Annotated in this window: 42 protein-coding genes and 1 tRNA gene; 22 read left to right on the top strand and 21 right to left on the bottom strand. The window is 61.6% G+C overall.

What is annotated here, in order from left to right; all coding sequences use genetic code 11:
• Positions 1 to 321 precede the first annotated feature (321 nt).
• Together CHB75_RS21775 and CHB75_RS19045 are read right to left on the bottom strand one after the other, a co-directional pair.
• The gene (locus CHB75_RS21775) at positions 322 to 498 is read right to left on the bottom strand and encodes a hypothetical protein (protein WP_176439206.1); all 177 of its coding nucleotides are present in this window, start codon (positions 496 to 498) and stop codon (positions 322 to 324) included.
• Positions 499 to 699: 201 nt separating this feature from the next.
• Positions 700 to 785: transfer RNA gene (locus tag CHB75_RS19045), tRNA-Leu, on the bottom strand.
• A gap of 137 nt (positions 786 to 922) precedes the next feature.
• On the opposite strand from CHB75_RS19045, the gene CHB75_RS19040 reads away from it, so the two are divergent.
• Positions 923 to 1,909, top strand: a complete 987-nt coding sequence (locus CHB75_RS19040) for a complex I NDUFA9 subunit family protein (RefSeq protein ID WP_089273437.1) — start codon at positions 923 to 925, stop codon at positions 1,907 to 1,909.
• A gap of 36 nt (positions 1,910 to 1,945) precedes the next feature.
• On the opposite strand, the gene CHB75_RS19035 is transcribed toward CHB75_RS19040, so the two are convergent.
• Positions 1,946 to 2,677, bottom strand: coding sequence for a M48 family metallopeptidase (locus tag CHB75_RS19035; RefSeq protein ID WP_089273436.1), 732 nt, complete (start codon positions 2,675 to 2,677; stop codon positions 1,946 to 1,948).
• A 220-nt stretch (positions 2,678 to 2,897) separates the two neighbouring features.
• Between CHB75_RS19035 and CHB75_RS19030 the strand changes: the two genes are divergently transcribed.
• Positions 2,898 to 3,128, top strand: a complete 231-nt coding sequence (locus CHB75_RS19030; protein WP_089273435.1) for a hypothetical protein — start codon at positions 2,898 to 2,900, stop codon at positions 3,126 to 3,128.
• Between the two features lie 18 nt (positions 3,129 to 3,146).
• On the opposite strand, the gene CHB75_RS19025 is transcribed toward CHB75_RS19030, so the two are convergent.
• On the bottom strand, positions 3,147 to 3,401 hold the full coding sequence (locus CHB75_RS19025) for a DUF167 domain-containing protein (protein WP_089273433.1): 255 nt from the start codon (positions 3,399 to 3,401) through the stop codon (positions 3,147 to 3,149).
• Positions 3,402 to 3,510: 109 nt separating this feature from the next.
• Here CHB75_RS19025 and CHB75_RS19020 point away from each other — a divergent pair, with 109 nt between their 5' ends.
• Together CHB75_RS19020 and CHB75_RS19015 are read left to right on the top strand one after the other, a co-directional pair.
• Positions 3,511 to 4,089 (top strand): nitroreductase family protein, encoded by a 579-nt coding sequence (locus CHB75_RS19020; RefSeq protein WP_089273431.1) that lies wholly within the window; start codon positions 3,511 to 3,513, stop codon positions 4,087 to 4,089.
• Entirely contained in the window at positions 4,086 to 4,787 is a 702-nt protein-coding gene (locus CHB75_RS19015) for an EI24 domain-containing protein (protein WP_089273429.1), read from the top strand. Before CHB75_RS19020 ends, CHB75_RS19015 begins: the two co-directional genes overlap by 4 nt.
• On the opposite strand, the gene CHB75_RS19010 is transcribed toward CHB75_RS19015, so the two are convergent.
• Positions 4,741 to 5,037: a DUF1467 family protein gene (locus CHB75_RS19010; RefSeq protein ID WP_089273427.1), complete on the bottom strand. Its 297-nt coding sequence runs from the start codon at positions 5,035 to 5,037 to the stop codon at positions 4,741 to 4,743. The genes CHB75_RS19015 and CHB75_RS19010 overlap by 47 nt on opposite strands.
• Positions 5,038 to 5,080: 43 nt before the next feature.
• On the bottom strand, positions 5,081 to 5,485 hold the full coding sequence (gene mce, locus CHB75_RS19005; protein ID WP_089273425.1) for a methylmalonyl-CoA epimerase: 405 nt from the start codon (positions 5,483 to 5,485) through the stop codon (positions 5,081 to 5,083).
• Between the two features lie 135 nt (positions 5,486 to 5,620).
• On the opposite strand from mce, the gene CHB75_RS19000 reads away from it, so the two are divergent.
• A complete protein-coding gene (locus CHB75_RS19000) occupies positions 5,621 to 6,337 on the top strand; it encodes a response regulator (protein WP_089273441.1) in 717 nt (238 codons plus the stop codon).
• 136 nt (positions 6,338 to 6,473) lie between these two features.
• Here the strand turns inward: CHB75_RS19000 and aspS are convergent, their stop codons facing one another.
• Entirely contained in the window at positions 6,474 to 8,405 is a 1,932-nt protein-coding gene (gene aspS / locus CHB75_RS18995) for an aspartate--tRNA ligase (RefSeq protein ID WP_089273423.1), read from the bottom strand.
• Positions 8,406 to 8,654: 249 nt separating this feature from the next.
• Here aspS and carB point away from each other — a divergent pair, with 249 nt between their 5' ends.
• The gene (gene carB, locus CHB75_RS18990; protein ID WP_089273421.1) at positions 8,655 to 11,987 is read left to right on the top strand and encodes a carbamoyl-phosphate synthase large subunit; all 3,333 of its coding nucleotides are present in this window, start codon (positions 8,655 to 8,657) and stop codon (positions 11,985 to 11,987) included.
• Positions 11,988 to 12,046: 59 nt separating this feature from the next.
• Here the strand turns inward: carB and CHB75_RS18985 are convergent, their stop codons facing one another.
• The 5 genes from CHB75_RS18985 to rbfA all read right to left on the bottom strand — a co-directional run bounded on the left by CHB75_RS18985 (position 12,047) and on the right by rbfA (position 16,633).
• Complete coding sequence (locus CHB75_RS18985) at positions 12,047 to 12,820, bottom strand: inositol monophosphatase family protein (RefSeq protein ID WP_089273419.1); 774 nt, start codon at positions 12,818 to 12,820, stop codon at positions 12,047 to 12,049.
• Positions 12,807 to 14,153, bottom strand: coding sequence for a TldD/PmbA family protein (locus CHB75_RS18980; RefSeq protein WP_089273417.1), 1,347 nt, complete (start codon positions 14,151 to 14,153; stop codon positions 12,807 to 12,809). The genes CHB75_RS18985 and CHB75_RS18980 overlap by 14 nt, the downstream gene beginning before the upstream one ends.
• Before the next feature lie 301 nt (positions 14,154 to 14,454).
• A complete protein-coding gene (locus CHB75_RS18975) occupies positions 14,455 to 15,372 on the bottom strand; it encodes a hypothetical protein (RefSeq protein ID WP_089273415.1) in 918 nt (305 codons plus the stop codon).
• A gap of 109 nt (positions 15,373 to 15,481) precedes the next feature.
• Positions 15,482 to 16,231: a phosphodiester glycosidase family protein gene (locus CHB75_RS18970; RefSeq protein WP_089273413.1), complete on the bottom strand. Its 750-nt coding sequence runs from the start codon at positions 16,229 to 16,231 to the stop codon at positions 15,482 to 15,484.
• Between the two features lie 6 nt (positions 16,232 to 16,237).
• Positions 16,238 to 16,633: a 30S ribosome-binding factor RbfA gene (rbfA, locus tag CHB75_RS18965; RefSeq protein ID WP_089273439.1), complete on the bottom strand. Its 396-nt coding sequence runs from the start codon at positions 16,631 to 16,633 to the stop codon at positions 16,238 to 16,240.
• A gap of 89 nt (positions 16,634 to 16,722) precedes the next feature.
• Here rbfA and dapB point away from each other — a divergent pair, with 89 nt between their 5' ends.
• Positions 16,723 to 17,556: a 4-hydroxy-tetrahydrodipicolinate reductase gene (gene dapB, locus CHB75_RS18960; RefSeq protein WP_089273411.1), complete on the top strand. Its 834-nt coding sequence runs from the start codon at positions 16,723 to 16,725 to the stop codon at positions 17,554 to 17,556.
• 127 nt (positions 17,557 to 17,683) lie between these two features.
• Here the strand turns inward: dapB and CHB75_RS18955 are convergent, their stop codons facing one another.
• Entirely contained in the window at positions 17,684 to 18,595 is a 912-nt protein-coding gene (locus CHB75_RS18955; protein ID WP_245841070.1) for a serine hydrolase domain-containing protein, read from the bottom strand.
• On the bottom strand, positions 18,592 to 18,810 hold the full coding sequence (locus CHB75_RS18950) for a DUF1674 domain-containing protein (protein ID WP_089273410.1): 219 nt from the start codon (positions 18,808 to 18,810) through the stop codon (positions 18,592 to 18,594). The genes CHB75_RS18955 and CHB75_RS18950 overlap by 4 nt, the downstream gene beginning before the upstream one ends.
• Positions 18,811 to 18,899: 89 nt before the next feature.
• On the opposite strand from CHB75_RS18950, the gene CHB75_RS18945 reads away from it, so the two are divergent.
• Complete coding sequence (locus tag CHB75_RS18945) at positions 18,900 to 20,162, top strand: RsmB/NOP family class I SAM-dependent RNA methyltransferase (protein WP_089273408.1); 1,263 nt, start codon at positions 18,900 to 18,902, stop codon at positions 20,160 to 20,162.
• 41 nt (positions 20,163 to 20,203) lie between these two features.
• Here the strand turns inward: CHB75_RS18945 and CHB75_RS18940 are convergent, their stop codons facing one another.
• Positions 20,204 to 22,036, bottom strand: coding sequence for a methyl-accepting chemotaxis protein (locus CHB75_RS18940; protein WP_089273406.1), 1,833 nt, complete (start codon positions 22,034 to 22,036; stop codon positions 20,204 to 20,206).
• Between the two features lie 220 nt (positions 22,037 to 22,256).
• On the opposite strand from CHB75_RS18940, the gene CHB75_RS18935 reads away from it, so the two are divergent.
• From CHB75_RS18935 to CHB75_RS18910, 6 genes are all read left to right on the top strand, one after another.
• Positions 22,257 to 24,005, top strand: coding sequence for a heparinase II/III family protein (locus tag CHB75_RS18935; RefSeq protein ID WP_089273404.1), 1,749 nt, complete (start codon positions 22,257 to 22,259; stop codon positions 24,003 to 24,005).
• Between the two features lie 19 nt (positions 24,006 to 24,024).
• Positions 24,025 to 25,614 (top strand): bifunctional phosphoribosylaminoimidazolecarboxamide formyltransferase/IMP cyclohydrolase, encoded by a 1,590-nt coding sequence (purH, locus tag CHB75_RS18930; RefSeq protein WP_089273402.1) that lies wholly within the window; start codon positions 24,025 to 24,027, stop codon positions 25,612 to 25,614.
• Positions 25,615 to 25,695: 81 nt separating this feature from the next.
• A complete protein-coding gene (gene lspA / locus CHB75_RS18925) occupies positions 25,696 to 26,181 on the top strand; it encodes a signal peptidase II (RefSeq protein ID WP_089273400.1) in 486 nt (161 codons plus the stop codon).
• Between the two features lie 107 nt (positions 26,182 to 26,288).
• Positions 26,289 to 26,798, top strand: coding sequence for a DUF3035 domain-containing protein (locus tag CHB75_RS18920; RefSeq protein WP_089273398.1), 510 nt, complete (start codon positions 26,289 to 26,291; stop codon positions 26,796 to 26,798).
• A gap of 221 nt (positions 26,799 to 27,019) precedes the next feature.
• The gene (locus tag CHB75_RS18915; protein WP_089273396.1) at positions 27,020 to 28,366 is read left to right on the top strand and encodes a M16 family metallopeptidase; all 1,347 of its coding nucleotides are present in this window, start codon (positions 27,020 to 27,022) and stop codon (positions 28,364 to 28,366) included.
• Positions 28,363 to 29,679 (top strand): M16 family metallopeptidase, encoded by a 1,317-nt coding sequence (locus tag CHB75_RS18910; RefSeq protein ID WP_089273394.1) that lies wholly within the window; start codon positions 28,363 to 28,365, stop codon positions 29,677 to 29,679. Before CHB75_RS18915 ends, CHB75_RS18910 begins: the two co-directional genes overlap by 4 nt.
• A 58-nt stretch (positions 29,680 to 29,737) precedes the next feature.
• Here the strand turns inward: CHB75_RS18910 and dapA are convergent, their stop codons facing one another.
• Complete coding sequence (dapA, locus tag CHB75_RS18905; protein ID WP_089273392.1) at positions 29,738 to 30,613, bottom strand: 4-hydroxy-tetrahydrodipicolinate synthase; 876 nt, start codon at positions 30,611 to 30,613, stop codon at positions 29,738 to 29,740.
• Positions 30,614 to 30,754: 141 nt separating this feature from the next.
• Between dapA and CHB75_RS18900 the strand changes: the two genes are divergently transcribed.
• Entirely contained in the window at positions 30,755 to 32,722 is a 1,968-nt protein-coding gene (locus CHB75_RS18900) for a lytic transglycosylase domain-containing protein (protein WP_089273390.1), read from the top strand.
• 13 nt (positions 32,723 to 32,735) lie between these two features.
• Here CHB75_RS18900 and CHB75_RS18895 read toward each other — a convergent pair whose 3' ends face one another.
• Complete coding sequence (locus CHB75_RS18895; RefSeq protein ID WP_089273388.1) at positions 32,736 to 33,611, bottom strand: DMT family transporter; 876 nt, start codon at positions 33,609 to 33,611, stop codon at positions 32,736 to 32,738.
• Positions 33,608 to 34,303, bottom strand: coding sequence for a tRNA (5-methylaminomethyl-2-thiouridine)(34)-methyltransferase MnmC2 (gene mnmC2, locus CHB75_RS18890; protein WP_089273386.1), 696 nt, complete (start codon positions 34,301 to 34,303; stop codon positions 33,608 to 33,610). Before mnmC2 ends, CHB75_RS18895 begins: the two co-directional genes overlap by 4 nt.
• A gap of 49 nt (positions 34,304 to 34,352) precedes the next feature.
• Between mnmC2 and CHB75_RS18885 the strand changes: the two genes are divergently transcribed.
• The gene (locus tag CHB75_RS18885) at positions 34,353 to 35,387 is read left to right on the top strand and encodes an NAD(P)/FAD-dependent oxidoreductase (protein ID WP_089273384.1); all 1,035 of its coding nucleotides are present in this window, start codon (positions 34,353 to 34,355) and stop codon (positions 35,385 to 35,387) included.
• Positions 35,388 to 35,421: 34 nt separating this feature from the next.
• Here the strand turns inward: CHB75_RS18885 and pdxR are convergent, their stop codons facing one another.
• A complete protein-coding gene (gene pdxR / locus CHB75_RS18880) occupies positions 35,422 to 36,879 on the bottom strand; it encodes a MocR-like pyridoxine biosynthesis transcription factor PdxR (protein WP_089273382.1) in 1,458 nt (485 codons plus the stop codon).
• 184 nt (positions 36,880 to 37,063) lie between these two features.
• Between pdxR and CHB75_RS18875 the strand changes: the two genes are divergently transcribed.
• Positions 37,064 to 37,849 carry an MBL fold metallo-hydrolase gene (locus CHB75_RS18875; protein WP_089273380.1) on the top strand — a complete coding sequence of 262 codons (786 nt, stop codon included), beginning with the start codon at positions 37,064 to 37,066 and terminating at the stop codon, positions 37,847 to 37,849.
• A 219-nt stretch (positions 37,850 to 38,068) separates the two neighbouring features.
• On the opposite strand, the gene CHB75_RS18870 is transcribed toward CHB75_RS18875, so the two are convergent.
• The gene (locus CHB75_RS18870) at positions 38,069 to 39,247 is read right to left on the bottom strand and encodes a MalY/PatB family protein (protein ID WP_089273378.1); all 1,179 of its coding nucleotides are present in this window, start codon (positions 39,245 to 39,247) and stop codon (positions 38,069 to 38,071) included.
• Positions 39,248 to 39,374: 127 nt separating this feature from the next.
• Here CHB75_RS18870 and def (CHB75_RS18865) point away from each other — a divergent pair, with 127 nt between their 5' ends.
• The 5 genes from def (CHB75_RS18865) (at position 39,375) to CHB75_RS18845 (ending at position 43,031) form a co-directional block, all read left to right on the top strand.
• A complete protein-coding gene (def, locus tag CHB75_RS18865; protein WP_089273376.1) occupies positions 39,375 to 39,893 on the top strand; it encodes a peptide deformylase in 519 nt (172 codons plus the stop codon).
• Positions 39,890 to 40,384: a peptide deformylase gene (gene def / locus CHB75_RS18860; RefSeq protein ID WP_089273374.1), complete on the top strand. Its 495-nt coding sequence runs from the start codon at positions 39,890 to 39,892 to the stop codon at positions 40,382 to 40,384. The genes def (CHB75_RS18865) and def (CHB75_RS18860) overlap by 4 nt, the downstream gene beginning before the upstream one ends.
• Positions 40,381 to 40,872, top strand: a complete 492-nt coding sequence (gene def / locus CHB75_RS18855) for a peptide deformylase (RefSeq protein ID WP_089273372.1) — start codon at positions 40,381 to 40,383, stop codon at positions 40,870 to 40,872. The genes def (CHB75_RS18860) and def (CHB75_RS18855) overlap by 4 nt, the downstream gene beginning before the upstream one ends.
• Before the next feature lie 110 nt (positions 40,873 to 40,982).
• Positions 40,983 to 41,906: a methionyl-tRNA formyltransferase gene (fmt, locus tag CHB75_RS18850; RefSeq protein ID WP_089273370.1), complete on the top strand. Its 924-nt coding sequence runs from the start codon at positions 40,983 to 40,985 to the stop codon at positions 41,904 to 41,906.
• Positions 41,907 to 42,041: 135 nt separating this feature from the next.
• On the top strand, positions 42,042 to 43,031 hold the full coding sequence (locus CHB75_RS18845) for a glutathione S-transferase family protein (protein ID WP_089273368.1): 990 nt from the start codon (positions 42,042 to 42,044) through the stop codon (positions 43,029 to 43,031).
• 36 nt (positions 43,032 to 43,067) lie between these two features.
• Here CHB75_RS18845 and CHB75_RS18840 read toward each other — a convergent pair whose 3' ends face one another.
• Complete coding sequence (locus CHB75_RS18840; protein ID WP_089273366.1) at positions 43,068 to 43,430, bottom strand: response regulator; 363 nt, start codon at positions 43,428 to 43,430, stop codon at positions 43,068 to 43,070.
• Between the last annotated feature and the right edge of the window lie 826 nt (positions 43,431 to 44,256).

Here is a 44,256-nt window from a genome sequence, read left to right as displayed (position 1 = left end):
TGTACATCACGATCCATAAGACACCTCCTGCTATGCAGGGCGCATCTCAGACAGTCGGCAGCTTCAAACAATGAGGGCGATGGCGCGGCGCTTACTGTCTATCAGCGATTTACTGGGCTATATTTGGAAAGCCCTTTCCTCCAAGTGCATTGGGACTTCATTCTGGGCCAGTGGCTTAGTATGAATTTGGAAAGCCCTTTGGTCGAAGCGGGCGCGATCTGAGTGTTATCTTCGCAATTCGTGCCAACCTGATCGACTCCGCCAAATTAAATTGAAGGCACGCCCGATTGAGCAGCTCGCGTTCCAAGCTCATAATGGTATTCAGACCTGATACTGTCGCAGAATACGGTCATAGTCATCTTCGATGTCGAGAAGCGACGTCAACTCTTCTTCCAGGCGCTTAAATACAGGCACATAGCGAATGCCGTCATCGCGCTCACGAATAATCCGTGCCAACACTCGCTTGCTCCGCTCCAATTTTTCGATCCTCGCATCCATCGGCCAACCTCATATTTTCGGGCTGTGAGGGAGGTTGGGTCGTTCGGATCATGCAAAAATTTGCGTTTGGTTCATATCGAGACGCGTCGCAATCGACGCCAGCTACGTACCTCGCTGCGGGGCAAGTTGTGGGGCAAAATCCAGATGATAGGAGCGAAAAACTGCGAAAAACAAGAGAATACGGGATTTTTTGCTTGATTTTGGTGCCCAGGAGAGGACTCGAACCTCCACGGCCTTGCGGCCACTGGCACCTGAAGCCAGCGCGTCTACCATTCCGCCACCTGGGCAGGTGTCGTGAGCGGTCGTTTACTGGGGGCGCACAGCACTGTCAACGGGGGTCGGAAGGAAAAAGAGCGGTATGCAGCATCTTGTTTGACTCTTGTGGTATCGCTAAGCAGGGAACAAGCATGCATGGAGAAAATCGATGTCCAAACGCGTCACTATTTACGGCGGATCCGGTTTCGTCGGTCGTTATATCGCCCGCCGTATGGCTAAGGAAGGTTGGCGCGTGCGTGTTGCCGTGCGGCGTCCGAACGAGGCGATGTTTGTTCGTCCGTATGGCGTTGTCGGTCAGGTGGAGCCGGTGCTCTGCAATATTCGTGACGATGCTTCTGTCGCTCAGGCCATGGCGGGCGCGGATGCGGTGGTCAATTGCGTCGGCATCCTTTCGGGGAACGGCAAGAACAGCTTTGACGCGGTGCAGGCCGATGGCGCGGCACGCGTGGCCCGGTTGGCTGCCGAAGCTGGTGTCGGCCAGCTTGTGCACATTTCGGCCATTGGTGCCGATCCGGAGTCGGACAGTGACTATGCCCGCACCAAGGGAGAGGGAGAGGCCGCCGTTCTGGGAGCCTTCCCCAACGCGGTGATCCTGCGACCGTCGATCATTTTCGGCCCCGAAGACGGTTTTTTCAACCGCTTTGCGGCGATGTCACGGATGGGCCCGATCCTTCCGGTAGTGGGGGCGGAAACGCGGTTCCAGCCGGTCTATGTGGATGATGTCGCCAAGGCCGCTGTCATGGGAATCAAAGGGGAAGCCGCGCCCGGTGTCTATGAACTGGGCGGCCCGGATGTCGGAACGTTCCGCGATCTGATGGAGAAGATGTTGGAGGTGATTCAGCGCCGCAAGCTGGTGCTGAACATACCCTTCCCGGTGGCGCGGCTGATGGGGTTCGGATTCGACCTGCTTGAAACAATGACGCTGGGTCTTGTGTCCAACGGCGTGATCACCCGTGATCAGGTGCGCAATTTGCGCCACGACAACGTCGTGTCAGAGGGGACGAAGAGCTTCGGCGAACTGGGGATTTCGCCGACATCGTTTGAATCTGTTTTGCCAGAGTATCTGTGGCCCTACCGCCCGTCGGGCCAGTATGCTGCGATCAAGAATTCGGCCAAGAATCTGCGCGCACGCTGAACCGCGCGTTGCGGCGCGATTGCTGCGGGGGGCCGTTCAGATCCCGGGTGAAAGCGCTGCGGCTGTGCTGCGGACCATTTCTATACGCTGACGGTTCGGCGGATGTGTCCCAAGGAACCTGTTGCCGGGGTCGGGGAGCCGCGTGAAAAATGCGGCACCGCGTACCGCGTTGAACCCGGCGCGCATGGTGATGATCGTACCCAGCCTGTCGGCCTCAAGCTCGAAATCTTTGGAAAACGTCCGCGCCCCGACCGCAGCGCCATATTCTTCGGCGGTACGTACGCTTTCCCCATTCGCGCCGCTCATTGCGGCAATGCCCGAAAAGATCACCGCACCGACGGCGGCGTTCATTTGTACGCGCTCCAGATGACCCATGATGTGATGCGCGGTTTCATGCCCCATGACAAAGGCCAATTCGTCTGCGTTTTCTACCGATTCGATAAGCGCGGTGTTGAAGACTACGATGGGGCGACCATTCGGCGATGTGGTCTGAAAGGCATTCGGCAGTTGGTCGGGGCGGGAATCCACCTCAATCTGGAAATTACAGTTTATCCGGGGTGCGATGCGGCGGCATTCTCTTTCCGCCACTGGTTCGACGGTTTGGACCACCTGCACAAAGGTGCGCGCGGTGTCCACCGCCCGCCGACGCGACTCTGCAGAGGCAGGGGTTTCCGTTCGGTCCGGTTGCTGCTGGGGGAAGGGCTGAATAGTTGGGGAGACCCCACAGGCCGTGAGGGAAATAAGGATAAAGGGGATCAACCGGCGCATTTTGGCTCCATACTATGTCCTGACAGCGTAAAGCCGGGCAGGTCAGGGGGCCAGTCACATTTTACTCAGCTGCCGGCGACCGGTAGGTCAGGCGAGTTTGGCGGATATCGAACCGGTTTCTGGCATGTTTCATGATCACATTCCGGAGCCTTTTCCTTTTGCCATGCATCGAGGTCCGGAAAGGCTGGGCAAGGTGGTTCGGCGCGGCTAAAGTCGGGGTATGTTCAGCATAGAGCACGATTTTGACGCCACCGTGGTGACCCTTGTGGACGAGGGGGACGCGCCCTTGCAAGAGGACGTGATCGTCAACTCGTTTGAGGAATGCATCACAGTCGAGCAATACGACCCCCGAACCGATAGCGTGCAAAAAGTCACCATGTCCATTTCCCAAATGCACGATCTCGCGGCGGCACTATCGCTGCCTGAAGGGGTCTATTCCCGCAAGCCCTGAGGCGTTCCGCCTAAGAGCTCAGTCGATTCGGAAGACCTTGTTGCGGGATGTTGCGCCCTGAATCAGGCTGAGGCGGGTCTTGGCTATTCCCAGGGCCTTTGCGAGAAGTTTTTGCACCGCGTCATTCGCAGCGCCATCGGCCGGAACTGCGGTGACGTAGATGCGCAGGGTGCCATCATCCTCGATCACGCGATTGGCCGATGCTTTGGGCGTTACCCGTAGGGACAATGTGCTGCCCGGCGTTGCCAGATGGGTTAGGTCGCCTTTCCTCATGTCTCCGGCTATCACGGCCAGCTTGGCTTCTGCATCCCCCAAAGCGCGATTTGCAGTTGAACCTGAGCCGGATCGCCATGACATACAGAGCAAAGCCAAGGAGACTGCCATGCCTACCCCCAATCCCGCCGCGCTTGAATTCCTGCTTACCCGGCGGTCGTGCCCGGCAAAGACCCTGACACTGCCCGCACCCGACAGGGCCGCGCTGAAGCCGATTCTGACCGCCGCAACCCGTACGCCGGATCATGGCAAGCTGGAGCCTTGGCGACTCATCGTTCTGGAACGCGGGGCGCTGGATCGTCTTTCTGCCCTTGCGGTCAGCCACGGCAACGCCGTCGGGATGGATCCCGAGCAGATTGAAAAAGGCCGCAAGCAATTCGCCGACTCGCATCTTTGCGTGGCAGTGATCGAGGTTCGACGCGATTCGCCCAAGGTCCCCCTGATCGAGCAGACCTATTCCGCCGGTGCGGTCTGTCTGGCATTGCTGAACGCCGCGCTGGCCGCCGGATGGGGGGCGAACTGGCTGTCGGGCTGGGTTGGGCACGACCGTGGTTTTGTCCGCGCGGCGCTGGGATTGTCCGAAAACGAACGCGTTGCGGGTTACATCCACATTGGTACCGAAACCTCTGCGCCGCCCGATCGACCGCGTCCTGCACTGGACGCCATCGCCACCTGGGTCACCGAATGATCCTTACGGCGTTTTTCACAGCCATCGGACAAATCGACGATCCCCGCTTTCGCCAAGTGCTGTTGCGGGGAATCGCCCTGACCGTGGCGCTGTTGTTCGGCGCTTATGCGGGGGTCGTGGGGCTGATCCACTGGCTGGTGGGCGAAGATGCGACCCTGCCGTTTCTGGGTCAGGTGACCTGGCTCAATGACCTGCTTAGCTGGGGGTCGGTCGTCCTGATGTTGTTTCTGTCGGTCTTCCTGATGGTGCCAGTCGCCTCTGCCATAACCTCGATGTTTCTGGAAAACGTCGCAGAGGCGGTCGAGGATCGGCATTATCCCCACCTGCCGCCTGTCGCGCGGGTGCCGTTCTGGGATTCGGCTCTGGACACGGTCAATTTTCTGGGCGTGCTGATCGGCGCAAACCTGTTGGCCGTCGCGCTCTATTTGATCTTTGCCCCAGCGGCGCTGTTGATTTTCTGGGCGCTGAACGGATTTCTGCTGGGGCGGGAGTATTTTACCTTGGTCGCCATGCGGCGGATCGGGCGCGAGGGTGCCAAACAGATGCGGCGCAAACACATGATGACGATTTGGGCGGCGGGCGTTCTGATGGCGATGCCGCTATCCATCCCGCTGATGAACCTTTTGGTCCCGATTCTGGGCGCTGCGACCTTTACCCATCTGTTCCATCAATTGTGGAAGCAGGCCCCATCCGATTGAATATGTCGAGATCGCGGATGGTGATCATGCCCGACAGGATGATCCCCGCGATGATGGCCCACAAGACCGCAGTAATGCCTGTGGTGATCCACGCCTTTTTCTTAAGGTTGTGAACCTCGGGGGATCCGGCGTGTGTGCCGGGAACGACTTTCCCCACATCGCCCTGTGTCTGCAGGCGAATCGGAATGACCACCAGAAAGGTCAGGAACCACAGGACAGCGAACAGGACGATGGCAGATATGATCGACATGAGAGAGAGTCCTTTAACCATTTAGATCGGATTTAGCGCAGTCTCAGACCTGTTCCAACTCAACCAGACACCCATTGAAATCCTTGGGGTGCAGGAACAGAACCGGTTTGCCGTGTGCGCCGATTTTCGGTTCTCCGCTGCCCAGAACCCGCGCACCGCTTGACACAAGATGATCGCGGGCCGCCATGATATCGTCGACCTCGTAGCAGATGTGATGGATTCCGCCAGAAGGGTTTTTCTCAAGGAAGCCATTGATGGGGCTGTCTTCTCCCAGCGGATAGAGCAGTTCGATCTTGGTGTTGGGCAGCTCGATAAAGATCACAGTGACCCCGTGATCAGGTTCATCCTGGGGCGCACCGACCTTCGCGCCAAGCGCATTGCGATACTGGTCAGCGGCCGCCGTCAGATCGGGTACGGCGATGGCAACATGGTTCAGGCGACCGATCATGGATGAAACTCCCTTTGGACGATGATCCTGAGGCTTATGGCCCGGGGGGGGCTTGGGCCGCAAGATGCGCGGCCCCATTAACGGGCCGTTAGCTATGCTGCGCGATGGTCAACGGGTAACTTTATGGAGGCCGACATGGATGATTTGGAGCAATTTGACCGGATGTGTATACCGACGGCCTCGCGGCCGCTGTTGGGTCTGACCCTTCTGGTTGTAGAGGATAGCCGGTATGCCTGCGATGCCATCCGCCTGATGTGCCTGCGCAGCGGCGCACGTATCCGGCGGGCGGATTGTTTGCAGTCTGCGCGCCGCCATCTTCAGGTCTATCGTCCTTCCGTGATCATCATCGATATGGGGCTTCCCGATGGGTCCGGGGCTGACCTGATCGCGGAACTGTCGGTGGCTGTTCCGCGCGTGGCAATGATCATCGCAACCAGTGGTGACGGCTTTGCAGAGTCGGTGGCCATAGCGGCGGGGGCTGACGATTTTGTGGAAAAGCCGATGGCCAATCTGACTGTCTTCCAAAACATGATCCTGAACCATATGCCACAGGATAGGCGGCCCAAGGGGGTGCGTCAGGTGCAAGCTGAATTGGTCCACCCTGACCCCATCGCCTTTCGTGATGACATGGCTCATGCGGCCGACATTTTGAGCGGCGATGTTGATGGCGAATCGCTAGAATACGTTGGGCGGTTCCTGTCCGGCGTAGCGCGGATCGCAGGCGACGCAACGCTTAGTGTTGCGGCCCAGGAGCTAGTGCGTTCGCGCGGGGATGGTAGCTCTGTCGGGGCAAGTCTTGCGCGGGTGACCGGGCTGGTGCACGATCGGCTTGCGGACCGCATGGCGATCTGACGCTGACGTACTCTCCGGCGCTGTGGCAGTGCGTAATGAAAGATTTTTTCGTTGCGTAGTGTCTCAGAAGGAAAAAGGCGGGACCTCTTTGGCCCCGCCTTTTCAATTTTTAATACTTCGGCAAAACGCCCGTGCCTTAGTCCTGCGGGATTGATCGCAGGCGCAGCTCCATCAGCTGGTCCGGGGTCGGCTCGCTGGGTGCGCCCATCATCACATCCTCGGCACGCTGGTTCATCGGGAACATGATGACCTCGCGGATGTTCGCCTCATCCGCCAGCAGCATCACGATCCGGTCGATACCTGCCGCACAGCCACCGTGGGGCGGCGCGCCAAAGCGGAAGGCGTTGACCATGCCGCCGAACCGCTTGCGCACTTCTTCTTCGCCATAGCCGGCAATCTCAAACGCCTTGAACATGATCTCGGGGCGGTGATTCCGGATCGCGCCGCTGACCAGTTCGTATCCGTTGCAGGCAAGGTCATACTGGAAGCCAAGCACCTCGAGCGGATCACCCAGCAGCGCCTCCATCCCGCCCTGCGGCATGGAGAAGGGGTTGTGTTCAAAGTCGATCTTGCCGGATTCCGCGTCCTTTTCGTAGATCGGGAAATCGACGATCCAGGCAAAGGCAAAGCGGTCCTTGTCGGTCAGACCCAGTTCTTCGCCAATGGCTGTGCGCGCACGTCCGGCAACCGATTCAAACTGCTTGGGCTTGCCACCCAAGAAGAACGCCGCATCGCCGACACCCAGACCCAACTGCTGGCGGATCGCCTCGGTCCGCTCGTGGCCAATATTTTTGGCCAGCGGGCCGGCGGCCTCTACAGGACGAACGGCTGTCAGATTAGCCTCCTGCTCTAGCCGATCAAGTTCAACCGCCTTTGCATCCGCTTCGGAGGATATCTTCGCAACTAGGCTTTCATCTTTTTTCTTCTCGGCTTTGATCTTTGCGGTTAGTAGGTCGCCAAGTTCGCCGCGCAGCACATCACCTTTGTCGCGCCAGAAGATATAGCCCATGCCGGGCAGACCTTCCTTTTGCGCAAAGGCGTTCATGCGGTCGCAGAACTTGCGTGAACCACCGCCCGGCGCGGGGATGGCGCGGATTTGCGTTCCGTCCTGCTCCAGCAGCTTGGCGAAAATCGCGAAGCCTGAGCCTGCAAAATGATCACTGACAATCTGCATCTTGATCGGGTTGCGCAGGTCGGGCTTGTCAGTGCCGTACCAGAGGGCGGCATCCTTGTAGGAAATCTGCTCCCACGTCTGGTCGACCTTGCGACCATTGCCGAACTCTTCGAACACGCCGCCAATGACCGGCTGGATCGTATCAAACACATCCTGCTGGGTGACAAAGGACATTTCGAGGTCAAGCTGGTAGAAATCCGTGGGCGAGCGGTCGGCGCGCGGGTCTTCGTCGCGGAAACAGGGCGCGATCTGGAAATACTTGTCGAAGCCGCTGACCATGATCAGCTGCTTGAACTGCTGCGGTGCCTGCGGAAGCGCATAGAATTTGCCCGGGTGCAGACGCGACGGAACAAGAAAGTCGCGCGCGCCTTCGGGGGACGATGCGGTGATGATCGGCGTCTGGTATTCGCGGAAACCCCGATCCCACATCCGGCGGCGCATTGAGGCAACAACGTCCGAGCGCAGCGTCATGTTCTTTTGCATCACTTCGCGGCGCAGATCGAGGTAGCGATAGCGCAGGCGCGTTTCCTCGGGGTATTCCTGATCGCCAAACACGATCAGCGGCAATTCGTCTGCGGCCCCAAGGGTTTCGATGTCACGCACAAAGACTTCGATTTCGCCGGTGGGCAGCTTGGGGTTCACCAGCGACGCGTCGCGCGCCTTGACCACGCCGTCGATGCGGATGCACCATTCAGAGCGGACTTTTTCGACCTGGGCAAAGACCGGGCTGTCGGGGTCGCACAGCACCTGGGTGATGCCGTAATGGTCGCGCAGGTCGATGAACAGGATGCCACCATGGTCACGGACCCGATGCACCCAACCAGAAAGGCGGACGGTGTCGCCAACATTGGCAGCCGAAAGATCGGCGCAGGTATGGGTGCGATAGGCATGCATGTGCACTATTCCTCTTAGAAAACCGGTTTAGGGCGGTACATCCTGTGACGGGCCGAAAGTCAAGCCGCTCGCGCTGTCCTTTCCCCCTGTCGGGCGCTGTACAGACCCGAACAAAGGTGTGTCTGGATCGTACGTTCCATGGCGCAATGGGGTTGCGCGCAATCCCGCGACGTCTATAACCCACGACAATTTGCACCTCGGCGCCAAGTCAGCGGGGTGTGTCCCCCTGCCGTTCAGACGAGGTCCGCCATGCCCAAACGTACCGATATCAAATCCATCATGATCATCGGAGCTGGCCCAATCGTGATCGGGCAGGCTTGCGAGTTCGACTACTCCGGTGCCCAGGCCTGCAAGGCGCTGCGCGAGGAAGGTTACCGCGTCATCCTGGTGAACTCGAACCCCGCGACGATCATGACCGACCCCGGCCTGGCCGATGCCACCTATATCGAGCCGATCACGCCCGAAGTGGTCGCCAAGATCATCGAAAAGGAACGGCCAGACGCGTTGCTGCCCACAATGGGCGGGCAGACTGGCCTGAACACATCTCTCGCGCTCGAAGAGATGGGTGTGCTGGCCAAATACGGGGTCGAGATGATCGGCGCCAAGCGCGCGGCGATTGAGATGGCCGAAGATCGCAAGCTGTTCCGTGAGGCGATGGACCGCATTGGCCTTGAAAACCCCAAGGCGACCATCGTGACCGCCCCGAAGCTGCCCAACGGCAAGGCGGACCTGAAGGAAGGCGTACGGCTCGCGCTGGAAACGCTGGAATATGTCGGCCTGCCTGCAATCATCCGCCCGGCCTATACGCTGGGCGGCACCGGTGGCGGCGTGGCGTATAACCGCGAAGATTATGAATATTATTGCCGCACGGGTATGGATGCCTCACCGGTGAACCAGATCCTTGTCGATGAATCCCTGCTCGGCTGGAAAGAGTTCGAGATGGAGGTCGTGCGCGACAAGGCCGACAACGCGATCATCGTCTGCGCCATCGAAAACGTCGATCCGATGGGCGTTCACACCGGGGATTCGATCACCGTTGCCCCGGCGCTGACTCTGACGGACAAAGAATACCAGATCATGCGCAACGGCAGCATCGCCGTCCTGCGCGAGATCGGGGTCGAGACCGGTGGATCGAACGTCCAGTGGGCGGTGAACCCCGCCGATGGCCGCATGGTGGTGATCGAGATGAACCCCCGCGTGTCCCGGTCGTCCGCTCTGGCGTCGAAGGCGACGGGTTTCCCCATCGCCAAGATCGCAGCCAAACTGGCCGTCGGCTACACGCTCGACGAGTTGGACAACGACATCACCAAGGTAACTCCGGCGAGCTTTGAGCCGACCATCGACTATGTTGTGACCAAGATCCCGCGCTTTGCCTTTGAGAAATTCCCGGGCTCCGAACCGCACCTTACCACCGCGATGAAATCGGTGGGCGAGGCGATGGCGGTCGGCCGTACCTTCCACGAATCCTTCCAGAAGGCGCTTGCCTCGATGGAAACCGGGCTGACCGGGTTTGACGATATCGAAATCCCTGGCGCGCCGGAGAAGTCGGCCGTGATCAAGGCGTTGTCGAAACAGACTCCGGACCGGATCCGTGTCATTGCGCAGGCCATGCGCCATGGCCTGTCTGACGACGACATCCACGGCGTTACGATGTTCGACCCCTGGTTCCTTGCCCGTATCCGCGAGATCATCGAGGTTGAGGCGGAAGTGATCGCAAACGGCCTGCCGCAGGACGAAGACGGGCTGCGCATGCTCAAGATCATGGGCTTCACAGATGCCCGCCTCGCCATCCTAACCGGGTTCAGCGAAAAAGACGTCCGCCAGAAGCGTATCGGTATGGGCATCACGGCTGTCTTCAAACGTATCGACACCTGCGCCGCCGAATTCGAAGCGCAGACGCCGTACATGTATTCGACCTACGAAATGCCCATGATGGGCGAGGTGGAATGCGAAGCGCGCCCGTCGGATCGCAAAAAGGTGGTCATCCTTGGTGGTGGTCCGAACCGGATCGGGCAGGGGATCGAGTTCGACTACTGCTGCTGCCACGCCTGCTTTGCGCTGACAGACGCGGGCTATGAAACCATCATGATCAACTGCAACCCCGAAACAGTGTCGACCGACTACGACACCTCGGACCGTCTCTATTTCGAACCGCTGACCTTTGAACATGTGATGGAAATCCTGCGGGTCGAGCAGGAAAATGGCACGCTGCATGGCGTGATCGTGCAGTTCGGCGGTCAGACGCCGCTCAAGCTCGCCGATATGCTAGAGGCCGAAGGCATCCCGATCCTCGGCACCTCGCCGGACATGATCGACCTTGCCGAGGACCGCGAGCGGTTCCAGGCGCTTGTCAATCAGCTTGGCCTGAAGCAGCCCCATAACGGCATTGCGTCGACCGACGCTCAGGCGATGGCGATTGCCGACAGCATTGGCTACCCGCTGGTGATCCGCCCCTCCTACGTTCTTGGCGGCCGCGCGATGGAGATCGTCCGCGATACCGCGCAGCTTGAACGTTACATCAAAGACGCGGTCATCGTCTCGGGGGACAGCCCTGTCCTGCTCGACAGCTATCTCTCTGGTGCCGTGGAACTGGATGTGGATGCCCTGTGTGACGGCAAGGATGTCCATGTCGCGGGCATCATGCAGCATATCGAAGAGGCTGGTGTGCATTCCGGCGACTCCGCCTGCTCGCTACCGCCCTATTCGCTTGATCCGGCCATCATCGAAGAGATCGTGGTCCAGACAAAGGCGCTGGCCCTTGGCCTCAACGTCGTTGGCCTTATGAACGTCCAGTTCGCCGTCAAGGACGGAGAGATTTTCCTGATCGAGGTCAACCCGCGCGCCTCACGTACCGTTCCCTTTGTGGCCAAGGCGACGGACTCTGCCATCGCGTCCATCGCTGCGCGCATCATGGCAGGTGAACCTCTTTCCAACTTCCCTCTGCGTCCGGCATACCCGGCGGACACGGATTATGACTCGGTCCTGCCCTTGGCCGATCCGATGACGCTGGCCGATCCGAACATGCCTTGGTTCTCGGTCAAAGAGGCGGTCCTGCCCTTCGCCCGCTTCCCCGGTGTCGATACGATCCTCGGCCCGGAAATGCGTTCGACCGGTGAAGTCATGGGTTGGGACCGTTCGTTCCCGCGCGCCTTCCTCAAGGCGCAGATGGGTGCCGGAACGATGCTTCCCGAAGGCGGCACTGTCTTTCTGTCGATCCGCGATGACGACAAGACGCCCCAGATGGCCGAATGCGCGCAAATCCTATCCGATCTCGGTTTCCGCATCGTCGCGACCTCGGGCACGGCAAAGTTCGTCAAGGAACAGGGGATTGCCTGCGAGTTGATCAAGAAGGTCTATGAGGGCCGTCCCAACGTGGTGGACCTGATGAAGGATGCAGGCATCGATCTGGTGCTGAACACGACCGAAGGCGCCGCCGCAGTGGAAGATTCCCGCGAAATCCGCTCGGTCGCGCTTTATGACAAGATCCCGTACTTCACGACCGCGGCCGGAGCTCATGCCGCAGCTCTGGCGATGAAGTCCCGGACCGAAGGCGAACTGGTCGTAAAGCCCCTTCAGGGCTGAGAGGCGCTCTGCCTTCGTCCCGTACGAGGTGCGGGACGAAGGCAGAGCAATTGCATGCTTTAGCTGCGCAGGCCGGACAGAACCTCTGCCCACACGGCTTCGGCGCCGGCCACCACGCCGTTCACCTGCGGGTGCGGATTGTTAAACCGCAGATCGGCGCCGGTCTTGTCGCTGACGCGGGCGCCGGCCTCGGTCAGGATCAGGGCACCGGCGGCGATGTCCCATTCCCAGCTGGGCCGAAGGGTAAACATGGCATCATAAGCGCCTTCGGCCACAAGGCTGAGGCGATAGGCGAGCGACGGGCGGTGGCTGCGCCGGAAATCAGGAACATCGCCGTGCCAGTGGTGCGGGTCCAGGTTCGGCTTGGTGGTCAGGATATGCGCATCGCTGAGCGTGGTGGGAGCCGCGACGGTGATGGGTTTGCCGTTGAGGCTGGAGCCACGCCCGAGGTCAGCGGAATAGAGTTTATCCCTCAGCGGCAGATAGACGACGGCGGCGGTGATCTGGCCGTTGCGCGCGATGGCAAGGGAATGTGCCCAGGTGTCTTCGCCCGCGATGAAAGAACGGGTGCCGTCGATCGGGTCGATGATGAAGGTATGTTCGTTGTCGAGGCGGGCAGCGTCGTCCGGAGATTCCTCGGACAGCCAGCCGTAGTGAGGCCGCGCGGATCGGAGCATATCCGACAGCACTGCGTTCACCGCGAGGTCGGCGGCGGTGACGGGACTGTCGTCTGGTTTTTGCGTCACGTTCAGGTTGCCGCCGATATAGCGTGTGGCGGTTTCGGCGGCGGCGCGGGCGGCGTCGGTGAGAAGGGTCAGATCATTCGCCGGCAAGGGTGAGTCCCTGAACCAGAAGTGATGGCACGACGCGCGACAACCAGGTGCGGGCGTCATTGGCCGGCTGGATCGTCTTTAGCAGATCGCGCAGATTGCCGGCGATGGTGACGCCGGAAACCGGATAGGCGATTTCGCCATTTTCAACCCAGAAACCCGCTGCACCGCGGGAATAGTCGCCGGTATTGGGGTTGATGGTCGATCCGATCATCGAAGTGACAAGCAGGCCGGTGCCCATGTCACGGATCAGGTCGTCACGAGTATGCGCCCCCTGAGTGAGCGCGATGTTCCAGTTGGACGGGGTGATACCGCCCGAGGCGGCGCGCGCGCCGTTCCCGGTTGGCTCCAGCCCGAGCTTGCGGCTGGCGGCTAGGTCGAGGGTCCAACCCTGCAAGACGCCGTCTTCGACGATGTTGCGCCGACGCGTGGGCAGCCCTTCGCCGTCAAAGGGACGCGATGCCATGGCGCGCGGGCGGTGGGGATCTTCAGTCAGGTTCAGGCCCGATGGCAGGACCTGTTCACCCATGGCAGAGCGCAGCCAGGACGCGCCCCGCGCCACGGCCGCACCGTTGATCGCCGACAGAAAGTGACCGATCAGGGATGACGACACGCGTTCGTCAAACAGCACCGGATAGGCTCCGGTCTTGGGCTTGCTCGGGTTCATGCGTTCGAGCGTGCGGTTGGCAGCTGAGGTGCCGATGTCTTCGGGCGTGCGCAGATCGGCCTGAAAAATGCGGGAATCGCCGTCGTAATCCCGCTCCATTCCCATGCCCGCGCCCGCGATCGCCACGCAGGAGGTCGAGCGTGAGGTGATGCTGTATCCGCCGGTGAAACCGTTGGTGGCGGCCAGGTGGATGTTGCGCGCGCCATATCCGGCCGAGGCGGAGTCGATCTGCGTGATCCCTTCCACAGATCGCGCGGCGGCTTCGGCGCGGCGGGCGCCTTCCTCAAGCTCGGCAGGAGAGGGTTCGGGCGTCGCGTCATAGAGTTCGAGTGCGGTGAGGTCCCAGTCGCGGGCAAGCTGGGAGGGATCGGCAAGGCCGATATAAGGGTCTTCGGGTGCTTCGCGCGCCATGGCGACGCAGCGGGCGGCCATCGTTTCCATCGCGGCGGGGCGCAGGTCAGAGGTGGAGACCGATGCGGAACGCTGCCCGATAAGAACTCGCAGGCCGATGTCGGTGCCCTCAGAGCGTTCGGCATGTTCCAGTTTTCCGCCGCGCACGTCGATGGACAGGGCGGTCCCGTCTATGGCCACGGCATCTGCCGCATCGGCCCCAGCCGCGCGTGCGGCAGAGAGAAGGGCCTGGGTCAGGGCGGGCAAGTCGTGGGGCATTGGGGGCCTCGGGGGTCTGTTTGCGGGTTTATCTGACCTAGGGCCAGAGGGCCTCTGGCGCAAGGGTGGGCTGGTATTGAGATGCAGATCTGGAATCTGTGCCGAGCCCCTCTCAGGCCACGCAGGAGTACCGGGCAAAAATTGCCCGCTTAGCGGCCTGGCGCTTTGGCTACGTCACTGCGTTCGGAATGTTGAATGAGTTTGGCGGCATAAAGCGTTTGGTTCAGTCGCTGCCCAGCTTGGCTGGCGCTAAAGGCATCGACAAGCCCCGCCGGAACAACCCGGCGGAGCGATCGAAGAGTCAAGAACCGCAGATGTAGCCCAACTGGACGTGGCCCCGGTCGATGCCTTCGACCACGACTGAGCAGTTGCTGTCGCCGCCCACGGACACGCTTTCGCCCTTGGCGACGGATTGCGTAACCAGACCGTTCACCGCGATACGCGCCGCGCTGCCGTCTTCCGACACGCCAGAGATGAATACCCGCGTCGCGCCGTCATCAAACATGGCAGCTTCGCCCGGGCCAAAGCCGGTTGCGGCCGGCACGTCGGACCCGCAGGCACCAGAGATGTCGGCATGGCCCCGGTCAACCGAGTTGAGCATCAGGAGACAGTCGCCGACCGTCATGCTTTCGCCCGCGCTCAGATTGGTGAGATTGCCATTGACCGAAATCCGGGCCGTACCGTCACCGACCCTCGATACGAAGGCGCGCACGGCACCATCGCCGAAGACTGCGGTATTGCCGGCCGTGAGGCCCTGTGGCGGTGAGGCATTGTCGGCAGGCGCTGCCGCGGGAGCAGCCGCCGCGGTTGCCGCAGCGGTCGGCACGGCGGTGGCGGCAGGCGCGGGCATGGCGGCACTGCTGATCTTGCTTCCCAGATCGGATATCTTGCCCGCTATATCACTCTGAGCCTTCGCAAGGCCGTCACCGATTTCGCCCGACAAAGCGTCAAGACGCGCGCCAAGCGCATCAAGTCCCGTGGTGTCGGCAGCTGCGGTGGCTGCCGAGGCAACGTTAGCCTCTACCGAATCTAGCCGTGCAGTGAGAGCGGTAATCTGGTCGCCAAGGCTGCTTACGCCGCCGCTGAGCGCTTCTCCGGTGGCGCTGAATGAAGTCTCGACCTTCGCGCCAATGTCATCAAGATTGGGCCCGCTGAAGGTTCCGAGGACATAGCCCACGATGAGTGCGCCCAGACCTGTTGCAATGAGTTTCTGTTCCAAATTCGCTTCTCCCTGAAGATTGTTATTGATTGGCCGTTGCCCGGCCTTCGATGCTCAGGAAAACACATCGGGGACGTGTCGGACAACAGAATCGTTCCCGAACGTCAATTTATTCGCCGTCTTCGACGACTCCGACGATAGGGCCCATCCAGCGCCCAATATCCGCGCGCCCCAACTGTGGCGCATAGAGTCGCGAGATGTTGCCATCAAGGAAAAGTGCCTGCGGCACCTGCAGCGCGTCGCGAAAGAATCGCCCGAATTCATGAAAGGTCACGGCATTTTCCGAGATCACGAAATAGGCAGTCCTGCCATCATCCGAGGTGCCCACGCCGTTGCGGATATAGCGCGAGGTGCTGTCGACCAGAAAGCGCGGATGCAGTTGACCGTCGATCACCAGCATCGGGCCCGACTGGGTGGCGAAGGTGCAATCGGGCTTCTTCTCGACATAGCGCAGGGTTTCATAGACATCTGCGCGGTGCTTGCGGATGCACAGAACCCCATTGGGCAGCAGGCCGAAATTGCCCGGTCCGGGATTGCTGATCACGCGCATGCGTTCGGTGCCATTTTCGATATAATGGCCGACCGGCGCCCGGTCGTCGTGGTACATGCCGGCGTTCATGGCAAAGGACAGGTGCTGTCCCTTGGCGCGCAGCATGGTGTTCACCTGACCGAACTGTCCAAAGGGTACATCGTTGGTATCGTTCAGGAAAAGCCGTAGGTCTTCTTGCGCCATGTCGACGGCGCAGACCGTATAACCGTTGCCGTCATGCGCCTGCGCCGTACAAGTCACGGCCTGGGCGGGATGCGTGTTCAGGGCCAGAACCAAAGCGCCGAGCAGCAGAAAGAGCCAGCGCCACATGACCGTTCAGTCGTCCAGATCGCGACGCACGTCTTCCTGCTCAAACAGGCGGCGGGTGTCGTCCATCCGGTCAAATGTCTCGTCCAGTCGGAAACGCAGGTCGGGTGCAAATTTCAGGGTGAGGCTTTTGGATACGACGCGGCGCAGTTCGCCTTTGTTGCGGGCCAGCAGACCGACGACCTCTTCCTTGCCCTGCCCGAACAGTGGCAGCACATAGATCGTAGCGACCTTGAGGTCGTTGGACATGCGTACCTCGCCCACGGTGATGGACATGCGGTTGAGATCAGGGTCGTGGATATCGCCCCTGTTCAGCACGTCCGACAGGGTGCGACGGATGAGTTCCCCGACGCGCAGCTGTCGCTGGCCGGGTCCTGCGGAATCTGAGGGTCTGTTCTTTGCCATGACTTCCATCTAAGGCCTCTGCCCGGCTTTGCCAAGCGGGGCACGGCGGGTTATGCAGATGCAAATCGGGAATGTGCGGAGGCGGCGCGATGAGTGCTCAGACAGAGGGCGAACTGCCCGGCGTGGTGGTGACAGGGGTATCAGGCCGGATGGGCCAGATGTTGGTGCGCGAGATTGTGGCGCAGGGCAAGCTGCGGTTGGTCGCCGGGGTCGAGCGCGAAGGGCACGACTGGGTCGGTCGCGATCTGGGCGAGGCGATGGGCGGTGCCCCTTTGGGCGTACCGGTTACCGATGACGCTTTGGAGGCCTTTTCAAAGGCGCAGGCGGTCATCGACTTTACCGTACCGGCGGCGACGGTGGCCTTTGCGGAACTGGCGGCGCAGGCACGGGCTGTGCATGTGATCGGTACCACTGGGCTGTCCGAGGGTGATTTGGCGCATATCAAGGCTGCGGCGCGCCATGCGGTCGTGGTGCGTGCGGGAAACATGAGTCTTGGGGTCAACCTTCTGACGCTGCTGACGAAAAAGGTCGCAGCGGCGTTGGACGAGGACTGGGACATCGAAATCATCGAGGCACACCACAATCAGAAGATCGACGCGCCGTCAGGCACGGCGCTGATGCTGGGCGAGGCTGCAGCCGAGGGGCGCGGCGTGCGCCTTGCGGATGTGTCGGACCGGGGACGCGACGGAATCACCGGCGCGCGCAAGCGGGGCGACATCGGATTTGCCGCGCTGCGCGGCGGGGACATCGTGGGTGAACATGACGTGATGTTCGCGGGCCCCGGAGAGCGGATCATCCTGCGCCATGTGGCCAGCGATCGCGCATTGTTCGCGCGGGGCGCGCTGCGGGCGGCGCTCTGGGGGCAGGACAAGGCACCCGGCGAGTATGACATGCTGGACGTTCTGGGGCTGGGCGAGGACTGAGAAGCCTCAACGTCACACTATTCAAGCAGAGTGTGACACCATGGGCCGACTTTCGTTTGCGGTGAGCTGTCAGCTCCTCACTCTCACCGGAATATTCATGGGCAGATGAAACGCAGATAAGCTGCGGTCAGAGCTTCTGGTGACTCCGGGCCGCGGTTGTGGCGGCGTGTTCGGCAATGCCTTCGCTGGTGCCATTGGTGAAGCAGGCGACAGTGATCGGGTCCGGCTGGTCGGGGAAGTGGTAGACTGCGTTGACGCAGAACGGGCCGCCGCCGGAATGGCCGATGGCGCGACCGGTTGCCCCCACCTTTCCAGACATCAGGCCAAGGCCATAGCCGCACTGCGTCCAGGGACGTCCGGGCAGGGCGCCTCCTAGGGGGAGGGCTTCTGTCATCGCATCAAGCGAGGCCGGACTGAGCAAGGCACCGGTCATCAGGGCGTGCAGCAGGCAGGCCGCGTCGCGGGCGGTGCCTGTGAGACAACTGTGATAAACCCATCCCGGATCATAGGCGGCGGCCGCAGGCCAGTGGAGTTTTGCGAAGTCGTCGCGGGTTTGTGCCAGTATTACACTGCGCAAGTTCAGGGGCCGAAAAATCAGTTCTGTGACGAGGTCGGCGAGGGGCTTGCCGGAGGCGACTTCGATCATTTCGCGCGCAAACATGTAGCCGATGTTGGAATAGGACCAGCCCTGACCGGGGGCGAACAGCGTGCCGAGGCTCAGGGCACGGTCGAGCATGTCTGCGCGGGACCAGGGTGTTTCACCCGCAGTCACGGCGCTGTGATAATCGGGTAATTGCCCGTAGTCGGGCAGGCCTGCGGTATGGCCCAGCAGATGTTTCAGGGTGTAGGGCGCGCCGTCGGGGCGTGACTCGAGACTGACCGCGCCAACTTCCGTCAATAGCAGGGCGCAGGTGGCAATGACGGTCTTGGTAAAGCTCCAGTACGGAAACAGCGCCGAAGGGTCGCCCGTGACACCGCTTCGGCCCGATGCGGTGATCCAGGCGGTGTCGAGCGGGCTGGCGTCCGTCGGCAGGGTCAAAAGTCTACCGCCAGCCCCTTTTTCTCCCAGTCGCCATAACGGACGGGTTCTGGGCCATCCCGCCCGCCGAGTTCCGTCGGGGCGGGGTTGGCATCGGCCTCTGCCTCGGCCAGCGCGCGGCGTTCCGCTGCTTCGGCCAGTGCGCGGCGGGCGGCGGGCGGCAGGTCCTGAGGGATGTCTTGGGCGACGTTTTGGGGTGTGTCTTCGCGGGTCATGCAACTGGTTTCCTTGCGTCTCTCCCCCTGATATACGCCGCTTTGGACCCTGGGCAAGATGCCCTGTCCCGTCCCCCCGGAGTTTGCCTATGTCCACACGCCCACTGTCCGCCCGTCATGCCGCCGTCGATCTGCTGGATCAGATCCTGGGTCAGGAGCGGCTGATGTCCGAACTGATGGGCGGCAACGCCTGGGCGGCGATGACGCCTGGCGACCGGGCAGCGGCGCAGCGTCTGGCAAACGATGTGCTACGCGGGATGGAGCGCGCGGACCGGGTATTGAAACCTTTCCTGAAGAAGGCGCCGCCACTGCGGGTGATGAACGTGCTGCGGCTGGCGACGGTGGAACTGTGCTCTGGCGGGGCCGCGCACGGGGTGGTGAACGAGGCGGTGAATATCGTCGCGCGCGGCGGGCGTACGGCGGGAATGAAGGGTCTGGTCAACGCGGTGTTGCGTAAGGTCGTGGCGCGCGGCCCGGCCGAGTGGGACAAGCTGCGGGTGCCGCGCATGCCCGGATGGCTGCGCGATCCGCTGGTCGAGGCCTGGGGCCGGGACGCGGTGATGGCAATGGAGGCCGTGCAGTTCGCCGGTGCGCCGCTGGACCTGACCGCAAAGGGCGATGCGGCGGCAGTGGCCGATGCGGTGGGCGGCGTGCTCCTGCCGACCGGGTCGGTACGGGTTGCTGACGCCGGGCAGGTGAGCCTTATGCCGGGTTTTGAGGCGGGTGACTGGTGGGTGCAGGATGCGGCAGCAGCGCTCCCTGTGCGGATGCTAGGGGATGTCGCGGGCCTGACGGTACTGGACATGTGCGCGGCCCCCGGCGGCAAGACGCTGCAGCTGGCCGCAGCCGGTGCAAAGGTTACGGCGCTTGATCTGTCCGAGGCGCGGATGGCACGGCTGGCCGAAAACCTGGCGCGCACAGGGCTGGAGGCCGAACTGCTGGTTGGCGATGCCATGGAGATTGACGGATCTTATGATGCGATCCTGCTGGATGCGCCCTGTTCGGCGACAGGCACGATCCGTCGTCACCCCGACCTGCCACATGCGAAATCTGGCGATGGGATCGATGAACTGATTACCCTCCAGGGGCAGATGTTGGAACACGCCCTGTCGCTGCTGAAGCCCGGCGGGCGGCTGGTGTTCTGTACCTGTTCACTGCTTCCGGATGAGGGCGAGTGCCAGATCGAGGCGGCGCTGGAGCGCGGCGGGGTCGCGGTGCTGCCGGTCGATCTGCCCGGTATTTCGCAGAATTGGGTGAGCCTTGAGGGCGGCCTGCGGCTGCGGCCCGACTACTGGGCCGAGATCGGCGGGATGGATGGATTTTATATGGCGGCATTGCGCAAGACCGCCTGAGGCGGCGCGCACAAGGCGTTCCGCGATCTTGCGCCGTTGTGCTAGCCGGTCTGTGCGTCGCGGGACCCGGCCGAATCTGCAGACGTCGCCGTCCAGCCTTGGCTGTTGGCATTGGCGATCTTGAACACGCCTACTGCGGAGCGCAGGCTTGCCGCTTCCTGTGTGAGGGATTGGCTGGCGGTCAGAGTCTCCTGGAACAGCGCAGAATTCGCTTGGGTATCCGCATCCAGATCTGAGACAGAGGTGTTGATCTCAGCAATGCCGAGTGACTGTTCCTGTGCGGATGTCGCGATACCGGAAATGCGAGTCGCAATTTCGGAGACAGAGGTGAGGATGGCATTCAGCGCTTCCGACGTGCGGCCGACCAGCTGCACGCCGTTATTGACCTGCTCAGAGCTGTCGTTGATCAGCCCGGTGATCTCGGCTGCGGCCGAGGCAGACATGTGGGCAAGTTCCCGTACTTCCGCAGCCACCACGGCAAAGCCGCGCCCCGAAGCACCGGCGCGAGCAGCTTCGATCCCGGCATTCAAGGCGAGAATGTTGGTCTGGAAGGCGATGCCGTCGATCACGCCGACGATGCGGGAAATCTTGACCGAGGATTCCTCGATCTCCTGCATCGACTTGATCACAGATTGCACAATCTGACCGCTTAGCTGCGCATTGGTGCTCGATTCCTTCACGATCACTTCGACCTCTGAGGCGCTTTTTGCCGAGAGCGTGACCGATGCCGTGATTTCCTCCACCGCGGCGGCGGTTTCTTCCAGCGTGGCTGCATTGCGTTCAGAGCGGAGAGCGACGTTTTCGGCTGACTTGCCAATGGATTCGCCCTGCATCTGGATGCGGTCCGAAGCGCCGCTGATAGTGCCGATCACGTTAGACAGGGAGTCCACAGTTTCGTTGAAATCCTGACGCAGCATGTCGTACTCGGCAGGAAAGGCGGTATCGATTCGCACATCAAGATTGCCGGCTGACAGGGCGGTGAGGCTTTTGGCGAGCGTCTCTACGACTAGCTTCTGGGCCTTGGCATCCGTCTCACGCTCTGCCTTGCTGGCCGCGGCCTGTTGTTCTAGCGCCGCAGTCCGTTGGAGATCCTGCTGGAACACCTGCACGGAGCGGGCCATATCACCGACTTCGTCGCGTTTCTTAGCATATGGCACCGGGCTCTGCACATCCCCGTCTGAGAGTTTCTGCATGCGCTGGTTCAGGCGGTTGATTGGGCTGGTCACGCCATGGGCTATGAGCCAGCTCACAATCCCGAGCACGAGAAGCCCGCCACCAAGGTTCCAGAGCGCCATTTCACGGATCTGTGCAGCCTGCGCTTCTAGGTCTTCTACATAGGTCCCGGTTCCGACGACCCATCCCCATGGTGCAAAATCGCGGGCAAAGCTCATTTTCGGGACAAGCTCTGCATCCGCATCGCCGCTGCGGGCCGTACTGTAGAACACGATTCCACCACCCATTTTTCGGGCGATCTTCGTAAGTTCGACATATATTCGGACACCGTTCGGATCGGCATAAGTGGTACGATCCTTGCCGACCGTGTCAGGTGAACGGCCATGGGCCACCACGACATTGTCGTAATCCCAGGCAAAGATATAGTTGCCGTTGTCGTAGCGGGAATTGCCCAGAAGCCTCGCGCCCTCGGACTTGGCTGCTTCGAGCGTCAGGTTCCCTGCCTGAACCTCTGCGTCCAGCGCGGTGAGCTGGCTGGTCACGGCATCAACCACATCGCGAAGATGCATCTCGCGCATGACGTATATATTTTTGACGTTGAGGTCATACATTTTGTAGGCCGTGAAGCCGCTGACCAGGATCGCCACCAGAATAATGGTGTATACCCTAAAGGCGATCTTCACGCCGAATCGGTTTTTCATCTTCCAAGGCTCCGGCGGATTTCATTTCGGTTGAAGGAACTTGCACCGCGGCTGATTAATTCGGTGTGTAGACGCCAGAATTTACTTTCGGTGCATTTCGTGGACCTATTTTTGTGACGTCGCGCCTTGCAGTTGCTGCGGTATTCCAAGGTGACAATATCCGGACTAGGCGGTATTTATGTCAAAAGGCGCGCCGAAACGGCGGCAAGAGGCCGAGTATATGTCCGATAGGGAAAGCTGGCAGGCTGCGCGAACGCGCCTGATGAACCGCATTCATGCGCTGCTTTCGGCGCGGGCGCGCGCGGCGACCGGCTTTCTTTCTTCACCTGAACCGCGCACGACCGGCGTCGTTGCCCGCGGGCGGCAGTTGATCGCAGGGAACCTGATGTTCGCGGGGCATCTCGTCGAGGCGCCCGGCGCGATGGTCTGGGATCTGGATCCGCCCGATGCCGCCTATATGGAAGATATTCAAGGTTTTGGCTGGCTTGACGATCTGGCCGCAGTCGGGGACGTGAAGGCCCGCAAGGTCGCGCAGGATTGGCTCTGGGGATGGATCGCGCGGTATGGCCGTGGGCGGGGACCGGGATGGTCGCCGGAACTGACCGGCCGACGATTGATCCGCTGGATTCACCATGCCCTTTTTATCCTGCGGGCTCAGGATCCGGAGCATGCGGCGCTGTTTTATCGTTCACTGGCACAGCAGGCGATCTTTCTGGGCAAGCGCTGGCACGTATCGCCCCCCGGCCTGCCACGGTTCGAGGCGCTGACCGGGCTGATCTATGCCGGGATCTCGCTTGAGGGGATGGAGCGATATGCCGGTCCCGCCGCCCGCGCGTTGGGAGCCGAATGTAGCCGACAGGTGGATGCCATGGGTGGGTTGCCGACCCGCAACCCCGAAGAGTTGCTGGAGGTATTCACCCTTCTGACCTGGGCCCAGTCAGCGCTCGAAGAGGCGGACCTCAAGCCGGACCCAGAACACATCGCGGCCATAACTCGTATTGCACCCACCTTGCGGGCGCTGCGCCACGCGGACGGCGGCCTTGCGCGGTTCCATGGCGGTGGGCGCGGGCAGGAGGGGCGGCTGGATCATGCGCTGGCGGTCAGCGGCGTAAAGAAACGTCCGGCAGACGGACTGACCATGGGCTATGCACGCCTGTCCGGTGGACGCACGTCGCTTGTGGTGGACGCGGCGGCACCCCCTTCTGGCAAGGCGTCTTACAATGCTCACGCCTCGACCCTCGCGTTTGAACTGACTTCGGGGCGCAGGCCGCTGATCGTGAACTGCGGTTCGGGCGCTGTCTTCGGGCGGGACTGGCGGCGGGCGGGGCGGGCCACGCTGTCGCATACGGCCCTTTGTGTGGACGGCTATTCCAGCGCGCGGCTGGGCAAACCAGAGCGGATTGGATCGAGCTTGCGCGAGAGGCTGGAAGATGCGCCGCGCAACGTTCCGGTGCAGATTTCCAATGGTGTCGACGGATTGCGGTTCGAGGGCGGCCATGACGGATATGTCGCAACGCACGGGCTGACCCATGCGCGGATTCTTGAGTTGGGCTTTGACGGGAGGAGCCTTGAAGGCGAAGACCTTCTTATGGCGCTGGAGGATGGCGACAAAAGGACATTCGACCGGCGTATGGATTCGCTGAAGCTGGCAGGGGTGCCCTTTCAGCTGCGCTTTCATCTCCACCCGGACGTGGATTCGGCGCAGGACATGGGGGGGCAGGCGGTCTCAATGGCGCTGCGGTCCGGAGAAATGTGGGTTTTCCGGCACGAAGGCGGGGTCGAACTGACGCTGGAACCGTCGGTTTATCTGGAAAAGGGGCGTCTACGGCCACGATCCTGCAATCAGATCGTTTTATCCGGCCGCGCGATGGAGTATGCGACCCGCATCCGCTGGTCATTGGCCAAGGCCCGGGACACCGCGATTGCGATCCGGGACCTGGCAATGGACGAGGCGGAAACCGACAGCTGATCTCAGGAACCTGACCCATATGACCGATCTTTCCCCCGTCCGCCGCGCGCTGATTTCCGTATCCGACAAGACCGGTCTGATTGACCTTGGCCAGGCGCTGGCCGCGCGGGGAGTCGAACTGCTGTCTACGGGCGGATCGGCGAAGGCACTGCGCGATGCGGGGCTGGTCGTGCGCGACGTGGCGGATGTGACTGGTTTCCCCGAGATGATGGACGGGCGCGTCAAGACGCTGCACCCCGGTGTGCACGGCGGTCTGCTGGCGCTGCGTGACAACCCCGAACATGTGGCGGCGATGAAAGAGCACGGCATTGGTGCGATCGATCTGCTGGTGGTGAACCTTTATCCGTTCGAAGAGACCGTGGCCAAAGGCGCGGATTACGAGACCTGCATCGAAAATATCGACATCGGCGGTCCGGCAATGATCCGCGCCGCAGCCAAGAACCATGGTTTCGTGAACGTCGTCGTGGACGTCGCTGATTACGCGCCCCTGCTGGCCGAGCTTGAGGCGAACGACGGCCAGACGACTTATGCCTTTCGCCAGAAGCTGGCACTAAACGCCTATGCGCGCACCGGCGCCTATGATGCGGCGGTGTCGGCCTGGATGGCGGATGCCCTGAAAGAGCCAGCGCCCCGTCGCCGGGTGTTTGCTGGGACTTTGGCGCAGACCTTGCGGTATGGCGAGAACCCGCATCAGTCGGCGGCTTTCTATGTGGACGGTTCGGCGCGCCCCGGCGTTGCGACGGCGCAGCAGCTTCAGGGCAAGGAACTGAGCTACAATAACATCAACGACACCGATGCCGCGTTTGAACTGGTGTCGGAATTCGCGCCCGAGGATGGCCCGGCTTGTGCGATCATCAAACATGCCAACCCCTGCGGCGTGGCGCGGGGGGCGACCCTGAAGGAAGCGTACAGCCGGGCATTTGACTGCGACCGGACCAGCGCCTTTGGCGGGATCATCGCGCTGAACCAGGTGCTGGATGGCGCCACGGCCGAGGCGATTGCCGAAATCTTTACCGAGGTGGTGATTGCGCCCGGCGCGGATGAGGATGCAAAAGCCGTATTTGCAAAGAAAAAGAACCTGCGTCTTCTGGTGACCGGAGGGCTTTCGGACACCTCGGTCGGTGGGCTGACCTATCGGCAGGTGACGGGCGGGATGCTGGTGCAGGACCGCGATGTCGGGCGGATTTCGATGGCGGATCTGAAGGTTGTGACCAAGGTCAAGCCAACCGATGCGCAGATGGCCGATTTGCTGTTTGCCTGGACTGTGGCCAAGCACGTGAAGTCGAATGCGATCATCTATGTGAAGGATGGTGCGACCGTGGGCGTCGGCGCGGGTCAGATGAGCCGTGTGGATTCGACTCGCATCGCAGCACAGAAATCGCGTGATATGGCCGAGGTCATGGGGCTGGCAGCGCCGCTTACGCAGGGGTCAGTCGTGGCGTCGGATGCGTTCTTTCCCTTTGCCGATGGTCTGCTGACCGCAGCCGAGGCGGGCGCCCGTGCGGTCATTCAGCCCGGCGGGTCGATGCGTGACGACGACGTGATCAAGGCGGCGGACGAGGCGGGAATCGCCATGGTGCTGACTGGAATGCGGCATTTCCGGCACTAAGCGCCCGTTCAGAGGGCGGATTTTTGCGGATTTGGAAAGTGAAGAAACGGGGGAGAGCGCGATGACACGAAGGTTTGCGCCGTGAGGCTGGTGTTCTGGGTCGGGTTCTGGACGTTCCTGCTGGATCAGGCGAGCAAATGGGCGGTGGTGCATTTGATGAACTTGGCGGTACGCGGGCAGATCGATGTCTGGCCACCGTTCCTGACATTCCGAATGGCGTGGAACTACGGCATCAACTTTGGTCTGCTGTCGGGGCAGGCAGATGTAACCAAGTGGGTACTCATCGCCGTGGCGCTGGGCATCATCCTGTTCGTGCTCGTCTGGGTGCGGCGGGACCCACCTGGGCGCTGGGGTCTTGTGTCCGCCGGACTTCTGATCGGCGGTGCACTGGGCAATGTCGTGGACCGTCTGCTGTATGGTGCGGTGGCCGATTTCCTGAATATGTCCTGCTGCGGGATCAACAATCCCTATGCGTTCAACGTTGCGGATATCGCGATCTTTGCCGGGGCGATCGGTCTGGTGCTATTTCCGTCGCGCGACGCCAAGCCCGGCCGCAAGGTGGTTTGAAGCCGGGGCTGCGGCTTAGCGCCCGGTGATGACTGGCACGTAAAAGGCCCCGTGACCTCTGCAACAAGATGGTCTAAGGCTGACTGTGACGAAAATGGAGGCTGGCGATGTTCGGGCGCTGCATGATCTTGATGGCTGGTATGACGCTGCTGATGTCCTGTGGCGACGGTCGGTTGCGCGATATCCGCACCAACCGGTCCACCCCGGAGGAATTTGCCATCGTGCCGCCTAAGCCGCTGCAAACTCCGCCGAATCTCAGCGAGTTGCCAGTGCCGACACCTGGTGCCGCGAACCGGACCGATCAGATGCCGCTGGCCGATGCCGTCGCGGCCCTGGGTGGCCGTCCTGACGCGCTTTCCGGCATAAATGTTTCAGCCGCCGATGCTGCCCTGCTGGGCACCGCGCAGCGGTTCGGCGTCAATGCCACGATCCGCGCCGATCTCGCGCAGGACGATCAGGCTTTCCGCGAGCGTAAGGCGCTGTTCAGCTGGCGTCTGGTCAAGGAAGACGAATACAATCGTGCATACAGCGGTCAGCGTCTGGATGCGAATGCGGAACTGATCCGGATGCGCCTTCTGGGCATACGCACCCCGTCTGCCCCACCCGAGGCCCGCTGAGGGTTTTCAGTTCGGGGCGTAATGCTCTTGCTCTATGGTGGCGTGGGATTCTGTTTTGCTGATGGCGCAACGCCTGGATTCTTGCGCCTGGATCGCCAGAGAACGCAATGAGTGCCGCGCAAATATGACATATCTGTATAGTTTCCGTCACGCATCGTGACTTGAAGTCCTTGGTGCGGGCCGTAGGTTGATGGGCAACTGTCTTTGGAGGACACCTGCCCATGATGAGACGCGCAACCCTTGCCGCCGCCCTGAGCGTCGCAGCCCTGACGGCGCAGGCGCAGGAGGTGAAGGACCCGGTGACCAGCTTCACGCTGGACAACGGTATGGAGGTGGTGGTGATCGAAGATCACCGTGCTCCGGCCATCGTGCACATGGTCTGGTACAGGGCCGGATCGGCGGACGAGACGGCGGGATCATCCGGTGTTGCGCATTTTCTGGAACATCTGCTGTTCAAAGGGACAAAGACGCTCGCGCCCGGTGAGTTCAGCAAGGTCGTTGCGGCCAATGGCGGCACTGATAATGCCTTCACCAGCTATGACTATACCGGCTACTTTCAGCGTGTCGCATCGGACCGGCTCGATCTCATGATGGAGATGGAATCGGACCGGATGGTGAACCTGCAGCTAGGCGAGGATGATATCGCGACCGAGCGTGACGTGATCATCGAGGAACGCAACACCCGGACCGAGAACGACCCCGGGGCGTTGTTCACTGAACAGCGCAATGCCGCGCAGTACCTCAATCACCGCTATGGGGTGCCGATCATCGGATGGCGTCATGAGATGGAGGCGCTGGATCTACAGAAGGCGTTGGCCTTCTATCACCTGAATTATTCCCCCAACAACGCGATCCTGATCGTCGCCGGCGATGCGACCCCTGAAGAGGTGCGCGAGCTGGCCGAAAAGCATTACGGCCCAATCCCCGCCAACCCCGAACTGAAACCACGTGCCCGCCCGCAGGAGCCGCCCCAAACCGTCGAACGGCGCCTGATTTTCCGCGACCCTCGCGTGGCGCAGCCCTATGTCATTCGCAGCTACCTCGCGCCAGAGCGTGATCCCGGTGCGCAGGAAAAGGCCGCAGCGCTGACGATGTTGTCGCAGATCCTGGGCGGCGGGCAGACGTCGGTCCTGACCCAGAAGCTGCAGTTCGAAACGCAGAAGGCGGTCTATACCTCGGCCTTCTATGATGCGACGTCGCTGGATGACACGACCTTTGGTCTGGTCATCGTGCCGTCCGAAGGCGTGAGCCTGCAAGATGCAGAGGATGCCCTGGACGCAAGTGTGGCGCAGTTCATAGAAGGCGGTGTCGACCAGAAGCAGCTGGATCGGATCAAGTTCCAGATGAAGGCCGAGCAGATTTATTCCCGCGATTCCGCCGATAGTATCGCGCGGCGCTATGGTTCTGCCCTGACAGCGGGGCTGACGGTCGAGGATGTGCAGGCCTGGCCCGAGGTGCTCCAGTCGGTGACCGCGGACGATGTGATCGCGGCTGCGCGGTCGGTGTTTGACCGCAAGAAATCTGTGACCGGATGGCTGATGGCCTCCGAAGAGGAGGTGGGTCAATGAGGTATCTGGTTGCGTGCTTCCTGAGCTTTTTGATGGTCACGCCCGCGCTCGCGGAGATCGAGATCGAGGAGGTGACATCGCCCGGTGGAATAACCGCCTGGCTGGTGCCAGAGCCGTCTATCCCCTTCGTGTCGCTGGAAATCCGTTTCAAGGGGGGTGCATCGCTCGACCTGCCGGGCAAGCGTGGGGCGACGAACCTGATGGTCGGATTGCTGGAAGAGGGCGCGGGGGGCATGGATGCGCAGGCCTTTGCCGAAGCGAGCGAGGATCTGGCGGCAAGCTTTAACTACAAGGTTTATGATGATGCGGTCAGCGTCTCGGCCCGGTTCCTGACGGAAAATCAGGATACGGCCGTCGATCTGCTGCGCGAGACGCTGGTGGCACCACGCTTTGACGAGGCTTCGATCCAGAGGGTTAAGGCACAGGTGATTTCCGGACTGAAGTCGGATGCGACGGACCCAGATGCCATCGTCAGCGCGGCTTTTGACAAGGCAATGTTCGATGACCATCCGTACGGGTCGAATTACGAGGGCACAGTCGAGTCGGTCACAGTGCTGACCCGGGAGGATCTGGTGACGGCCTGGAAAGGCGCGCTGGCGCGTGACCGGATCTATGTGAGCGCGGCGGGGGATATCACGCCAGAGGCGCTGGCTGGTCTGCTGGACGGTCTGCTGGGTGATTTGCCAGAAACCGGCTTGCCACAGCCTCAGGATATGGATGTACAGGCCAGCGCCGGGGTCACGGTCATTCCGTTCGACACACCGCAGTCGGTGGCACTGTTCGGGCACGAAGGCATCGGCATGGACGATCCGGATTTCTTCCCGGCTTACGTCATGAACGTGGTTCTGGGGGGCGGCGGGTTCGAGGCGCGGCTGATGAACGAGGTGCGAGAAAAGCGCGGGCTGACCTATGGAGTCTATACCTATCTTGCGACCAAGGACCATGCCGCGATGGTTGCGGGGCGGGTCGCTTCAGCCAACAACCGCATAGCCGAGGCGATACAGGTGATCACAGACGAATGGGCCAAGATGGCGACCGGGGGCGTCACGCAGGCAGAACTGGATCAGGCCAAGACTTATTTGACCGGCTCCTATCCGCTGCGCTTTGACGGCAACGGGCCGATTGCGGATATTCTGGTGGGGATGCAGATCGACAACTTTCCCATCGACTATGCCAAGACCCGCAATGAAAAGGTCGAGGCCGTGACGCTTGAGGATGTAAAGCGCGTGGCAGCGCGGCTGCTAAAGCCCGAGTCTCTGCTCTTTGTGGTGGTCGGTCAGCCCGAAGGCCTAGAGAGCACACCGGGTCAGTAGTGCGACGCCCGAGAATTTTCGTACGAAAATTCTCGGGGTCCGGGACGAATGGTGTGGTTTAGTTCAGCAGACCCGCGTGGCGCAGGCCGGCATCGACCTTTTCCCGTGTTTCTGAGGTCAGCGGCAAAAGCGGCGGACGTACCTCTTCCGAACACAGACCCAGCCGCTGCATGGCGTATTTCACGCCACACAGGCCCGGCTCGGTAAAGATGGCGTGGTGCAGCGGCATAAGCCGGTCCTGAATCGCCAGCGCCTTGACGTAATCGCCTGCGAGCGTGGCGTTCTGAAGGTCCGCGCAAAGACGCGGCGCGGCGTTGGCTGTCACAGAGATGCAACCGGTGCCACCCTGCGCGTTGAAACCGTGTGCCGTCGCATCCTCGCCCGAGACCTGTATGAAATCCGGACCGCAGGTGATTCGCTGGGCGCAGACCCGGGCCAGATCGCCGGTGGCATCCTTGACCCCGACGATTCGCGGCAGTTTCGCCAGTTCGCCCATGGTGGCGGGGGACATGTCGACCGCCGAACGCCCGGGAATGTTGTAGATTATGATCGGCAGATCACAGCAGTCGTGCAGCATCTTGAAGTGCGTGAACAGCCCGGCCTGAGTCGGTCTGTTGTAATACGGTGTCACCACGAGCGCCGCATCTGCCCCGACGCGATGGGCAAACTGCATGAGGCGGATCGCTTCAACCGTGTTGTTTGATCCCGCGCCCGCAATCACCGGAATACGGCCATTCACCGCCTGCACGACGCATTCGACCACGGCTTCGTGTTCAGAGTGGCTCAGCGTGGGGCTTTCGCCGGTCGTGCCCACCGGCACCAGACCATGCGATCCCTGTTCGATGTGCCACTCAACCAGCTTTTTGAGCGTGTCGAAATCCACTGCGCCGTCCTTGAACGGCGTGACCAGGGCAGGCATTGAGCCTTTGAACATGACACGCTCCTTTTTTCTGTACAGTTCGAGTTCTTTCAGGAGAGGACCGCCACCTTCCCAAGAAAGTGAGTTGTTGCTACTGGGGGGCACGGTATCCTCTGGGCCGTGTCTATCAAGTTTCAGCGGGGAAATTGCAAGCTCATGTCGCGTCTTATGGCCCTGATCTTTGTCGCAGTGGCCAGTATGGCATGCGCGCATTCGGCGCAAAGCGGGGCCGAAAGGCCGCTTGGCCGCGCGATGGAGGAGATGCGGCAGGGCAACTGGGCCGCAGCGCAGATCACCGCACGGGGCGACGGGCAGCCAGCGCTGGATGTCGTGCTGTGGCATTTTCTGCGCGCCGGGCTGGGGGCCGCCACGCAGGTGCAGGATTTTGTGTCGCGCAATCCCGACTGGCCCGGCATGGATTATTTGCGTGAGAAAAGCGAAGAGGCAATGACGGAGGCATCCCACGGTGATGTCGAAGCCTTCTATGCCGAAGCCCCGCCACAGACCGGCAGCGGGGCGCTGTCGCTGGCACGCGCCCTGATCGCGGATGGTCAGAGCGGCGCGGCAGAGGCCACGGTGGTTCTGGCCTGGCGCACCCTGAAGATGTCTTCCGAGGAGCGGGCGGCGTTCCTGGCTGACCACGGTTCCTTGCTGAAACCGCATCATCAGGCGCGGCTCGACATGGCCCTGTGGAAGGGCTGGGCGGCTGATGCGAACGACATGCTGGAGCTGGTTGACGCCGACCACCGCGCGCTGGCTGAGGCGCGACTGGGGTTGATGGACAGCGTGGCCGGGGTGGATAGTCTGATCGCGAAGGTGCCCGCCGCCTTGGAAGACGATCCGGGCCTTGCCCATGCGCGGTTCGAATGGCGAATGCGCAAGAACCGAGAAGCGGATGCGATTGACCTGCTACTGCAACGGTCCAGCAGCGCGGCCTCTCTGGGTGAACCCTCGGCTTGGGGCAACCGGCGCCGGTCTTTGGCGCGCGACCGGATGCGCGCGGGAGATCCCAAGCTGGCCTACCGGATCGCATCAACGCACTATATGGTCGAAGGGTCGGACTATGCCGATCTCGAATGGCTCTCGGGCTATCTCGCCCTGCGGTTTCTGGATGAACCACAACTAGCGCTGGAGCATTTCCAACATCTGAAACGCGGCGTGGATACACCAATTTCGCTTGGCCGCGCCGGGTACTGGATCGGGCGGGCGCAAGAGGCGTTGGGAAATACTGCGGCCGCGCAAGAGGCCTATGCCTTTGGCGGGCAGTACCAGACGACGTTCTACGGTCTGCTCGCGGCTGAAATGGCCGGGATGCCTGCCGACCCAAAGCTGGCTGGCCAAGAGGTTTTCCCGTCGTGGCGCGACGCGCCGTATACCAAATCGTCGGTTTATCAGGCGGCGGTGCTGCTGCTGGCGGCGGGCGAAGAAGATCTGGCCGAGCGGTTCTTTACCCATCTGGCGGAATCGCTGGACCGTACGCAGATCGGTCAGATGGGCGACATGCTGGCCGAGATGGGGCGCCCGCATCTACAGGTGATGCTGGGCAAGCGCGCCGCACAGGCGGGGATCGAACTGCCGGGGCCGTATTACGCGCTGCATCCTTTGGTGAACGAGAGTCATCCGGTGCCGACAGAAATCGTGCTGGCCATCGCGCGGCGTGAATCCGAATTTAACCCCAGGGTCATGTCCGGCGTGGGTGCACGGGGGCTGATGCAGGTGATGCCGCGCACAGCCGAGGCTGTGTCTGGCTCGATCGGGGAGCCTTATTCGCTGTCCGGGTTGCTGGATGATCCCGCGTACAACGCACGGCTCGGCGCGGCCTATCTTGCGTCCCTGTCGCAGCAGTTCGACGGCAATGTCGTCATGATGGCCGCCGGGTATAACGCCGGCCCCAGTCGGCCAAGCGGGTGGATGCAACTGTATGGCGATCCGCGCAAGGGGCAGATCGACGTGGTTGATTTCATCGAGTTTATCCCGTTCCGTGAGACCCAGAACTACGTGATGCGGGTGGCCGAAAGCCTGCCGGTTTATCGCGCCCGTCTGGGCAAGGAGGCGCTGCCAATACCGTTCTCGCAGGAGCTGATCGGCTCGACCTTGCATGCGGCGGAGCGGATAGGCGAGTAGGGAGCGAAACCCACTAAAGACCGTGCTTTTTCTTGCGCGCCCGCGCCAGAGTGAACAGGCCCGCCGCCACGATGATCGCCGCGCCGATGGCCACATTGGGCCGGAGTGTTTCGCCAAACAAAGTCAGGCCGATTGCAGCGGCAAAGGGCAGCTGTAAATAGGCAAAGGGCTGCACGGCGCTGGCCTCGGCAGCTTCATAGGTTTTGATCAGCAGGAAATGCCCGCCCGCGCCGGTGACACAGAGCAGAGCCATCCAACCCCAGTCGGGGGCGCTCATCCCCTGCCAGTGAAAAACTCCGATGGCTGTGGCCAGCACAGATCCGACGGTACCGGTCCAGAAAAAGCTGGTCGCAGCAGTATCCTTGCGCGCAACATAGCGGGTCAGCAGGCCATACAGCGCGAACATCAGCGCGGCGGCGAGCGGTATGATCGCAAGCGGCGAAAATACTCCCGCATCTGGCTGAAGGATGATGATCACACCGACAAAGCCGACAGCGATGGCCGCCCAGCGGCGCCACCCGACATGTTCACCCAGGACTGGGCCGGACAGGGCGGCTATCAGCAGTGGGTAGCAGGCAAAGACCGCGTGGCTTTCGACCAGCCCCAAATTCACGAAGGCCGAGACCATGACCATGATTTCGGCGGTCAGAAGGATTCCGCGGAACGCCTGCACCAGTGGTTGGCTGGTGCGCGCAGCATTGCGCAGCCCACCGGCCTGACGCGCAGCAAGCGACATCACGAAGGCAGCAAAGAACCAATAGCGGACCATCACAACCATGTAGACGTTGTATTCGCCCGCCAGATGGCGCGAAATCGCGTCCTGCGCCGAAAATACCATGGTGGTCGCGACCATCAGCAGGACGCCGCGTTTCGTGTCGTTACTGGTCATGTTGCGGGGCTTTCCGGGCTGGCGACAGGTTTGCGGGCCGTGGTCATGTGACGCTTTCGTCCGTAGCCCGGGATGCGTGCGACCTCAAGCCCTGCATCCGCAAGCCCGCGCCGGATATGGCCCGCGGCGGAATAGGTCGCCGCTGTGCCACAAGGCCTCAGGTGATCTGCCACTTGCTTCATCAGTTCCGCGCCCCAGAGTTCGGGGTTTTTTGCGGGGGAAAAGCCGTCAAGGAACCAGGCATCAACGGATTGATCCCACGCGGGCAAGGTGGCGCGCGCATCGCCGGGAATCAGCGTGAAATGCAAGTCGGCAAGCCGGATGTCCTGTGCCCCGGTCTGCCAGAAAGGTGCAAGTTTGGTAGCGATAACCGCGAGTTCGGTAAAGGCGGACTGGGCGCGGATCATGTCGTCAGCGGGAAGGGGGAATGCCTCGAACGTGGTAAAGCGCAGGGTGCCGGTCTGGCCGGTCTGTCGCCACAGGTGCAGCGCGGCCAACAGGTTCAGGCCGGTGCCAAAACCCAGTTCGGCAATGTGAAAACCGTCGCAATATCGGCCCGGCAGGGCATTGCCAGTCAGAAAGACATGCCGCGTTTCGGCCAGCCCGTCGTCGAGCGAATAATAGGGATCGTCAAAGCGGGTCGAGATAGGCACGCGGCCGTCGCGCCAGTCGAGCGGGTTCTGGTCGGGCATATGGGAATACTCTAGGTGTCTGCCAAGGATATGAAGAGGACGCGAGCGAATGGCAAGGATCGACGTGACAGTGCGCGGAGCCGGGATCTTTGGCCTGTCGGTGGCCTGGGCCTGCGCACAGCGCGGGGCAAAGGTGCAGCTGGTGGACCCGGTCGGCGCCGGGGCAGGATCCAGCGGCGGCATCGTCGGGGCGCTGGCACCGCATGTGCCAGAAAACTGGAACGATAAGAAGGCGTTCCAACTTGAGTCCCTGCTGGCGGCCGAGGCGTTTTGGTCCGGGATCGAGGCCGCGGGGAGTGTCACCGCTGGCTATGGCCGTTTCGGGCGGCTGCAGCCTGTCGCGGATGAGCGGGCATTGGAGCTGGCGCGCGGGCGATCTGCGGGGGCCGCGAAGCTTTGGCAGGGGCGCGCTGTGTGGGAGGTTGTCGAGGCGTTTGGCGGCTGGGCCCCTGCGTCGCCGACGGGTTATCTGATCCGCGATACGCTGTCGGCGCATCTGCATCCGCGCCGGGCGGTGGCTGCACTTGTGGCAGCTTTGGCCGCAAGAGGGATCACTGTCGAGGCAGAGGCGCTGGACGCGGGCGCAGTAGTCTGGGCCACTGGCTGGCAGGGGTTCGAGGCGCTGTCCGAGGGACGGTCCCGGCCAGTTGGCGTGGGGGTCAAGGGGCAGGCTGCGTTGTTGCGCCATGACGCAGCGGGGATGCCGCAGTTGTTTGTGGAAGGGCTGCACGTGATCCCGCATCAGGACGGCACTGTGGCGATCGGCTCGACCAGTGAGCGCGAATTTGATGTGCCGGACGCGGTGGACGGCCAGTGCGATGCACTGGTGGCGCGGGCGGTGGCGGCGCTGCCCGTGTTATCCGGGGCCAAAGTCGTTCAGCGATGGGCCGGGGTGCGGCCTCGGGCGCGAAGCCGCGCACCGATGCTGGGGGCATGGCCGGATCGCCCTGGGCATTTCGTGGCCAATGGCGGGTTCAAGATCGGGTTCGGCATGGCGCCGAAGGTTGCAGAAGTGATGGCCGAACTGGTGCTGGAAGGGCGCGACAGGGTGCCCGAAGGGTTTCGGGTCGAGGCGTCGTTCTAGCGGGCAGCCTCATCCACAATTTCGGGACGCCGCCTCAGCCGCGCAGCGCCGCAGCGATAAGTGCGATGCCGTCGGGGATGCGGCTGACAGGTATCGAGCTGTAGGCAAGCCGATAAAAGTTTGCGGGTGCATCCGGGCCGCTGAAGAACGGCGCACCGGGTTCGATCAGCACGTCTTGGGCGTCCAGAGTGCGGGCCAATTCTGTTGTGTCAACATGCGCGGGCGCCTGCATCCAATAGCTTGACCCGCCATGGGCGCCGCGCCCGGAGATGTCCAGCCCGTGCTGCGCGATGGCGGTTTCCATCACCTGCCGCCGCTCGGTCAGCGCGCGTGCCGAGCGGCGGATGAGAGCGTCGTAATGGCCCAGCCGCAGAAAATGCGCGGCAGTACGCTGGATATGCCCCGGCGGGTGGCGCAGGACCGAGGCGCGCAAGGCACGCGCCTCGGCGATGAAATCGGCACTGCCGACGAGGTAGCCCAGCCGCAGCCCCGGAAAGAGCGATTTGGAAAAGCTGCCGACATAAATAACGCGGCCGTCCTGATCTAGACTTTTGAGCGTCGGCATCGGGGGCTGGAGATAGGACATTTCGAATTCATAGTCGTCTTCGACGATCAGGGCGTCCAATGCGCGTGCGCGGGCAAGCAGGGCATTGCGGCGCCGTAGCGGCATGGTGGCCGAGGTGGGGCACTGGTGGCTGGGGGTGGTAAAGATCACATCCGTGTCGTCAGGCAGGGCGTCGGGCGGCAGGCCGTGTTCATCCACGTCAATGGGGGCAATACGGCAGCGCGACTGGTTCAGGATGTCGCGCAACGCGTGGTAGCAGGGGTTTTCAATCGCCGCGAGGCGGGATTTGGCAAGCAGGACCTGCGTCGTCAGCCAGAGCGCATTCTGCGCGCCCATCGTGATCAGGATCTCGGACGGGGCGGCGATGATCCCGCGGCGGGGCAGGGTATGGCGGGCGATAAAGGCGACAAGGTCAGGATCGTCCTGATCGTAGTAGTCCCGGGTCAGAGAGTTGAAATCCTTGGCCCCAAGCGCCTGCATCGCGCAGAGACGCCAGTTGGCATGGTCGAACAGGGCAGGATCAGTCTGCCCGTAGATAAACGGATAGCGGTATCGCGCCCAGTCCTGCGGTTTCACCGGCGTTGCGCCACCGGTAAAGCGTGTGGCGATGGCGCGGGACCAGTCCACGCGGTCCTCGCGCCGGGGCGGTTCGGGAAAGCGGGGCGGTTCCGGCGCGTTGTCCGAGACGTAGTAACCCGAGCGCCCCTTGGAAGAGAGGTAGTCGTTGGCGAGAAGTTCCGTGTAGGCGAGGGTCACGGTGATGCGGCTGACGCCAAGATGTGTGGCGAGGCGGCGGGTCGAGGGCAGCTTTTCCCCACGGCGAAAGCGGCCTGACAGGATACCTTCGGCCACCATCTGCTGGATGCGTGCCTGCAGGGTGCCCTGCGACGGGGTATTGAGGAAAAAGGTTTCGACCGGGATGGACATGCCGGCGAGGGTAGTCTGGTCTTATGGCGTGCGCAATCTGGACTGACGGGCTCGCAGGCAGTTTGCACCCCCGCCCGCATTTGGCGCGGCGCGGTGCCGCTTTAAACACCTTTGCGCGAGTCGATTTGAAATCGGGCCGTGCTACACTAGGTGCGGTTTGGAGCGCAATAAAGGGAGTAGAACCATGACTCAGACACGCCGAGTATTCCTGCAGTCCGCGGCAATGGCCGCAGGCGCCGTGACTTTTCTGCCGTACGCGGCCCGCGCGGTGACCCGTGCTGGCGACAAGTTCGCCACCAGTGCGGGCGATATCACTGTCTACCCGATCGAACATGCTTCTTTTGTCATGCTGAGCCCGGTCGGCGTTATTTATTGCGATCCGGTGGGTGCGGCGTCGCTATATGAAGGCTTGCCGACCCCGGATCTGATCCTGATCACCCATGAGCATGGCGATCACTACAATGCGGAAACGCTGGCGGCGCTGATGGGCGAGAATACCAAACTGCTGACCAACCCTGGGGTGTTCGACAAGCTGCCAGAAGAATTGAAGGCGAAGGCCGAGCAGATCGGAAATGGTGACAGCGTTGAGATCGGCGGCCTGTCGATTGATGCGATCCCGGCCTACAACTTTACCCAGGGGCGGACCATGTTTCACCCCGAAGGGCGCGATAACGGCTATGTGCTGAACTTCGATGGGTTCCGCGTCTATATCTCGGGCGATACCGAGGATACGCCAGAAATGCGCGCGTTGAAGGATATCGACCTGGCATTCCTGTGCATGAACCTGCCCTACACGATGGATGCCGAAGCGGCAGCCTCGGCCGTGGCCGAATTCCAGCCGAGCTATGTCTATCCCTACCATTTCCGTGGCAAGGATGGCGGTACACAGGATCCCGAGGCATTTGCCGGGTTGGTGGGCGATGCGTCCAAGGTCAGGATCGGCGACTGGTATCCCAACGGCATGGGGTGATCGCTGTTCGCCTTGCTAAAAAAGAGAATGCCCCGGGGGATCGCCCGGGGCATTTTCGTTTCGCCATCTGGGGCAGGTAGCGGAGGGGCGTCTTCTTTCAGGCAGCTCCCCCGGCGTATCTTGAAAGAGAAGAAGCAGGGCGTGCATGTCTTCTTTGGGCTTCAAAAAGTGCGGTCCGAGGCGCGAGACGGGAGTGCCGGGAAGCCGCAGGTCAGGCGGTCACTGCAAATCGGCAAAGGCCTTCTGAAGCCGCTCGCCGGCCTCCATAATCTGGGCGCGGGACATGGCGAGGTTGAAACGTTCGAACAGCTCGCCCCCTGCACCGAAGCTGGGGCCAGCGCTGGGGGCGATCCGGGCGATTTCGCGGATGCGGGTGTCGAATTCCTCAAAGCTCATGCCCGTGCCGGAAAAGTCGACCCATGCCAGATAGGTGCCCTGCAATGGCAATGAACGCACACCGGGGATTGCGTTGATTGCGGCGTCAAAGATTGCGCGGTTGCCGATCAGGTGTTCGATCTGGGCATCGACCCACGCGGCGCCTTCTGGTGAGTAGGCGGCAGCGATCATCATCAATGCCAGTGAGCCGGGCTTGTAGTCGAGCGTTGTCAGCCGGTGCTGCATAGCGGCACGCAGCGTTGCATCGGGGATGATCATGTTGCCAGTGCGCTGGCCCGCGATGTTGAAGGTCTTGGACGCGGCGGTCAGCACGACCAGCCGGTCCTGCGCCTGCGGGGCGGCGACATGCATCGGTACGAAGGTGTTTCCGGGATATACTAGGTCGTGATGAATCTCGTCCGAGATCAACAGCAGGCCGTTGCGGGCCGCGAAATCGGCCACGCTGCGCAGTTCGTCCACGGTCCAGACACGGCCAGACGGGTTCTGAGGTGAGCACCAGATGAGGATCTTTTCGTTCCCCGTCAGCCGCGACTGGGCATCGTCAAGGTCGAGCACATAGGTGTCGCCTTCGCGTTTTAGGGGGCATTCGGTCAGGCGGCGGCCCGCGCGCTCGGTCTTGTGGCGGAATTCGTGGTAGACCGGGCTGAAGGTCACGACGCCGTCGCCCAGCGCGCTCCAGACATCAAGTGACAGGGCGATGGCATTCCCGAGGCCCTGAGTGGTGAGGATCCAGTCAGAGTCGATCTGCCAGTTGTGGCGCGTCTGCATCCACCACTGAATGGCGTTCAGGTATTCCGGAAAGGTGTTGGTGTAGCCAAAGATGCCGTGATCTGCGGCGGCACGCAGGGCGTCCGTCACGCAGGGCGCGGTGGGATAATCGCTGTCGGCGGTCCACATGGCCAGCCCGTCGTCGGGCGAGACGCCGTAGAGTTTTTCCATGCTGTCCCATTTGCTGCAATGAGAGCCGCGGCGGTCGATATTCTGGTCAAAGTCGAATGTCATGGGGCAGACTGGTCCTTGGATATGCGGTTTCGCGAAGGCTAACGCATGGCGCGGTGGCTGCAATAGGGACGGCAACCTGAGGCAGAGGATATTGCGCGCGGGGCAGTGTTGTCCTACATGCAGGCGCATGAAACGCCATATCATTCTGCACCCCGACCCGCGCCTCAAGAAGGTGGCCGCCCCTGTGGCGGACCTGAGCGATGAACTGCGCGCTCTGGCCAGCGACATGCTTGAGACAATGTATGACGCGCCGGGCATCGGTCTGGCCGCGCCGCAGATCGGCATCCTGAGCCGGTTGATCGTCCTGGACTGCGTCAAGAACGAAAACGAGGCTCAGCGCCCGCTGGTGATGTTCAACCCTGAGGTTCTGGCAGTGTCGGACGACCGTAGTGTCTACGAAGAGGGCTGCCTGTCGATCCCCGAGCAATTCGCCGATGTAGAGCGCCCCGCCGAGGTGCGCGTGGGTTGGATTGATCAGAATGGGAATCCGCAAGAGGAAGACTTTGCCGGGCTGTGGGCGACCTGCGTGCAGCACGAGATCGACCACCTTGAAGGCAAGTTGTTCATCGACCACATCAAACCGATGCGCCGTCAGATGATCACCCGCAAGATGATCAAGATGAAGCGGGATCTGGCGCGCGGATGAGTGTTCTGCCGATCCTGCGCTGGCCCGATCCGCACCTGTCGCAGGTTTGCGCCCCGGTCACGGATGTGGCGGCAGTGCGCGGACTGGTCACGGACATGTTCGAGACGATGTACGACGCGCCCGGGCGGGGCCTTGCCGCGCCGCAGATCGGGGTGCTTTTGCGGGTCTTTGTGATGGATGTCGGCTGGAAGACTGGTGAGCGGACCCCGGTGGTTTGCATCAACCCGCGGATCGTTGCGGCATCAGACGAAGTGAGTACGCGCGAGGAGGGGTGCCTCTCGATACCCGGTGTGCTGGCCGAGATTTCGCGTCCCGAAGCGGTAACGCTGGAATATCTGGATCTGGACGGCGTGACACACAGTGATGCGCTGGAAGGTCCGGCGGCGATGTGTGCACAGCACGAGTTGGATCATCTGGATGGGCTGGTCACCTTTGACCGGCTGGACCCTGCCGCCCGGGCGGCGTTGATTGCGGAGTATGAAGCAGTATGACAGCGCGGCGCTGTATCCCATGGCCGGACAAGCGTCTGCGCACGATTGCGCAGCCGGTGGACGAGATCACCGACGAGATCCGGGCGATCTGGTCCGACATGATCGACACGATGGAGGCAATGCCAGGCGTTGGCCTTGCCGCGCCGCAGATCGGAATTCTGCTGCGGTTGGCGGTGGTGGATGCGTCAGCGCCGCGCGGGCAGGCGGTGCGGATGGCCAATCCGGAAGTGCTGCATGCGAGTGTTGAGCTGCGCGCCCACGACGAGGGCAGTCCCAACCTGCCCGGTGTCTGGGCCGAGGTGAAGCGGCCAAGGGCGGTGACTGTGCGGTTTCTGAATGAGCAGGGTGTGGTCGAGGAGCGGGACTTTGTCGGGCTCTGGGCGACTTCTGTACAGCATCAGATCGACCATCTGCAGGGGCGGATGTATTTCGATCACCTGAGCAAAACAAAGCGGGACATGCTGCTGCGGCGGGCGCGCAAGTCGTAAACAGGAGCCCCCGGTGGGGTCTGTGAGAGGCGCTGTCTCTCGCGCTCCCTGGAATATTTAGGGCAGATGAAGACAGGGCTTTTGCGCCCTGAAGCGATGGGAGCGGCAGTATGCGGATCGTATTCATGGGGACGCCGGAGTTTTCCGTGCCGGTGCTTGAGGCGCTGGTTGCGGCGGGGCACGAGATTGCCGCGGTCTATTGCCAACCGCCGCGGCCTGCCGGGCGGGGCAAGAAGGATCGCCCATCCCCTGTGCAGGCGCGGGCCGAGGCCCTGGGGCTGGAAGTGCGCCATCCGTCGTCCTTGAAGGGCGCCGAGGCGCAGGCCGAATTTGCGGCCCTGCGCGCCGATGTGGCTGTGGTTGTGGCCTATGGGCTGATCCTTCCCAAGGCGGTGCTTGGATCCCCCCGGTTCGGCTGTTTGAATATTCACGCGTCTTTGTTGCCGCGCTGGCGTGGAGCCGCGCCGATCCACCGTGCGATTATGGCCGGGGATGCGCAGACCGGCATTTGCATCATGCAGATGGAGGCGGGGCTGGATACCGGGCCAGTGCTGCTGCGGTCTGTAGTCGATATCGGTGTTGAGGAAACGACCGGCGAGCTGCATGACCGGTTGTCGTCGCTTGGTGCTGACTTGATCATAGAAGCGCTGGATCGGCTCAATGAGCTGGAGGCGCAGGTGCAGCCCGAAGAGGGCGTGACCTATGCGGCAAAGATCGACAAGGGTGAGGCGGCAGTTGACTGGACCCGCAGCGCAACTGAGGTGGACCGGCAGATCCGGGGCTTGTCCCCCTTTCCCGGGGCCTGGACGAAGGTTGGTGCCGAGCGGGTGAAGTTGCTGGGCGCACGGCTGGCCGAGGGGAGCGGCGCGCCGGGAGTGGTGCTTGACGATGCCTTTACCGTGGCCTGCGGTGAGGGGGCCCTGCAGGTGACGCGTGCGCAGCGGGCCGGGCGCGCGGCGCAGGAGGCCGAGGTGTTTTTGCATGGTATGGCGTTGCCTATGGGCACGGTGCTGGGCGGAGAGGGCGACCAATAGATCGCCTGATCAAACCCGGAATGTTCGACATTCATTGGTGGCTGTGCGTCCATGCGGGATAACCTGCGCGCATAGCCCTGATTGCTCTTTTCCCGCACAGGATTATGTCTAGGCCAAGCATTGAGGAGCAGTGACATGGGTCTTTTGGTCGACGGAAATTGGCAGGATAAATGGTACGATACCGGCGAAACCGGCGGAAAATTCGTGCGTTCCACTGCGGGGTTCCGCAACTGGCTCACGGCAGATGGCAGCGCGGGGCCGTCGGGGGAGGGCGGATTTCAGGCCGAGTCCGGACGCTACCACCTCTATGTCAGCTATGCCTGCCCCTGGGCACACCGGGCGCTGATCTTTCGCAGCCTCAAGGGGCTGGAAGACCATATAGGGGTATCCGTCGTGCATCCGGACATGCTGGGGGATGGCTGGACTTTCGCGACCGATTTCGATGGGGCGACGGGCGATACGCTTTACGGTCTGCCGTTTGCACGCGACATCTATCTGCGTGCGGATCCGGCTGTGTCTGGCCGCGTGACGGTGCCGATTCTCTGGGACAAACAGCGCGAAACCATCGTGTCCAACGAGAGTTCCGAGATCATCAGGATGCTCAATTCGGCCTTTGACGGCATCACCGGGAATACGGACGATTACTGGCCCGAAGCCCTGCGCGAAGAGATCGAGTCGGTGAACGACCGCATCTATGACACGCTCAACAATGGGGTCTACAAGGCCGGTTTCGCCACCACCCAGGCGGCTTATGACGATGCAGTGCATCCGTTGTTCGAAACGCTGGATTGGATCGAAGCGCGGTTGGCGGACAAGCGCTATCTGATGGGCGAAACTTTGACCGAAGCCGACTGGCGACTGTTCACCACGATCATCCGGTTCGACAAGGTCTACCATGGGCATTTCAAATGCAACCGACGCCGGGTGGTGGATTATCCCAATCTCTGGGCTTGGACACGCGAGTTGTACCAAAGGCCCGGTATCGCGGAGACTGTCAACTTTGATCACATCGTCCGGCATTACCATTTCAGTCACGACACGATTAATCCAAATCGGATTGTTCCCGTTGGGCCAAAGCTTGACCTGATGGCACCGCACGGTCGGGAACGGTTGCACGCGGCGTAAAGCCGCCGGGAACCTCGCCTAGCGTGGCAGCGGGTGTTAGTCGCGGAGGGCGTAGTGCTGGACGATCGCCGTCAAATCGTCCGGCTGCGTTGCGCTGGGTACAAAGGCACAGGCATTGGCGCAGAGCTGAAATATGGAGCCGTCTGAAAAAAATGTGGTGTTGGTGACAAAGATTACCCGGCATTCCGGCTGGCGAAAGCTGGCGAAATCCGCAACGGTCAAGGCATTGCCGTTTTCAAGCACAAGATCAAGAATGATGACATCGATCGGTTCGGATTGGATGAGGCTCGTGGCCGCCTCCGCATCGCTCACCAGGATCGTCCGCATGGATGCCCGTTCGAGGTGGCGTTGCCAAAGAACGCCAAGTTGCCTGCTGCTTTCGACGATCAGAACGGTCACTTTTAAAACTCCGATGTAAGCTTATTTCTGTCCGTCATTGGTGTATGTAGCATAGCCGTGACAGAGCAGAGAAAATTTTATGTGTCATCCTACGCACGAAGAACATACGGGATTTTTAAGAAAAATCTCGCCCTTGCACAGTGTTGTTTGGTGAGATTCGTATGTTAGCTTACATTTTCCGCTCTGACGCTGGCCCGAAAAAGTGGCAACATGAGGGTGCATACGCTTTCGATCATAGCTCTTGCGCCATTACCAACATGAGTGGTGTCTGGTCAATGCGGCGGGGAGTTTAGCGGTTTAGTGGACCGGTTGCACGATGATGGCGTGGCCAGTGAGCACTATCAGCGTCCGGCGAAGATATGTTTTTCAAAATCAGACAGGACGATGCCGTTCTCAATACGGATCGTTGCCAGAGGAGCCCTAGCGCTGAAATAAGAGGCGATGTTCGACCGGATCAAGCAGGAATGCGGCGTGGCGCGCGGGGCGAGTCTGGATTTTGGGCGATCAAGACGGATTGCTGTGCCTTTCAGAGGGATTATCACACTCTGCCCGCTCTGGTGACGCTGGCGCATGACTGCCGTTGGCCGGATCTATCAGTCCACAAATATAACAGCGCTGGAATTGTGTGAACGGCGTGAGTTCGATCTGCTACATGCGACGGTTGCCTGAATTGGCGAGATTAGCATGGTAGAAATGCCGCCCGAATATATCCTGACCAATGGCATTGAAAGTGATCTGCCCCCCGGAAACTGGACCGTTTGAAGTTGGAGTTTCCCGCTACGATTTCCTGGCTGGGAAAGGAGCGGAATCACATGAAAGCATCGAA

The sequence above is a fragment of the Puniceibacterium sediminis genome, from assembly GCF_900188035.1.
GTDB lineage: Bacteria > Pseudomonadota > Alphaproteobacteria > Rhodobacterales > Rhodobacteraceae > Puniceibacterium > Puniceibacterium sediminis.
The sequence above is the reverse complement of the archived record's forward strand: the minus strand, read 5'-3'. Positions and strand labels throughout refer to the sequence as shown.

What these genes read in the sequence shown, in the direction of transcription:
- mce (WP_089273425.1), bottom strand. Translation starts at nt 5,485, where the DNA reads ATGATCGGTCGCCTGAACCATGTTGCCATCGCCGTACCCGATCTGACG.
- CHB75_RS19000 (WP_089273441.1), top strand. Translation starts at nt 5,621, where the DNA reads ATGGATGATTTGGAGCAATTTGACCGGATGTGTATACCGACGGCCTCG.
- CHB75_RS18940 (WP_089273406.1), bottom strand. Translation starts at nt 22,036, where the DNA reads ATGAAAAACCGATTCGGCGTGAAGATCGCCTTTAGGGTATACACCATT.
- CHB75_RS18920 (WP_089273398.1), top strand. Translation starts at nt 26,289, where the DNA reads ATGTTCGGGCGCTGCATGATCTTGATGGCTGGTATGACGCTGCTGATG.
- CHB75_RS18910 (WP_089273394.1), top strand. Translation starts at nt 28,363, where the DNA reads ATGAGGTATCTGGTTGCGTGCTTCCTGAGCTTTTTGATGGTCACGCCC.
- CHB75_RS19020 (WP_089273431.1), top strand. Translation starts at nt 3,511, where the DNA reads ATGCCTACCCCCAATCCCGCCGCGCTTGAATTCCTGCTTACCCGGCGG.
- CHB75_RS18915 (WP_089273396.1), top strand. Translation starts at nt 27,020, where the DNA reads ATGATGAGACGCGCAACCCTTGCCGCCGCCCTGAGCGTCGCAGCCCTG.
- CHB75_RS18900 (WP_089273390.1), top strand. Translation starts at nt 30,755, where the DNA reads ATGTCGCGTCTTATGGCCCTGATCTTTGTCGCAGTGGCCAGTATGGCA.
- fmt (WP_089273370.1), top strand. Translation starts at nt 40,983, where the DNA reads ATGCGGATCGTATTCATGGGGACGCCGGAGTTTTCCGTGCCGGTGCTT.
- CHB75_RS19040 (WP_089273437.1), top strand. Translation starts at nt 923, where the DNA reads ATGTCCAAACGCGTCACTATTTACGGCGGATCCGGTTTCGTCGGTCGT.
- CHB75_RS19025 (WP_089273433.1), bottom strand. Translation starts at nt 3,401, where the DNA reads ATGAGGAAAGGCGACCTAACCCATCTGGCAACGCCGGGCAGCACATTG.
- rbfA (WP_089273439.1), bottom strand. Translation starts at nt 16,633, where the DNA reads ATGGCAAAGAACAGACCCTCAGATTCCGCAGGACCCGGCCAGCGACAG.
- dapA (WP_089273392.1), bottom strand. Translation starts at nt 30,613, where the DNA reads ATGTTCAAAGGCTCAATGCCTGCCCTGGTCACGCCGTTCAAGGACGGC.
- CHB75_RS18935 (WP_089273404.1), top strand. Translation starts at nt 22,257, where the DNA reads ATGTCCGATAGGGAAAGCTGGCAGGCTGCGCGAACGCGCCTGATGAAC.
- CHB75_RS18885 (WP_089273384.1), top strand. Translation starts at nt 34,353, where the DNA reads ATGGCAAGGATCGACGTGACAGTGCGCGGAGCCGGGATCTTTGGCCTG.
- purH (WP_089273402.1), top strand. Translation starts at nt 24,025, where the DNA reads ATGACCGATCTTTCCCCCGTCCGCCGCGCGCTGATTTCCGTATCCGAC.
- CHB75_RS21775 (WP_176439206.1), bottom strand. Translation starts at nt 498, where the DNA reads ATGGATGCGAGGATCGAAAAATTGGAGCGGAGCAAGCGAGTGTTGGCA.
- CHB75_RS18945 (WP_089273408.1), top strand. Translation starts at nt 18,900, where the DNA reads ATGTCCACACGCCCACTGTCCGCCCGTCATGCCGCCGTCGATCTGCTG.
- CHB75_RS19010 (WP_089273427.1), bottom strand. Translation starts at nt 5,037, where the DNA reads ATGTCGATCATATCTGCCATCGTCCTGTTCGCTGTCCTGTGGTTCCTG.
- CHB75_RS18875 (WP_089273380.1), top strand. Translation starts at nt 37,064, where the DNA reads ATGACTCAGACACGCCGAGTATTCCTGCAGTCCGCGGCAATGGCCGCA.
- def (WP_089273374.1), top strand. Translation starts at nt 39,890, where the DNA reads ATGAGTGTTCTGCCGATCCTGCGCTGGCCCGATCCGCACCTGTCGCAG.
- CHB75_RS18870 (WP_089273378.1), bottom strand. Translation starts at nt 39,247, where the DNA reads ATGACATTCGACTTTGACCAGAATATCGACCGCCGCGGCTCTCATTGC.
- def (WP_089273376.1), top strand. Translation starts at nt 39,375, where the DNA reads ATGAAACGCCATATCATTCTGCACCCCGACCCGCGCCTCAAGAAGGTG.
- CHB75_RS19015 (WP_089273429.1), top strand. Translation starts at nt 4,086, where the DNA reads ATGATCCTTACGGCGTTTTTCACAGCCATCGGACAAATCGACGATCCC.
- dapB (WP_089273411.1), top strand. Translation starts at nt 16,723, where the DNA reads ATGAGTGCTCAGACAGAGGGCGAACTGCCCGGCGTGGTGGTGACAGGG.
- aspS (WP_089273423.1), bottom strand. Translation starts at nt 8,405, where the DNA reads ATGCATGCCTATCGCACCCATACCTGCGCCGATCTTTCGGCTGCCAAT.
- CHB75_RS18970 (WP_089273413.1), bottom strand. Translation starts at nt 16,231, where the DNA reads ATGTGGCGCTGGCTCTTTCTGCTGCTCGGCGCTTTGGTTCTGGCCCTG.
- CHB75_RS18845 (WP_089273368.1), top strand. Translation starts at nt 42,042, where the DNA reads ATGGGTCTTTTGGTCGACGGAAATTGGCAGGATAAATGGTACGATACC.
- CHB75_RS19030 (WP_089273435.1), top strand. Translation starts at nt 2,898, where the DNA reads ATGTTCAGCATAGAGCACGATTTTGACGCCACCGTGGTGACCCTTGTG.
- carB (WP_089273421.1), top strand. Translation starts at nt 8,655, where the DNA reads ATGCCCAAACGTACCGATATCAAATCCATCATGATCATCGGAGCTGGC.
- CHB75_RS18950 (WP_089273410.1), bottom strand. Translation starts at nt 18,810, where the DNA reads ATGACCCGCGAAGACACACCCCAAAACGTCGCCCAAGACATCCCTCAG.
- CHB75_RS18895 (WP_089273388.1), bottom strand. Translation starts at nt 33,611, where the DNA reads ATGACCAGTAACGACACGAAACGCGGCGTCCTGCTGATGGTCGCGACC.
- CHB75_RS18980 (WP_089273417.1), bottom strand. Translation starts at nt 14,153, where the DNA reads ATGCCCCACGACTTGCCCGCCCTGACCCAGGCCCTTCTCTCTGCCGCA.
- pdxR (WP_089273382.1), bottom strand. Translation starts at nt 36,879, where the DNA reads ATGTCCATCCCGGTCGAAACCTTTTTCCTCAATACCCCGTCGCAGGGC.
- mnmC2 (WP_089273386.1), bottom strand. Translation starts at nt 34,303, where the DNA reads ATGCCCGACCAGAACCCGCTCGACTGGCGCGACGGCCGCGTGCCTATC.
- def (WP_089273372.1), top strand. Translation starts at nt 40,381, where the DNA reads ATGACAGCGCGGCGCTGTATCCCATGGCCGGACAAGCGTCTGCGCACG.
- CHB75_RS19035 (WP_089273436.1), bottom strand. Translation starts at nt 2,677, where the DNA reads ATGCGCCGGTTGATCCCCTTTATCCTTATTTCCCTCACGGCCTGTGGG.